Source organism: Microbacterium sp. KUDC0406, assembly GCF_021582875.1.
In the GTDB taxonomy this organism is placed as follows: Bacteria; Actinomycetota; Actinomycetes; order Actinomycetales; family Microbacteriaceae; genus Microbacterium.
Map to the genome: position 1 here is coordinate 2,216,124 of NZ_CP091138.1, position 54,906 is coordinate 2,271,029.

A 54,906-nucleotide genomic window follows, 5' to 3' on the forward strand; every position below is an offset into this window, starting at 1 on the left:
GATCTCATCGTCGCTGTGCACGTCAGTAATCTACTGTCCATGTCACGCGCCCTCGTCACCGGTATGTCCGGCACGGGCAAGTCGACCCTGCTCGCCGAGTCGGCGCGACACGCGAACAACCCGTATGGCCACTCGGCCGAGGACCGGGAAGAGATCCGGCGGAACACGCGTGATGTGGAGCCGCTGCTGCCGCCGCGGCGCGACGATCGAGCTGGATGCCCGTCGGACGATCCCCGATCTCGCCGACGAGGTGGAACGGCTGTCGTGAGATGCGTCAGCCGTGGTCGGCGCCGACCAGGCGGGCGAAGGCGCTGAGCCGGGCGACCCCCTCGGGGGTCCACGGCAGGTCGTCGAGCAGGGCCGGCGAGTGCACCAGATAGGCGACGCTCTTCGCGCGGGAGATGGCGACGTTCAGCCGGTTCTGCAGCAGCAGGAACTCCGGCCCGCGCGGGGCATCCCTGCCGCTCGAGGCGGCGAGGGAAGTGATCGAGACGACGGCTTCCTTGCCCTGGAAGTTGTCCACCGTTCCCACGGCCACCTGGCCGAACCCGGCCGCCACCAGTGACTCGTGGATGAGCTGCTTCTGCGCGTTGTACGGCGCGACGACGATGACGTCCTCCTGCTCGAGGGGCCGCGGCGCGGCATCCGTCATGCCGTCGGTGTAGGCGCGGCCGAGCAGATCGCGCACGATGCGCACGACCTCGTCGGCCTCTTCCGGCGATTGGGTGGCGTTGCCGCGGTGCCGCACCGGCATGACGTGCAGGCCGGGCTCGACGCCGTCGACGAGGCGCCCATCGGCGCCCGGTGCCGAGGCCAGCTGCCCGGCGTAGGACAGCCGTGAGACCGGCGCGGCGACAGCCGGGTGCATCCGCCATGATGTCGCCAGGAAGTAACCGTGCGCCGGGTCGATGACCTGGTGGCCCGCCATCACCCAGCCCAGCGCCGAGGTGTCGACCGGCTCGGGGTGCGTGCCCTGACTGACCTGCGGCAGCTGCTGCGGGTCTCCGAGCAGCAACAGGCGCTGCGCGCCGGCAGCGACGGCGATCGTGGAGGCGAGCGAGAACTGGCCCGCCTCGTCGATGACGAGCAGATCGAGTCCGCCGCGGTCGACGCGGCGAGTGTTGGCGAAGTCCCAGGCGGTGCCGCCCACGACGAAACCCTCCGGGTGCTCGCCGATGAAGGCCGCCATGCCGTCCTTGGGGATGACGGTGAAGGACGGTTCGGACTCGTCGTCCTTCGGCTTCTTCGCCACCTGGGCCGACGGCACTCCATCGGCGACGATGCGCTCGAGCAGCGTCTCGACGATCGCATGCGACTGGGCGACGACGCCGACCTTGAAGCCGTGGTCGCACACCAGCCGGGCGATCACCTGCGACCCCGTGAAGGTCTTACCGGTTCCGGGCGGGCCCTGCACGGCGATGTAGCTGCGGTCGAGGTCGAGCACACCGCGCACGATCGCGTCGATCGTGCGATCGTCGGCGTCGCCGGTGACCGGCGGCAGCGGGGCGCCAGTGCGGGTGCGGGGCACGGTCCGGCGCAGGATGTCGGTCGCGGCGTCGCGCGGGAACGCCGGCGCGGTGCGGTGCACGGCGTCGGCCCACTCCTCGATCGCCTTCTGCTGGTTCCCGACGTTCGGGGGTGACGCCGGGGTCAGCGCGATCGGCAGTTCGGACCAGGTCTCGCCCTGCACCGAGCGCTCACGGATGACGTAGCCGTCGTCGAGGACCTCCACGATCTCGACCTCGTGCGGCACCTGGATCACCCGTGAAGGAGCTTCGAGGGAGAACGGTGCTGGCATCGGGTACAGCGCGAACGGCCGACCGCCGATGCCGAGCGTGCTCCCCGGAGCGACCTCGCCACGCAGTTCGACGAGCCGGGTCAGGGCACGATTTCGCGGGCCCTCGCCGACCGCCCAGTCCTCTCGATGAGAGCTGCGTGCGGCGTCGACGCGCAGCACGTCCCGCGTGCTCTCCCACATCGACACCGGCTCGCGCAGCCGCTGGAAATGCGCCTGCCAGAAGCTCTTCGTCTCTCGCGGATGGTAGTCGATGGCCGCAGCAGCGACCCGGTAGACCTCCGCGTCGCTCTCGTCCGCGGCATCCGCCGCGTCGGCCATCAGCGCGACGGACAACGGCGAAGGCTCGTACGCGCGGGTCTCGGACTCGTCGGGCGGCGCAGGCAACACGCCCTCCTGCTTCGCGAGCCCGATCAGCCAGTCGCGCAGGCGCCGGGTCGAGACGCAGTCGTAGCGGTTGTAGTCGGCCAGATCGTCGAGGATGCCGCGGGCCTCGGCATCCTGCCCGGCGGCGAGCAGCTCACGAGCCTGCACGTACTTGACGATCGAGTCGTCGCCCTTCTGCACGTCGCTGGTGCGCACCTCGTCGCCCATGTAGAGCGGCTCGAGCTTCTTGATCGAGTACGACCGCGACCCGATGCGCACCGACCGCAGCACCAGCGGATAGAGATCGACGAAGACGCCCTCGCGCAGCAGTCTGTCGACGTCGGTCTCGCCGACGCCGTACCGGGCCGCCATCGCGGAGAGGTGCGAGGTCTCGTACGGCGCGTAGTGGTAGATGTGCATGTCGGGATGCGTCTGCCGCCGCAGCCTCACGAACTCGAGGAAGTCCAGCAGCGCCTGCCTCTCATCGGCGAAGGTGTGCGCCCACAGCGCGGAGTACTGCTCGGCGTTGTCGATCCAGCCGAACAGGTAGTCGATGCCCCACTCGGGCTTCTCGCCTTCGTCACCGACCGGTTCGGTGTACAGCGGATCGCCCTCGAAGTCGAAGAAGATGTCGCCCCGGCTGGGCCTGGGCATCAGGCCGATCGCGGTCGAGGAGACGAGTTCGAACGGCGGCGGCACGGTGGGATCGTCGACGACACCGAGCTGCAGACGCGCCTGTGCGCGGAGCGCCTGGAACGTGTCCATGTTCATGCCGTCAGGGGCCTCCGCCGCCACGGCGAGGTCGTCGATCGTGAGGATCCCGGCGGCGCGCAGCCGCTGGCGCTGCACCGGGCGCATCCGCGCGACCATCAGCAGATCGCGATGTGCGAGCACCTGCTCCTCGCACGTGGCGCAGCGCCCGCACGCGGTGATCTGCAGGTCGCCGCGGTCGTCGCCCCAGGCGAGGGGTGCCCCGCTGACGCCGTCCTCGATGCGCCGGTCGGCGATGAGCGCGCGCAGCCGCGCGCGTCGCACGTGGAACAGCGGCAGCAGGTCGTCGACGAGGTGGATGCTGGTGGATCCGTCGCCCAGGAGGAGGTCGACCTCGTCGGCGCGCGGGATGCCGAGGCGGTCGAGCTGGTCGACATATGCCGCAAGCTGCATGAGCGCCGTGACCCGGGCGGTGCGGGCGAGCTTGGTGTCCTGCACCCGCCAGCGCCCGTCCGCATCACGCAGCAGGAAGTCGGCGAAGCCGACGAACTCGGAGGTCGCGAACGCCGCCTGGAACACGACGGATGCACCGGAGCGCAGCGCCTGCTCGGTGTCGGCGACGACCGCACCGAGCGCCTCGGCGTCGGTGGAGGACACCTTGGGCAGCTCGACGACTCCCGGGCCGCCGTCCACCGAGGTGCCGAGGTCGTCGATGTACCGGTCGAGCGTGCGACGCTCATGCACGTCTCCGAGCTGCGCGGCACGGGCGAGCGTGGCATCTTCGGGCTCTTCGACGGCGGGGACCCTGCCGAGCTTGGCGTCGAGGGCGCGCGCCCAGGCGAACTCGCACTCGGCGGCCGCTTTCAGGTCACTCGCGCTCCAGACGACCCTCGTCGCGACGTCCTGCTCCGACCTGATGACCCGCACGGATGCCCCTTCCCATTGCCTGCTCCGAGGCTATCGGCAGGGTCGGACATCGCCGCCGTCGGCGGGGAGGGTCAGCGCCACCACTCGTCGTCGGGGGTCACCGGCAGGTGGCGCTTGTGCTGGGTGGACAGGTACTTGCCCTCGATGCGGCTCGCCACGTCGTCCGAGACCGGACGCTGCTCGAGGTAGTCGTCGATCTGCTCGTAGGTCAGACCGAGCTCGTCCTCGTCGGCGCGGCCGGGCTGCCCATCGAGCAGGTCGGCCGTCGGCACCTTCAGATAGAGCCGCTCCGGAGCTCCCAGCTCACGCAGCACAGCACGACCCTGGCGCTTGGTCAGACCTGAGAGCGGCAGGATGTCGGCGGCGCCGTCGCCGAACTTCGTGTAGAAGCCGGTCACGGCCTCGGCGGCGTGGTCGGTGCCGATCACCAGCATCCGATCGTGGCCGGCGAGGGCGAACTGCGTGACCATGCGGACGCGGGCCTTGATGTTGCCGCGGTTGAAGTCGGTGATACTCGCGCCGAGCCCGTTCTCGATGTCCTTCTCGACGCCGTCGACGCCGTTCTCGATGTTCACCTCGACAGCGCGGTCTGCCGCGATGAACGCCAGCGCGGCCTCGGCGTCATCCGCGTCGTGCTGCACGCGGTACGGCAGCCGCACGGCGAGGAACGAGGCCTCGCCACCCTCCGCGCGCACCCGTTCGACGGCGAGCTGTGCGAGCCGGCCCGCCAGCGTCGAGTCCTGACCGCCCGAGATGCCGAGCACGAACCCCTTCGCCCCGGTCGCGGACAGGTAGTCGGCGAGGAAGCCGATCCTGGCGTCGATCTCAGCGCGCGGGTCGATCTCGGGCTTCACTCCGAGAGCCTCGGCGATCTGCTGCTGCATGGTCACGGGCGTCCTCCTCCGACGGGTGTACACCAGTCTGTACCTGAGAGGATGGTTGCGTGAAACTCCTCGTCGCCGCCCTCGCCTCCGAGCTGCAGGCCTTTCCCGCCGAACTCCCCGGTTTCGACCGCCTCGTCACCGGACCGGGCAAGCTGAAGGCGGCCTACGGCCTGACGCGTGCGCTCGACGCCACGGCGTACGACGAGATCCTCGTGGTGGGCACGGCCGGCGCCGTGGACGACGACCTCGACTCGGGCGTCTACGAGGTCAGCGCCGCGATCCAGCACGATGTGCAGGACCTGGACGGCGTGGTCGGGCAGCACGTCTCGCTGCCCTCGCACGTCGAGACCGGACGCGACGGACACACGATCGCGACCGGTGACATCTTCGTCGACGACGTCGACGCCGTCGCCCGCATCCGCTCGCTCGGGGGCGTGCTCGTCGACATGGAGACGTTCTCGTACATCTGGGTCGCGCAGCAGTTCGGTGTGCCGATCCGCGTGCTGCGAGCGGTCTCGGATCGGGCGCAGGATGGAGCGACGCAGCTCTGGGACGAGGTTGTCGCGGCCTGCAGCGCGCAGCTCTGGGAGCGTGTGAAGGACGAGTACGCGGTCTAGACCGGCGCGTCGTCGAGACCAGCGCTTCGCGCTGCAGTTCCTGACGCTCGCAGCGCTTCGCGCTGCAGTTCGTGTCTCGCGCGGCAGACATAAGCGCAGCGCGAACCCAAGAGTGCAGCACGAACCCGAAACGTGCAGCGTAGGCCGGACTGCACAGCGCAAGCAACGCCATTCAGCGTGTGAAGGACGAGTACGCGGTCTAGACCGGCGCGTCGATCACGCTCGGGCCGTCGGGCAGCGTGCGAACGGTGAGCTGACCGGGGATCTGCTCCTGCATCGCCTCGACGTGACTGATCACTCCGACCGTGCGGCCGCCCTGGCGCAGCTCGTCGAGCGTGCGCATCGCGACCTCGAGGGTGTCCGCGTCGAGCGATCCGAAGCCCTCGTCGATGAACAGCGTGTCGAGCCGGATGCCGCCGGCCCTGGCAGTGACGACCTCGGCGAGCCCGAGGGCCAGCGCGAGCGACGACAGGAACGTCTCGCCGCCGGACAGGGACCGCGCAGGCCTGGTCTGGCCTGTGAAGGCGTCGAAGACGACGATGCCCAGGCCGGATGCCGCGCCGCGGCCGGCGAGGGCGTCGGAGTGCCGCAGCTGGTACCGCCCGGCCGACATGTCGTGCAGGCGCAGATTGGCGGCAGCCACGATCTCTTCGAGCTCGGCGGCGAGCACGAAGGTCTCGAGACTCATCTTGCGCGTGTTCGCGCCGCGCCCGGCGAGGGCGTCTGCGAGGCCCCGCAGCACGTCGTACTCGGCCTGCTGCTCGGCGCCCGCCGCATGCTCCGATGCGACGGTGCGGGTCAGACCGGTCAGCTGAGTCAGAGTGCCACGCGTGCGGTTGGCGGCGTCGACCGCAGCCAGCCAGCCGTCGCGGGCGTCCGCGGCGGCCTGCTCGGCCGGGGTGAGGTCGACCGGATCCTCGGGCAGGGTGCGCAGTTCGAGGTCGAGCAGGGTCGCACGCTCTTTACCGAGGGCGACCGCATGCGCGGTGATCCTGTCATCGAGGGCAGCGAGCTCGGCGGGTGCGAGCAGGGCCGCCTCGGCGGCGGTCGCCTCGTCGAACGGCGAGTGCTGCAGGGCGGCCGTCCGGTCGGCCATGGCCTCGGATGCCGCGGTCGCGCGCACCTCGCGGTTCTCGATCGCGTCGGCGAGCGTCCCCGCGTCTGCGGCCTGCTCGGTCACCAGCGCGATACGAACGGCCACCGACGGATGCTCCGCCCTGGCCTCCGTGATGAGGGCCTCGGCCTGAGCCGCCGTCTGCTCGGCGAGGGCGAGCCGCTCGCGCGCACCGGAGAGCCGTTGCTCGGCTTCGGCGCGGCGCTGCTCGTTCTGATCGCGGCGGGTCGTGGTGACCTGCAGTTCGGTGTCGAGCAGCACCACCTGTTCGGCGGCCTCGCGCGCGGCGGTGAGCTCGATCGTCGCGCTCTCGAGTTCGGCCGCGGCCTGCTCGGGTGTGCGGCCGTCGGCGCGCTCGCGCAGGGCGGCGAGAGCGACTCGCAAGGTCGATTCGTGCTCGGAAGCCGCACGCTCGGCAACGGCAGCGGCGTCGCGCGCGGTCTCGGCCGCGGCGATGTCGTCGGCCGACACCGGGTCGGCGTGCTCGGCAGGCTGCGGATGCTCGGTGGATCCGCACACCGCACAGGGCTTGCCGGGGATGAGCGCGGTGGCCAGTTCGCCGGCGAACCCGTCGAGCCGCCGTCGGCGCAGGGAGGCGAGGGCACTCTGTGCGGCGGCGTGCGCCGTGCTCGCCTCGACCACCGTGCGTTCTGCGTCGGCCTGCGCAGCGGACTGCTGCTCGGCGTCGACGGCCGCGACACGACGACGCTCGGCAGCATCTCTCATGCGGGTGAGGTCGTCCACGCGGTCGGCGTGCCGGCGGGTCGCGTCACGGCGTTCCGTGAGCTCGACGAGCCGAGCGGGAAGCTCCTCCCGTTCGCGCTCGACGGCGTCGAGGGCGTCTGCGGCATCGGCGACGGCCTGACGAGCGGATGCCACGGTCGCGGTGCGTTCCGTGGTCTGCTGCTCGAGTCCGGCAGCGCGCTGCCACGCGCCGATCTCGCGGGTGCGGGCGGAGGCCCAGGTGCGGAGCACGGCGGACTCGTTCCCGGTCGTTGAGCGAAGGCGCTCCCGCGCCGCAGACGAGACGTCGAGACGTTCATCGGAGTCCGTGGAGCGTTTCGTCTCGCTGCGCTCGCTCAACGACCCCGAGACGTCAGAGCGAATCCGCTCGCTCAACGACCCCGAGACGTCAGAGCGAATCCGCTCGCTCAACGACCCCGAGACGTCAGAGCGAATCCGCTCGCTCAACGACCCGGAGACGTCGATGCCGTGCGCGTCCCAGATCGCGCGGGCCTCGACCTCGGATTCTGCGGCCGTCTCGAGAGCCCTCTCGGCGCGCGTCGCGGCCTGGATCACGCTGCGCAGCGCCTCCGCAGCTCGTGCCCGATCGCGTCGTTCCTTCGCCTCGGCGATCTCCTCGGCCTGCCTCTCCAGGGCGTCGAGCGCGGAGCGTGCCCGGTCGCGCTCGCTCTGCGCCTGGCGCAGCTCCTTGAGGTCGGCAAGGCCGGCATCCGCGGTGGCGAGCCGCTTCTCGGCGTCGTCGCGCTCGGCATCCAGCCGCTCTGCGCGGTATTCACCGCGCGCGACCGCTCGGCGCAGCGCCTCGATCCGATCCCCGGCGTCCGCCCCGCGGTGAGCCCCGCTTCGTCGCCGCCCAGCTCGGCCTCCGCGACGAGGGCCTCGGCCTGCTCCAGCCGCGCCTCGACTGTCGCCTGCCGGGCGCCGAGCGCCTGCTCCGCAGCTCGACGTCGCTCGTCGAACCTCGCCTGATAGTCCTCGAACCGCTCCGTGCCGAACAGCCGGCGCAGCAGCTTCTGCCGGTCGCGGCTGTCGGAGAGCAGGAAGTCGGCGAACCGGTTCTGCGCGAGCAGGATCACCTGCAGGAACTGCTCCTGGGTCAGCTGCAGGATGTCGGCGAGCTCGTTCGCGACATCGACCGCGCGTGCCGCGCGGCCCACCCAACCGGCATCCGTCCGCTCCTCGAGCGAGACCGCGGCTGCCTGCTTGGTCAGCCCGCCGCCGCGCTTCGCCGGACGCAGGTACTCGGGCGAACGGGTGACCCGGAACCGCCCGGCGACCGTGCTGAACTCGACGACGACCTCCGTGGGCTCATCGGGCTCGCTGTGGTCACTGCGCAGGCGCTTCTCGCCGCCGTCGTAGCGCGGAACGCCGCCGTAGAGTCCGAAGCACACGGCGTCGAGGATCGACGACTTGCCCGCCCCGGTGCGCCCGCCGATGAGGAAGATGCCGTCGTCAGCGAACGCGTCGAAGTCGACGACCTGTCGTGCCCGGAAGGGGCCGAACCCCTCGACCTCCAGTCGATGCAGTCTCACACCAGCGCCTCGGCGCGCACCCGGTCGTCGAGCACCTCGCGGATCAGCTCGGCCTCGCGGTCCGTTGCCCCGGCCCCCGCACGGACGTGCTCGAGGAAGGCCTCGATGCGCTCGGTGTCGGTCACTGCGCCGTGCAGGCGCTGTGCGTACGACCTCTCTTCGACGGCGTCGGCACCGGCCGGCGCGTGCTGCACCAGAGCGCAGAACGGGAACCGCTCCCGCAGCCGCCGCATCGGCTCGTGCTGCGGCACGGGGTCGGTGTAGACCGCGCAGACCCAGTCGTCGGCATGAGCGGCGATTTTCTCGTCCGTGAGGATCTCGGCGAGCGGGCCGGTCAGGGTGACCAGCCGGCGCGGCACCGGCAGCGCCAGCCACTCGGCGGAGGCCAGCCCCTCGGCATCCAGCTCGACCAGCCAGGAGCCGCGCTCCTTGTGCTGCTCGCCGAAGCTGTAGTGCAGCGGAGCACCCGAGTACCGCACCCGATCGCTGAGCCGCTGACGCCCGTGGATGTGCCCGAGCGCAACGTAGTCGGGGCCGTCGAACACGGCCAGCGGCACCACGTCGAGTCCGCCCTGGCGAACCTCGCGCTCGAGGCCCGTGGTCGCGTCGACCCCGGCGGCGAAGCAGTGCGCGATCGCGACCGAACGGCCGGGGTTCTGCGCGATTCCCTCGCGCACGAGGTCCATCGCGTGCGCCATGGTCTGCGCCTGGTTCTTCAGCGACGCTTCCGGCCAGTGCTGCCGCACGATCGCCGGCTCGAGGTAGGGCACGCCGAAGAACCGCACGTGCCCGTGCTCGTCGTCGACCGTCACCGGCGAGGCGATCGCCGTGGGGTCGGTCAGCACGTGGATGCCCTCGCGCAGCAGGCGGGAGTGGAACCCGAGCCGCGCGGCGGAGTCGTGGTTGCCGCTCGTGACGATGACCGTCGCCCCGGTCTCGTGCAGGGCGACCAGCGCGTCATCGAGCAGCGTGTAGGCCGAGGCGGCGGGCGTCGCGGAGTCGAAGACATCACCCGCGACGATCACGACGTCGACGTCATTTTCGCGCACCTGCGCCACCAGCGCCTCGAGCACGGCTCCGAGCGCATCGAGCGTGGCGTGCCCGTGGAAGGTGCGCCCGATGTGCCAGTCGGAGGTGTGCAGGATTCGCATACTTCCAAGGTACGGACGGCCTCCGACATCGCCCTCGAGGCGTGCCGAACACAGGAGCGGAAGGTCCCCTGACCCACCCTCATCGCGACGACCGGCACGGGGTGATGCGACATGCGCTGTGCGCTGTCACCGGTGCGTTGTGCGGGGCTGCATCGTGCAATCGATGGGCTGCCCTCCGCCCGGAGTCGACCGACTTGCCCCGCCGGTCAAGGGGGTGTGCCCGCTTCGTCGTGACTACCGACTTCCGCTCTACTCGTCCAGTTCGTTCCCCCAGTTCGCCTGCTGGATGCTGCTGTCGAGCTCGCGCAGCTCTCTCGCGACGGCATCCGCTCTGGTGTGCAGCTCGCCGACCGGCAGCGCCGGGAGTTGACGCAGCTCCGAGCGCATCTGACGCAGGTATGCATGATCCGAGCCGGAGGCCGCCGCTGCGGCATCCGACAGCAGCGAGTGCCGCAGCCGGAGCACGTCGCGGGTGGCGAGCGCGTCGGTCATCGTGCCCTCGCCGACGGCGACGCGACCGTTTGTCGCGTTGATCCGGCGGATCAGGTCGCGCAGCTGATCGAGCGCGGCATCCGCCTCGACGAGCAGTGCGGACGCATCCTCGGCAGGCTCCTCGCCCTCCTGATAGCGGGCGCTGTCCGCGATCCTCTTGCGAAGCTGCTCGATGCGTCGCTGCAGATCGGAGCGGACGGACAATGCCTCAGCGAGTCTCATCCCGCCATGCTCACACAGCCCGGCACGCGGATGCCAGAGCCAGTCGGGAATCCCCGCAGTCAGCGCCGGCGCAGCAGACCCTGCTTCTCAGGATGCGCGTCGAACCAGTCGGCGACGTACCAGCACACCGGATCGATCGTGCGGTCGCCGCGGGACTCGATGTCGGCGACGGCGCCCTCGGTCACCACGGCCGCGTAGCCGCGGCCGCGGAACGTCGGGATCGTGAACGCCCTGGTCAGCGCGACGGTGCGACCGTCGTCGCGGTAGTCCAGCACGCTCACGAGGGTGCCGTCGTGCATCAACGTGTAGCGCGAGGCATCCTTCTCGTCCGCCAGCCGGAAGCCCTGGGTGTGCGCGTCGATCTTCACCACTCCACGCTACGTCCGAAATCGGAGGCCGAGGCCGGACCTCCCGGGCAGCTGAAGGCGTTTCGTCTCGCTCCGCTCGCTCGACGACCGGTGGAGGGAAGGCGTTTCGTCTCGCTCCGCTCGCTCAACGACCGGTGGAGGGCAGGCGTTTCGTCTCGCTCCGCTCGCTCAACGACCGGTCCCCGGCAGGGCCACCAGGTGCCCGTCGCCGACGTCTTGCAGCGCCGGCCGCGGAGCATCCTGTTCGTCCCACTCCCTGCTCACCCGGCGGCCGCGGCGCCGGCCGCGCTGGCGCGGATCGGCGATCGGCACGGCCGCGAGCAGCTCCCGCGTGTACGGATGCTGCGGCGAGCCGAAGATCTGGTCGCGGGTGCCCTGCTCGACGATCCGCCCGCGGTACATGATCGCCACGCTCGTGCACATGTGCTCGACCACGCTGAGGTCGTGCGAGATGAACAGGAAAGAGGTGCGCTGCCGGTCGCGCAGATCGGTCAGCAGGTTCACGATCTGTCCCTGCACCGAGACATCGAGCGCCGAGACGGGCTCGTCGGCGACGACGAACTCGGGCCGCAGCGCCATCGCCCGCGCGATCACGATGCGCTGCCGCTGCCCGCCGGAGAACTCGTGCGGGTAGCGGTCGAGGGCGTCCGCCTCCATGCCGCACTGCGCGAGCACCTCGACGACGCGGTCGCGCTCATCGTGCTTGCCGGCCAGGCCGTGCGCACGCATCGGCTCGCCGATCGCCGCGGCGATCGAAAGGCGCGGATTCAGCGCGCTGAACGGATCCTGGAAGACGTACTGCATCTTCGGGCGCAGCCGGCGCAGGTCCTTCCTGCCCAGCTCGAGGATCTCCTCGCCACGGAACCGCACCGACCCCGAGGTGGGCTCGTGCATCCGCAGCAGCGCCTGCCCGAAGGTGGTCTTGCCGCTGCCGGACTCCCCCACCAGGCCGAACATCTCGCCCTCCCGGATGCGCAGCGTGACCCCGTCGACCGCCTTCACGGTGCGCTTCTGCCCGCCGCGGTCGTCACCGCGCGAGCGCCGAGCGGAACGAGACGAAGTGACGAAGTGCTTGACGATGTCGGTCGCCTCGACCAGAGGCTCGGTGGTGGTGCTCATGCCGTCACCCCGGCGGCGGCCAGGCGCCGCACCTCGTCGGAGATCACCGGCAGCCGGTCCAGGCGCTGCCCCGGCAGGGGGCGCGCCTTCAGCAGCGCGTCGGTGTACGGATGTCGGGGGCTCTCGAAGAGCCCGAACACGTCGCCGCGCTCGACGATGTGCCCGCCGTACATGACCAGCACCGTGTCGGCGACCTCGGCGACCACGCCCAGGTCGTGCGTGATGAACAGCATCGCCATCCCGGTCTCGTCGCGCAGATCGAGCAGCAGATCGAGGATCTGCGCCTGAATCGTGACGTCGAGGGCCGTGGTCGGCTCGTCGGCGATGAGCAGCCGCGGCCGGCAGCACAGCGCGACGGCGATCATCGCGCGCTGCAGCATCCCGCCCGACATCTCGTGCGGGTAGGACCGCATGATCCGCTCCGGATTCGGCAGGCCGACGCGGCTCAGCCAGTCCACGGACTGGTCGTGCGCGTCGCCGACGCTCACGCTCTCGTGCGCCCTGATCGTCTCGATCAGCTGCTTGCCGATCGTGAAGACGGGGTTGAGGGAGCGCATCGGCTCCTGGAAGATCATGCCGACCTCGCCGCCACGCAGCTTCTGCAGGGCGGTGCCCTTCATCTTCCGCACGTCGTCGCCGTCGAACAGCACCCGGCCGGAGAAGATCTCACCAGGCTCGTCGACGAGGTTCAGCAGCGAGAGTGCTGTGATGCTCTTGCCCGATCCCGATTCGCCGACGATGCTGACGACCTCGCCGGCGTGCACCTCGAAGCCCACGCCGTCGACCACGGTGCGGGGGCCGTTCTCGGTGGGGAACCGCACCGAGAGATCCTCCACCTGTACGAGCAGGTCCGCCATGGCGCTCACTTCCTCATCCTGGGGTCGAAGACATCGCGCATCCGGTCGCCGAACACGTTGATCGCGGCGATCGTGATCAGCAGAGCGACACCCGGCGGCACCCACAGCCACCAGTGCTGCTGGAAGTCGATGAGGTTGTTGGCCGAGCTGATCATATTGCCCCAGGATGCGTTCGGCGGCTGCACGCCGAGGCCGAGGAAGCTGAGCGCCGATTCGCTGAGGATGCCGGATGCCGTGCTCAGCGTGGCCACCACGATCAGCAGCGGCATGACGTTCGGCAGCAGGTGCCGGAACTGACGGGATGCCGCGCTCAGCCCGAGCACCTCGGCGGCGCGCATGTACGGCGCCTCGCGCAGCGACAGCACCTGCCCTCGGATGAGGCGGGCCAGCGACGGCCAGCCGATCAGGCTGAGCAGGAGCATCACGATGTAGATCCGCTGCGAGGGGTCGACCTTCAGCTCGGACAGCACCGCGGCCATCACGATCAGCAGCGGGAGCCCCGGGATCGACATCAGCAGATCCGCGGCGCGCATGATGATCGTGTCGGCCAGGCCGCCGTAGTACCCGGCGATGATGCCGAGCACAGCGCCGATCAGCAGCGACAGCAGCATCGAGGCGATGCCGATGGTCAGCGAGATCCGGCCCGCGAGCATGAGCCGGGTCAGCACGTCGCGACCGTAGCCGTCCGTGCCCAGCCAGTGGTCCATCGTCGGCTCATGGTCCTGGATGCGCAGGTTGATCTCGTCGCCGGTGTATCCGGTCAGCAGGGGCCCCGCGAAGCTGAACAGCAGCATGAACACCAGCAGCGCGAGGCTGATGCTCGCCGCGGGCATCCGCAGCAGCCGGGCGAAGGAGTCGCCCCACAGCGAGCGGCGTCTGCCGGACCGGCGCCGCCGCCGCGCCGGCTGCTCGGGGGCCGGGCCCAGGTCCGGATCGGTGATCTGGGTGACGATGAGCTCTCCGCCGCCGCTCATGATGCGCTCCTCGCGTCGACGAGCCGCACCCTGGGGTCGGCGACCGCGTACAGGATGTCGGCGAGGAAGCTGCCCAGCACGGTGAGGAAGGCGAGCAGCATGGTGATGGTCATCAGCACGGCGTAGTCGCGGGTCGCCACGGAGTCCAGCTGCAGACGCCCGACTCCCGGCCAGTTGAAGATCGACTCCGTGATGATCGCGCCGGCGAACAGGCCGGGCAGCTCGAAGGCGAGCAGCGTGATCGCCGGCAGCAGCGCGTTGCGCAGGCCGTGCGAGAACACCACCGAGCGCTCCTTGAGCCCCTTGGCGCGAGCGGTGCGGATGAAGTCGGCGCGCAGCACCTCGAGCATCCCGGTGCGGAAGTAGCGTGTGAGCGATCCGGCGCCCAGGAAGGTGAGGATCGCCACGGGCAGGATCATGTGCCGCATGACCTCGAACACGCGGGCCATGCCGGTGGAGGTGCTGCCGGTGTCCAGCATCCCGCCGGTGGGAAGCCAGTGCAGGTCGACGGCGAAGATCTTGATCAGCAGCAGGCCGATGAAGAACGACGGGATCGAGAGCGACGCGAAAAGGCCGATCGTGACGAGCTTGTCGAACCAGGAGTACTGCTTGACCGCTGCGAGCACGCCGGCGACGACCGCGATGATCCAGGTGAGGACGAAGGCCGCGAACGCGACGATGAACGAGTTCCACATCAGCGGCGCGATCACCTCGGCGACCGGCTGCTTGTGCTCCAGCGAGTAGCCGAAGTCGCCGTGCAGCATGTTGCCGAGCCAGATGAAGTACTGCACGATCACCGGCTTGTCGAGTCCGGCGAGCGCGCGCAGCTCGGCCTTGCGCTCGGGCGTGAGCGTGCGGTTCGAGCTGTAGTAGTCGCCCGGCATGAGCGAGAACAGGAAGAAGACGAGGACGGAGACGCCGAGCAGCAGCGCTGCCATCAGGGCGAGTCTCTTGAGGATGTATCGGGTCATTGCACGCAGCTGTCGGGGAGGTGGACGCACCGGAATGCCTCCGGGCGGGGGTCCACGCCCCGCCCGGAGGCATCCTGCAGGCTAGCCCGCGATCTTCAGCTGCGCGAGCGCGAGCGCGGCGTCGTCGTTGCCGGTGGTGTACTTCTCGCCACCGTCGATCCGGGCGTTCCACGCCGAGATCGACTTGCGGTAGTCGATCAGGATGATCGGCGGATCCTGGCTGAGCTTCTGGTACAGCTCGGTGTAGATCTTCTGCCGCTCGCCCTGGTCGAACGTGGACGTGCCCTGCTTGATGAGCTTGGTGACCTCGGGGTTCGAGTACCCGGTCACGTTGATGTCCGGGTCGTCGGTGCCGAACTCGCTGACGGCGTCGTTGGGGTCGGACAGCCCGTTGGTGCGGAACCCGGCCAGGTCGTAGTCGCCGTTGTACAGACGGTCGAACGCGGTGTTCGAGTCCAGCACCTCGGGCACGAAGTCGATGCCGAGATCGGTGTACGTGCTCTCCGCGATCGGGATGATCGGGTCGTCGTCCTTGGTGGTGATGTACGAGATCTTCAGCTTGGCGCCGTCCTTCTCGCGGACGCCGTCGGAGCCCTTCTTCCAGCCGGCCTCGTCGAGCAGCTTGCCGGCCTTCTTCGGGTCGTAGTCGTACTTCCTCACGCCCTCGTCCGTGTAGGACCACTGCGTGGGCGCGGCGAACACGTCGGCGACCTGTCCGAGACCCTTGTACTTGGCATCGACGATCTGCTGGCGGTCCAGGCCGTAGTACAGGGCCTGGCGCACCTCGGTGTCGGCGAGCGCCGGCTTCTTGTTGTTCACCCAGATCGCACCGATGTCGGGTACGACGCGGGCGCGGATGCTGGCGAAGCCGAGACCCTGCAGCTCCTTGAGCACGGCCGGGTCGCTGCCGAAGCCGCCCTGGTCGATGTCGCCGTTCTCGAAGTTCTGCAGTGCGGAGTCGCTCGAGACGACCTTGAAGATCAGGCGCGGGATCGACGGCTCGCCCGAGTAGTAGTTCGGGTTGGCGGTGTAGCGGATCTCCTGTCCCTCGACGTACTCGTCGAGGGCGTAGGGACCGGCGCCGAGCGGCTTGCCGTAGAGGGCCTTCAGATAGTCGAGCTTGCCCTTGGCGTAGCCCTTGCCGTAGTAGGCCTTCGAGATCACCTGGCCGCCGAGCGTGCGGAGCGCGAGCGGGTTCTTCTTCTCGGTGGTGATGGTGATGGTCTGAGGGTCGGTGACCTCGATGCCGGAGAGCGAGGTCGCGGAGCCGTTCTTGTACTCGTCGGTGCCCTTGATCACGATGTCGCTGAAGTCGACACCGCCGGCGTACTGCGGGTCGTTCAGCAGCGTCAGGGTGAAGGCCACGTCCTCGGCCGTGACCGGCGAGCCGTCACTGAACTTCGCGCCGTCGCGCACGTGGAACGTGTACGTCAGGCCGTCGTCGGCGACCTCCCACTTGTCGGCGAGGTCGGCGACGGGCTCGCCGGAGTCGTCGGTGACGACGAGCGAGGCGAAGATCGGCTGCACGGCGTTGCCGTCCCAGCCGTTGTCGTAGAACCCGGGCAGGAAGACGCCGCCGGGCTTGCTGATGGTGCTGACGAAGACGTCGGTGCGGGCGTTCGCGGCAGCCGGGCTCTTACTGGGATCCGTGGCCTTGTAGAACTCGTCCTTCATGGAGCTGAGGTCGTTCTTCTCGGCGTCGGGGCCGGGGTCGGCGGTGGCCGCGCACCCGCCGAGGGCGAGGACTCCCGCCAGTACTGCCGCGGTGGCGGCGATCGATCTCTTCGTCTTTCTCATGAGCGGTTCCTCTTCAGCATCTTCGTGGGAGCGTGCTCAGCGAGAGTAGACCCGGGTCGATGCACATGAGGACCGGGATGACGGGGTGTTACGAATTCGGGATACCAAGTCGGGGGCGATCTCGAGTTTCACGGGCGACGAGCCCGGATGTCACGTTTTGACATGACGGGTCACGATCGGACATAATCCCCCCATGACCACCAACGCAAGCCCTTCGTCCGCCCAGGAGGCGAACAGGACTGCCGGGATGATGATGCCCGGTCGCGTTGGCATGTGTTGCCGAATGTGTTGCTAAGGCGCAACCACCCCTTTTCGCTCACCTCTTCCGCCATCTGCGGAGCGTGAGCCCGGGCACCCACCCGTGTGCCTGTCCTTCCGGCTCCGCCCGGTCTTTCTGCAACGCATCAGAGCCATCGGCTCGCATCCCCTCTGAGGATCCATCATCATGTCGAACACCGCCCTTCTCGAGCGTCCCGTCACCGCCCCCGTCCGCGTCGTGTCCCCCTCGGATGCCGCCGCCGACCTGCCCTCCGTGCGATCACCGCGCGGCTTCGCGCTGTACGTCGGCCTCGACGAGATCAAGGCCGCCGAAGCCGGCGTGAGCCTTCCTGTTCTCGTCGACGCTCTTCGCCGCACGCTCGCCGAGCTCGCCCCCGGCGCCGAGACCCACGCCACCGTCGCCCTCGCCCCGCACGGTTCCGGCGGACGCGACCTCGACGTCGTCCGTCTCGCCCTGCAGGAGCCCGGCGCCATCGCCCGTTCCAAGGCCGCCGTGGAGGAGGACAAGGACGAGGAGCTCGGCGTCGTCGTCGACATCTCGCGCAAGCGGGTGCTCATCGACGGCGAGTCCGCCGCCTTCACCTACAAGGAGTTCGAACTCCTGCAGTACCTGGTGCTGCGCGAGGGCCGCACCATCGAGCGCTCCGAGCTGGTCTCGGCGCTGTGGCAGGCCAGCGACGAGGAAGCCGCCCCCGGCGAGCGCACGATCGACGTGCACGTGCGCCGGCTGCGCGCCAAGCTCGGCCGCTACGAGGACATCGTGCGCACGGTGCGCGGGGTGGGCTACCGGTTCGACCGGCACGCCGACGTCGTGATCCGCTACGGCCACGGCACCCCCTCGCCCGACCGCTTCTGAGGTTCCGCTCGCGGCTCGGTCGACCCGCGCTGCAGTTCTCTGCGCCCCCGCTCGCGCTGCAGTTTCCCGCTCACGCGGCGCAGATGTGCGCAGCGCGAGCAGAAGAGTGCCGCGCGAAGCGGCCGGATGCCGGGCGCCGGATGCCCGGCCCCGCGACTGTCAGCTGCCGCACGTAGAGTGAGCGCATGACCCTGACTGCGGATGCCGGCGCTGCGCGCACGACGGCACCGCGGGAGGCCACGTACTCGCCGGGGCATCCGCTCGACCTGATGCGCACGCTCGGCGTGCTGCGCCGCGGCGCGGGCGATCCGACGATCACCGTCGACGGTCACGTCGTCTGGATCGGGCTGCGGACGGATGCCGGGCTCGCGACGCTCGCGCTGCGCGCGGCGCACGGTGAGGTGCACGCGTCCGCGTGGGGACCGGGCGCCGCCGAGGCGCTCGATGCCGTGCCGCGGCTGTGCGGCGCAGACGACGATTCCTCCGGGTTCGACGCGTCACAGCATCCGCTCGTCGAAGCTGCGGCCCAGCGCCATCCCGGCATGCGGCTGACCCGCACCGACCGGGTGTTCGAAGCGCTCGCGGGCTCGATCATCGAGCAGAAGGTCACCGGCATGCAGGCGTTCGGCGCGTGGCGGCAGCTCGTCTCGCGCTTCGGCGAGCGCGCTCCCGGACCGACTCCGCGGGCGATGTTCGTCCCGCCGAGCGCGCAGGGCTGGCGGCGCATCCCGTCCTGGGCCTGGCAGCGGGCGGCCGTGCAGCCGCAGCAGTCCCGCGCGCTGGTCCGCGCCGCGCAGCGCGGTGACCGCATCGAGCAGGCCGTGCACCGGGCAGAAGACGGCGCCGCGCGCGAACGCGTGCTGACCAGCCTGCCCGGCGTCGGTCCGTGGACCTCTGCCGAGACCCGCCAGCGCGCGCTCGGCGACCCCGATGCCGTGAGCGTCGGCGACTATCACCTCGCCCATGAGATCGGGTTCGCGCTCACCGGCTCCCGCACCGACGACGACGGGATGCTCGAGCTGCTCTCGCCGTGGACGGGGCAGCGTCATCGGACCGTGCGGCTCATCCTCGCCAGCGGCGTGGCCGAGCCCCGCCGCGGTCCTCGGCTCGCGCCCGAGGACCACCGCCGGCGCTAGTCTGGCGATCATGGACAACAAGCGTCGCAATCGCTTCACCTGGCTGGGCGGCACCGTCGTGCTGCTCGCGCTCGGCGTGATCTTCGGTCTGATCCTGCAGAACGTCTGGCTCGGCATCGCGATCGCCGCCTTCGTGTCCGTGATCTGGCTGATCGCCGTCGAATCACGCCGCGGTGGCAACCAGGGCGTGAACGACGAGTCCACCGGCATCGAGGTCTGATCCACCCGTCGTTCGCGCCCAGGACAGGACGCACAAGGTAGGTAAGCCTTACCTCGGATATGCTGGCGAGATGACCATCCCGATCGTCAAATCACCTGGATTCCGGCTCGAACGCCACGGCCTCGACCTGCGATTCCGTTCCGTCACGCTGGTCGAACGGGAACGGATCGCCCCCGACTATGTTCGGGTGCGACTCGGCGGCAGCGATCTGGCGGGCTTCGACTCCCCCGGCTGCGACGACCACATGCGGCTGTTCTTCCCGACCGGCCCGGTGTCCTCCGTCGAGGAGCTGCGCGCGGCGCCGAGCCGGGAATACACGCCGCTGGCCTGGGGCGAGGACTGGCTCGAGGTCGAGTTCGCCGTGCACGGCGATGAAGGCGTGGCCGCGCCGTGGGCGGACAGTGCCCCGCTCGGCTCGATGATCGGCGTCGGCGGCCCGCGCGGCTCGCAGCTCATCGAGGGCACGCCGGATTCCTGGATGCTGGTCGGCGATGAGACGGCGATCCCCGCCGTCCGGCGGTTCGCCCGCGCGCTTCCCGCCGAAGCGCCGGGCCGCATCGTCATCGAGGTGAAGTCGGCGGCCGACGAAGTCTGGATCGACGCCCCCGTCGCCGTCGAGTGGCTGCACCGTGACGATGCTCCGGCCGCCTCGGCCCTCATCGCGTTCCTCGGCGGGCTGGGTGCTGCGGCTCGCCCGGGTGCCGACCCGTTCGTGTTCATCGCCGCCGAGCAGACCGTCGTCAAGCCGGGTCGCGCCCTGCTGGACCGCTGGGACATCCCCTCCGGGCAGGCGATCGTGAAGGGCTACTGGAAGCGCGGCGAGGCCGAGTACCACGCCCCGCACTGAACCGCCGGCGACAGGGTCTTGCGAATGTTCCGGCAGCGGCGAAGACTGATCGGCGCCGGGCATCCGGCGAACCACGTCGGAAGGCGAACCCATGGCCGTTCTCAATCCGTATCTCTCGTTCCGCGACAATGCCCGCGAAGCGATGACGTTCTACCAGTCGGTGCTCGGCGGCAAGCTCGACCTGGTCGAGTTCTCGTCGTTCCCGCAGATGCCGCAGGACCCGGGCGACGCGGACAAGATCATGCACTCCTGGCTCGCGACCGAGGACGGCATGGTGCTCGCCGGCTCCGACACTCCGAAGGGAATGGAGTACCAGGAGCCGCAGGGCATCTCCGTCTCGGTCAGCACGACCGACGACGATCGGGCACAGGCGATCTGGGACGGGCTCGCCGATGGAGGCGCCGTCGACATACCGTTCGACAGCGCGCCGTGGGGCGGCCGGTTCGGCATGGTCACCGACCGGTTCGGCATCTCCTGGATGCTCTCGGTCGACGCGGCGGAGTGATCAGACCGCGAACACGAGTTCGTCGAGGGAGCGGATGCCGGTGACATCGGGCATCCGCTCTCCTGTGCGCGCGAGGTGCACCGCGTGCAGCCCCGCGTCGAGCGCGCCGCGAACGTCGGCCTCGAGAGAGTCGCCGATCATGACGGCTTCGGAAGCGTCGACACCGATCCGCTCGAGGGCCCCGGAGTAAGCACGCGGGTCGGGCTTGCCTGCGTGCAGCTCGGAGGAGCACACGATCACGTCGAGGTGCGGCCGGAGACCGAAGCGGTCGATCTTCCCGTGCTGCTGGACGGCGTCGCCGTTGGTGAGCAGCGCCACGATCAGCCCCGCATCCTTCGCCCGGCGCAGTGCGGGCACGGCGTCGTCGAACCGCTGCAGTCCGGCCACATATCTGGTGCCGTACGTGGCGAAGATCTCGGACGCCTCCCCATCCGTCAGTTCCCTGCCGAGGAACTCGCGCACCCGCTCACGCCGCTGGTCCTCGAATCCGATCTCTCGACGCTGGTATCGCGCGTAGTGACGGTCGGCGATCTCTTCCCACCGTGCGACGACACCGCTGTCAACGATTCCGAGATCGGCGGCGAAACCTACCACGGCCGATTCCTGGGCCGTGAGGTGGTCGAGCAGGGTGCCGTCGAGGTCGAAGATCGCGGCGCGCAGCGTGAGGTGGGCGAGCATGCGTCCAGTCTGCCGTGCTCGACGATGTCGGCGGCGTCCGCAAGACTGTCGGCATGGCGACCTTCGATCATCTCGGCCTGTCCGTCGCGGACGTGCCGCAGGCATCCGACCAGCTCGATCCGGTTCTGAGCGCACTCGGCTACACGCGGGCCTACAACGCACCCGACCACGCCTACTGGCGGCAGACGGACGAGCCCGAGATCCTGCTGTACCCCGCCCGCGAAGAGGGGCAGCACGTGCACGGCCGCGTCGGCTGGCAGCACATGGCGTTCGAGGTCGGCTCCCGCGACGAGGTCGACCGGCTGCACTGGATCGCGATGGAGGCCGGATGGACGGCGGTGCGCGAGCCCAAGGAGTACCCTCGGTTCACCGAGCGGTACTACGCGTCGTTCGTCGAGGACGCCAACGGCATCCGCTTCGAGTTCATGCACAACCCGCCGCGCCAGGGCTGACGCGAGACGAGGCCTGCTTCGGGCAGACTGTCCGTCATGCCTGTTCTCGATCACCTCGGCGTGACCGTCGTCGACCTCCCCCGCGGCATCGCCCAGTTCGGCGCCGTGCTCACCGCTCTCGGCTTCGAGTACGAGGGGCAGATCAAGCAGTCCGCCGCCTGGTACAAGGATGACGAGACCGAGATCATCGTGTTCGGCCCTCGTGATGCCGACGACGCCGATCCCCACCTGCACGGGCGACCCGGCTGGCAGCATCTCGCCTTCGCCGTCGACTCGCGCGAGGAGGTCGAGCGGATGCATCGTGTCGCGGTCGACGCCGGCTGGAGCGTCGTGCGGGAGCCGAAGCTCTATCCCCGGTTCAACGACCGCTACTACGCGTCGTTCGTCGAGGACGACAGCGGCATCCGCATCGAGTTCATGCACAACCCGCCGCGGGAGTCCTGACTCCCGGGCGTCAGCTCAGGACAGGCTCGGATGCCTCGGTCACGGCGCGGTCGGTGAAGGCGTGCTTCGGCACGAAGCACAGGATCACGGCCGCGGCGAGCGCGGTGGCACCGCACACCACCCACACCGTCACGTAGCCGGCGAAGGATCCGGCGGTGCCCTCGACCGCGGCGCCTGAGACGCCGTGCAGCAGCGCGATGCCGAACACGCACGAGGCGATCGCACCGCCCACAGTCTTCACCGAGTTTGTCAGGCCGGTGGCGACGCCGGTCTGGGTCGCCGGGGCGGCGGATGCCGCCGCCGCGGGAAGCGCGGCGACGAGGGCGCCGGAGCCGAGACCCACCACGACCATGTTGGTCACGACCTGCACGTACGTGGCGTGCAGCGGCAGGAACAGCAGGAACCCGACGCCCACCAGCACCGAGGCGCCGATCAGGGTGACGCGCGGTGTGAGCCGGCGCGCGACGAGCGGGAACAGCAGCGCGCCGACGATCATCGCGATCAGGTAGACGCCGATCAGCAGCGAGGTCGCGAAGCCGGTCGTGCCCAGACCGTACCCGTACACCGTCGGATCGGTGCGGGCGAAGGTCGACAGCGGCGCCTGGGCGCCGAGTACGCTCACACCGAACAGCCCGGCGGTGAGGAACACCGGACCGAGCGCCGGAGAGCGGAACATCCGCACGTCGATGATCGGGTCGTCGTGCCGCAGCTCCCAGAGCACGAACGGCACCACAAGCACCAGGCCGAGCAGCACGACGGCCCACGACCATGGGTTCACCAGACCGCCGTCCAGGCGCAGCAGCCCGAGGCCGCCGGTGAACGCCACCAGCGCGAGCGAGATCAGCACCAGGCCGACCGTGTCGAAGATGCCGCCGGTCGGCTCGGGCGACTCCTTGACCCCGAACAGGATCACGAAGAAGCACAGCACCACCATCAGCGCCGGCACGAGCAGCACCACCATGAGAGGCAGCGCGTCGATGAGCGCGCCGCCGACCAGGGCGCCGATGATCGCCCCGGTCTCGAGCGCGGCGACGAGCAGTCCCGCAGCTCGCGCGGTGATCCCGGAACGGGCATCCATCCGCCGCGAGCGCGACCAGATCAGCGCGATCTCGAGCGGCAGCCACACCGTGTAGAACCCCATCAGCGCCCAGCCCGCGAGGAACACCACGAACGAGTCGGTGAACGGCAGTACCAGTGCGGCTGCCGCGGTGAGCGCGGTCGAGATCAGCAGCATCCGCTTGTGGCCGACCATGTCGCCGAGCTTCGCGAAGGCGGGGACGACGAGGGCCGACAGCATCAGCTGCGCGCCCTCCAGCCAGTTCACGTCGGCGTCGTGGATGCCCAGGTGCCGGGCGATGTCCGACAGCATCGGCGTGTAATAGCCCTGGATGACGCCGCTGGTGAACTCGACGAAAGCCAGGAAGCCGACCACGGTCGCAAGCGCGCCCAGGGTCTTCGTGCGCGTCATCGCGCCTCCTCGGGAAAAGAATGTGCGGGACGCTTCGACAGGCTCAGCGACCCAGAGGCCCTCGGGTAGGGCGCTCTACTGTAACCCCTCGATGAGCGCGCTGTGGAATCGCTCCCCCCGTTCGAGAGCGGCGATCTCGACGCTCTCGTCGACGCCGTGGATCGCCGCGCGCTGCGCGCTCGACATCTCCAGCGGCGCGAACCGGAACACCGAGGGCGAGAACCGGTGGAAGTGCCGCGAGTCGGTCGCCGCCATCATCACGTACGGGACGGCGGGGATGCCCGGATGCGACACCGCGAGCGCCCGCTCGAGCAGACCGAAAGCGGGGCTGTCGGTGCGCGATTCCGGTGAGGGCTCGCTCGCGTCGACGATGCGCACCGAGACCAGCTTGTCGGCGACGCGGCGGCGCACCCGCTCCGCCGCCTGCGCCGTCGTCTCGCCGAGGGCGATGCGCAGGTTGAGCGTCGCGGACGCCTGCGACGGGATGACGTTCGCGGCGGTGCCGCCGGACTGCATGGTCGCGGCGACCGTGGTGCGCACGAGGGCGGCGGGCTCGCCGCCGAGCGCCGCGAACACGCGAGCGGTGAGCCACGGGGCGGCGGCCAGGGCGCGAAGCAGGAGGCGTGCGGGGCCCTTCGCCCGGCCGGAGAGCTGATCGAGCATCCGGCTCACCGCCTTCGGCGTGCGCGCGCGGAACGTCGACGGGCCGAGCCGGTCGACCGCCCGCGCGACCCGGCGCACCGCCGTGACCGGGGGCGGCGTGGATGCATGGCCGCCGTCTCCGCGGGCGGACAGCTCGATCGTGGCGATGCCCTTCTCTCCACGCCGATCATCGCGGCGCTGCCGGGGACGAACGGCAACGGGGCGTCGACCACGGCGCCACCCTCGTCGACGACCAGCCACGGCACGATCCCGCGCTCGCGGAATGCGGCGGCGATGGCCTCGGCCGCGTGCCCGTAGGTCTCCTCGTTGCCACCGAACGAGAGGTACACGTCACGTGCAGGCGTGAAACCGGCGGCGAGCAGGTTCTCCACGGCCTCGATCACGACGATCAGCGGCCCCTTGTCGTCCAGGGCGCCCCTGCCGTAGACCGACCCGTCGGCGATGCGCCCGTCGAAGGGCGGATAGGTCCAGGGGTCGGTCTCGTCTACGGGCACGACGTCGTAGTGCGCCATGAGCACGAGCGGCCCGTCGGATGCCTCGGCGCGGCCCTTCCATCGGAACAGCAGCCCGAACTCCGTGTGCCGTTCGAGAGCCAGGTGCTCGTGGGTCAGCGGATACAGCTCGGCGAGCAGGGCGACGAACGCCTCGAAGGGCTCGGCGCCGCGGCGGTCGAGCTCGGCCGACACCGTCGGCAGCTGGATCATGCGGGAGAGGCGTTCGGCGATGCCGGGGCGGGGTGGGACTTCGGACATCTGGCCATCGTACGTCTGCGGTCTACCCCGCCGGTCGTTGAGCGAGCGAAGCGAGACGAAACGCTCTCAGGTCAGCCGGGGCGTTTCGTCTCGCTCCTTCGTCGCTCGCTCAACGACCGGAGCCGCTCACGCCAGGGTGAGGAAGAGCTTCTCCAACTCGGCGAGGTCCGGGGCATCCGCGTCGGCGCCGTCGGCCTCCGCCACGCATCTGCGCAGCGCGGTGCTGATCACCGCGAAGCCGGCGCGGTCGATCGCCTTGCCGACCGCGGCGAGCTGGATGACGACGTCGCGGCAGTCCGCGCCCGACTCCATGGCGTCGATGACACCGGTCAGCTGGCCGCGGGCGCGCTTGAGCCGGTTCATGGCCGCCTTCACGTCGTCATCGGTGGGATCCATCGCCGTCATGCGAACTCCTTCGTCGTCATCCGTACTCCGGCGCTCCAGGTGAGGTAGCCGCCGTCGAGGTTGCGCACCCGGCGACCGCGCTGCGCGAGCAGTCGCGCGGCAGTGTGACCGCGCTGGCCGACCTGGCAGTGCACGATCAGGTCGCCCTCGGGCAGATCCGCCGTGCGCAGGTCATCGACCGGAATGTGCACGCTGCCGGGGATCGATCCGGCGTCGTTCTCGGCGGCGGATCGCACGTCGATCAGGGTCGCGCCGGATGCCAGCGCCTCGTAGAGCTCGTGCCACTGGATCGACGGGGTCAACCCGGTGGCGTTGTTGTCGGCGATGTAGCCGAGCATGTTCACCGCGTCCTTCGCCGAGCCGTACTGCGGTGCGTAGGCGAGTTCGAGGCGGCTCAGCCGTGACGCGGTCAGTCCCGCCTGCATGGCGGTCGCGATCACGTCGATCCGGCGGTCGGCGCCGTGTCGGCCGATCACCTGCGCGCCGAGGATGAGGTCGGTGCACGGGTCCACCAGCAGCTTCATCGTCAGCCGCTCCGCACCCGGGTAGTACCCGGCGTGGTCGGTCGGGTGCGCGTGGATGACGCGGTGCGGGCGTCCCTCATCGATCAGGCGGCGCTCGCTCCAGCCCACCATCGCCACGGCGAGGTCGAAGACGCCGATGATCGCGACGCCGAGGGACGGCTCGCTCTCGTCCGGCATCCGGTCGAACAGCCCTTCTTCGGCCGCGATCACGTCGGCGGCGATGCGACCGTGCCGGTTCGCCAGACCGGCCATCGTGACCAGCGTGGGCTGGCCCGAGACGGCGTCGAGCTTCTCGGCGGCGTCGCCGACCGCGAGGATGCGGGGGTCTGCGGTGCGCTGGTGCCCGTCGACGGGTATGCCCCCGGTGACGCCCGGCTCGAGTCCGGCGGTGCGCAGCAGAGATGCTGCCGGGCGCACTCCGCGGGCGTCGATGACGATGTCGGCGGCGATCGTGCCGCCGTCGTCGAGGTGCACGCCATCGGCATCGATCGAGTTCACGGAGGTGCGGGTGCGCAGGTCGACGCCGTGCGCGCGCAGCTCGTCGACGACGAGGGCGGCCATCTCGGGGTCGAGTGGACTGAGCGGGTGCGGGCCGTGCTGCACGAGGGTGACGTCGAGTCCGCGACGCACCAGGTTGTCGACGGCCTCGAGACCGATGAATCCGCCGCCGGCGACCACGGCTGAACCGGATGCGCCGGCGGGCAGCGCGTCGAGCTCTGCGGTGATGCGGTCGACGTCGTCGATCGTGCGCAACGTGGCGACCGCGGGACCTCCGGCAGCATCGAACACGTCGACGGGCGCCGCGCCCGTGGCGAGGATCAGGTGGTCGTAGGGCTCGTCCGAGACCATGCCGGTTCGCACCTCCCGCACGGCGACGGTGCGGGCGTCCCGGTCGATCGAGACGACCTCGTGTCCTGTGCGCACGTCGAGGTCGAAGCGCGCGCGCAGCGATTCGGGCGTCTGCAGCAGCAGCGATCGCCTGTCGGCGATCACGCCGCCGACGTAGTACGGCAGCCCGCAGTTCGCGAAGCTGACGTGGTCGCCCTGCTCGATGACGACGATCTCGGCACTCTCGTCGAGTCGCCGCAGTCGCGTGGCCGCAGACATCCCGCCCGCGACGCCGCCCGCGATGATCACCCGCATGTCAGGCCCTTCCGAGCAGCTTGCCGAAGAATCCGGTCGGCGCCCGCTCATCGTCGTGCCCTGGGCACCACTGCGCCGCCGGCACCGTCTTCTTCACGCTGTCGACGTGCTGGCCGCAGCCTGCCCACGTCGTCTTCCCGCACGTCTTGCACGTCACCGCTCTGCACATACCCCGAGGGTATCAGGCATACCCCTGGGGGTATGCCTGGAGCCCGCCGGTTGTTGAGCGAGCGACGAAGGAGCGAGACGAAACGGTCTCAGACCGGCCGAGGCGTTTCGTCTCGCTTCGCTCGCTCACCGACCGGGGGCTCGCAGCGCGTTGGCCTCGATGAACGCGCGCAATGCCTGCTCGTCGTCGGGAAGCTCGGTGACGTGCTGCGGCGCCGCGAGCATCTCGCGCAGTTCGGGCGAGTAGTCCAGCTCGACGCCGATCGCCTCGGCGATCGTCTCGGCGAACTTCTGGGGCTTGGCGGTCTCGAGCACCAGCATCGGCACACCGTCCTCGACGTGCTCGCGAGCGATCCGAACACCGTCGGCGGTGTGCGGGTCGATGATCTCGCCGGTCGCCTCGTGCACCGCCTTGATGGTGGCGAGCCGGTCGGCGTGCGTCGAAGTGCCGCTCACGATGCCGAACTCGCTCTCGAAGCGCGGCTGCTCGGCCGACAGGTCGAAGAAGCCCTGGCGGTCGAGGTCCGCCCACAGCTCCTTCACGCGCGCGGCGTCGCGTCCGACGACGGCGTAGATGAACCGCTCCAGGTTCGACGCCTTCGAGATGTCCATCGACGGGCTCGACGTGGCGAGCGTGTCGGCGGCCGACCGCGGACGGTAGATCCCGGTGCGGAAGAACTCGTCGAGCACGTTGTTCTCGTTCGCGGCGAGCACCAGCCGGCGCACCGGCAGGCCCATCCGCTTCGCCCAGAAGCCCGAGAGGATGTTGCCGAAGTTGCCCGAGGGCACCGTGAACGAGACCTCGGTCGGGCCCATCGCGTCGGTGGCCCGCAGCCACGCCCAGAAGTAGTAGACGATCTGCGCGGTGATGCGCGCGAGGTTGATCGAGTTGACCGCGCCGAGGCTCAGGCTGCGCTTGAACGGCACGTCGCCGGCGAGCGCCTTCACCAGGTTCTGGCAGTCGTCGAACACGCCCTCGATGGCGATGTTGTGCACGTTCTCGTCGGCGAGCGAGTACATCTGCGCGCGCTGGAAGGCGCTCATCCGCCCCTGCGGCGAGAGCATGAACACCGCGACGCGCTCCTTGCCGCGCAGCGCGTGCTCGGCGGCCGATCCGGTGTCGCCCGAGGTCGCACCCACGACGTTCAGCACGCCGTCGTTGCGCTCCAGCACGTACTCCATGACCTGGCCGAGGAACTGCATCGCCATGTCCTTGAACGCCAGAGTCGGCCCCTCACTGAGGCCGACGAGCGTGAGGCCGCCGTCGATCGGGCGCAGTGGCACGATGTCCGCCGGGAAGCCGGCGTAGGCGTCGCGGTCATGCGCGCCAGGTCCTCGCGCGGGATGTCGGTGGCGAACAGCCCGAGCACCTCGGCCGCGAGCTCCGGGTAGGAAAGACGACGCCAGGATGCCAGGGTGCCGGCATCCACGTGCGGCAGTGCCTGCGGGACCGCGAGCCCGCCATCGGTGGCGAGACCCTCGAGCAGCGTCTCGGAGTACGGCAGCGGCTCCATGCCGCCGCGGGTGGAGATGAACTGCACGGGGACTCCTCGGGGTCGCGAACCCCTATTGTCTCAGGATCCCGGGCGCGCCGAGGCCGCGTGACACGACCACGACGCGCCCCGTGGCGCGAGACGGCTCGCCCGCGTGTCAACCCCGTGCCCTCGGCACGTCGTCCCGCCTATCGTGATGCGACGATGCACAGCAGCGAGCAGGCCGGCGGAGCCCGGGGACGGTGGTCGCGGATCGCGACCGGCATCGGGGGTGCCGTGCACCAGGCCGTGCGTCCCGCCCGCCTCCTGATCGCGGTGAAGACCGCGCTCGCGGTCGCGGCCGCCTGGCTCATCGCCCCGCTGATGCCCGGCATCACCGACGACTACCCGTACTACGCACCCCTCGGCGCGCTGATCAGCATGTACCCGACGCTGATGACCTCGCTGCGTTCGAGCCTGCAGACGCTTCTGGGCCTGGGCGTCGGCGTCGGCATCGCCGCACTCGTCGTCCTCACCGCCGGTCCCAGCGTGTGGACCCTCGCCGCCGCCACCGCGCTCGGCGTGCTCGTCTCCGGCACAGGATGGTTCGGCGCCGGCAAGGAGTACATCCCCGTGGCGGCGCTGTTCGTGCTCATCGTCGGCGGCGCCGACGCCGAGGACTATTCACTGGGGTACGTCCTGCAGACCGTGGTCGGCGTCGCCGTGGGACTGATCGTGAATGTGCTCATCCCTCCCGCGCCACTCGTCGCCGAGGCACGCGCGCGCATCGACGAGTTCTCGCGCACCCTCTCGTCGCACCTGCACGCGATCGGTGACGCGGTCGCCGTGTCCTGGCCGCCGGAGGACCGCACCTGGGTCCGTGACGCGACCGCGCTGGCGGCGACCGCACGCGCACTGCGGGAGGCACTGTCCGACGCCGATGAGAGCCGGCGGGGCAATCCGCGCGCCCGGGGGCATCACGCCGACACCCAGGGTGAGCACGACCGGCTGGAGACGCTGGACGATGTGGCGCATCAGATCCGGGACATCTCCGGATGCCTCGGCGACACGATCTGGTCCCGCCCCGGAGCCCTGCCCCTCGAGCCCGACCTCGTCTCGCCGCTGGCGAGTGCGTGTCACGCCGTGGCCGAGGTGCTGGTCGCCGACGACGATGAGAGCGACGAGCGCCGGGCGGACGCGCAGGCGCAGGTCGACCGTCTGCTCCGCGTCGTGCACGACAGCAGTCTCGGCACGCGCACCGTGACAGGACCGGGAGTGCTGACGGCCATGCACCTGAATCGGATCCTCATCCTGCTGTCTCCGGCGACGGCAGACGGCAGCGCTCAGTCCCGCACGTAGTGCAGGAGCAGTTCGTCGCCGGAGCGCAGCACGGAGGCCAGGCGCATGTCCGTCGGGACGGACGGAGATCCGGCCACGATGCGGCCGGAGGCGCCGCCCTCCAGGGTCGGTGCGAGCGTCAGGTGCAGCGCATCCACCGCACCTGCGGCGAGGAACGAGCCGAAGACGTGCGGGCCGCCTTCGCCGTGCACGCCTCGGAGCCCGCGGTCTGCGAGCTCGGCCCGCACCCGAAGCGGATCGACGTCGCCCGCTCCGCACACGATCACGTCGGCGACATCCGCAAACTCCCCGGCCCGCGCTTCCGCGACCGTGCACACGATCGGCCGCACCGGAGCCTCCGTGAAGATCGGCGACGCGGGATCGAGCCGCAGGCTGCGTGAGATCAGCACGAAGACCGGATGCGGCGGCATCCCGCGCTCCCGGCGCCATGCGACGGACGCGTCATCGAGGCGCATCGCACCGTATCCCTCGATGCGCGCGGTGCCCGCGCCGAGCAGGATCGCGTCGGCCGGACGGCGCAGCAGGCCGAACAGCCGGCGATCCGCGGCATCCCCGAGCGCGCCGGAGCGACCGTCGCGGGTGGCCGCGCCGTCGATCGAGGCGATGAAGTTCATCCGCAGCCAGTCGCGGCCCTCAGGCATCGCGGTCAGCGCGAGCAGCGCGTCGTCGTCGAGTCCGGATGCCGGGTTCGGCCAGAGCAGGTCCACGTCAGACATTGTGCGTCGGATGCGTGTTGTGCTCCAGCCGCACCGGCGGACGCCAGCCCAGGATCGCCTCGGTCATCCGCACCGCGTCGACGGTCTGCGCCACGTCATGCATCCGCACGATCCGTGCTCCGCCGAGGATGCAGGCGGTCATCGCCGCGAGCGATCCCGCCTGCCGCTCGCCCTGCGGCCGGTCGATCGACTCGCCGATGAAGTCCTTGTTCGACACGGCGACCAGCAGCGGCAGTCCGATGTCGGCGATCTCCGGCAGCCGACGGGTGATCTCGAGCGAGTGCAGCGTGTTCTTGTCGAGATCGTGGCCGGGGTCGATGATGATCCGCTCGGGAGGCACGCCGGCCGATGCCGCCCGCGCGATCCGCTCGAGCAGGAAGGCGCGCACCTCGGCCACCACATCGCCGAAGTGCGCGGCCGGCTTCTCGGCGCGCGGCGGCCCGACGCTGTGCGTGATCACGACGTGCGCATCGCTGCCGGCGACGACGCCGGCCATGCGCGGGTCGCCCAGTCCACTGGTGTCATTGATGACCGCGGCGCCCGCGTCGATCGCGGCTTCGGCGACGGTGGCGGAGTTCGTGTCGACGGAGATCACCACGCCGGCATCCGAGTCGGCGATCGCCCGGACGACCGGCACCACTCGGTCGATCTCCTCCCGCACCGAGACCGCGGGACCGCGTCCGAACGGCACGCCGCCGACATCGACCCAGTCCGCGCCCAGCCCGGCGGCGCGGAGTGCGCTCGCGACGGCGCGATCCAGAGCGAAGTTCGCCCCGCTGTCCGAGAACGAGTCGGGCGTGCGGTTCACGACCGCCATCACCGCGACCTGACGATCGAAGTCGAAGGTGCGCCCGCCGATGCGGCGGATCCCGGTCTGAACCGCCGCCGTCATCGCGCCGTCCCCACGCTGTCGCGCACCGCGTCCGAGGCGTCCCAGTCGTTCGCCTGCATGGCGGCGACCACCGTTCCGTCCGAGACCCAGTACGCCCGGAACGCTCCACCGTTCGCGGCATCCGTGTCGCCGTCGACCTCGACGCGGTCGTAGCCCTCGGGACCGACGCTGCCGAAGTACTCCATGCCGAGGTCGTACTGGTCGGTGAAGAAGTACGGCAGGTGCGTGTACTGCTCGCCAGCGCCGAGCAGGTTGTGCGCGGCGACCTTGCCCTGCTCGATCGCGGTGTCCCAGTGCTCGACGCGGATGCGTCGACCCAGCACCGGATGATCGTGGTTCGCGACGTCGCCGATCGCGTAGATGTCCGGATCCGAGGTGCGCAACGTCGCGTCGACGAGGATGCCGTTGTCGGTGGCGAGCCCCGCGGCCTCAGCCAGCTCGGTGTCGGGCGCGGCACCGACCCCCACGACGAGCACGTCCGCGGCGGACATCTCGTCCTCCGTGACGGAGGTGCTCAGCCGCAGATCGACGCCGTGCGCCCGGTGCAGGTCGGCGAACACCGTCGCGACCTCGGGCCCCAGCACCCGCACCAGCGGCAGGTCCGCGACCTCGTACACGGTGACATCGGCACCGGCGATCCGTGCAGCGGCGGCGACCTCGAGTCCGATCCAGCCGGCGCCGACGATCACGACCTTCGCACTCGGGACCAGGCGCTCCTTCAGCCCGGCGCTGTCCTCCATGGTGCGCAGGTACACCGGCGAGGCGACGCGATCGGCGACGTCGAAGCGCCGCGGCTGCGCACCGGTGGCGATGAGCAGCCTGTCGTAGTGCACGACCTCGTCGCCCGCCGTGACCGTGTGCGCGACAGGGTCGATCGCGGTCACGCGGGTGCCGGTGCGCAGCTGCACGTCGTGCTCGCCGTACCAGGCCTCGTCGTGCACGAGTGCGGCGTCGACGCCCTTCTTGCCCAGCAGCACGTCCTTCGACAGCGGCGGGCGCTCGTAGGGCGGATGCTTCTCCGCAGCGAACACCACGAGCTCACCGTCGTACCCCTTCTCGCGCAGCTCCGTGACGGCGGTGCCGGCGGCGAGCCCGCCGCCGATGATCACGATGGTCATGAGATTCCCTTCTTCAGATCCGGATGCGGGTGGATGCGTCAGCGGCCGGTGACGAGGGAGAGGAACTCCGCGCGGGAGCTCGCATCGTCGCGCAGCACGCCGCGCAGCGCGGAGGTCGTGGTCACAGCGGACCCGGCGCGCGCCCCGCGCAGGCTCATGCAGCTGTGCGCCGCCTCGATCACCACTCCGACGCCGCGCGGCTGCAGGTGCAGCGCGAGCGCATCGGCGACCTGCACGGTCAGCCGCTCCTGGATCTGCGGACGTCGGGAGAAGTGGTCGACCATCCGCGGGATCTTCGACAGCCCGACCACGCGATCAGCCGGCAGGTACGCGACATGGGCGACGCCACTGAACGGCAGCAGATGATGCTCGCAGACCGACTGCAACGGAATGTCGCGCACGAGCACCATCTCGTCGTAACCGTCGGTGTTCGCGAAGGTGGTGAAGTCGAACGGCTGCGGACTGAGCAGCTCGGCGTAGGCGGCGGCGAAGCGTGACGGTGTCCGCGCCAGGTCCGGGGCATCAGGGTCGTCCGGCTCGATGCCGAGCGCCCGCAGCAGCGCGTGCGCCGCGGCCTCGGCCGCGTCCAGATCGATCGCGCGCGGGACGGCGCGGATCCGCACGCGGTCTTCGGCCGGAACGGCCTCGCCCTCTTCGGTGTACGCCAGCGACAACGTCATGACCGTCCTCCTCGGCTCTCATTCCATTGAAGACCCGCGACCTCTCTAAAGTCAATGGTTCTGTTTTTTAGAGTCGTCTCCATCTTTCGATCGAGCTCGGTCTCCATCGGAAGCGCGATCCGCCCGCGACCGCGCTCGGGTGGGCTGGACTGGTGACGAGATTCCTCCGTTCCCTTCCCCACGTCCTCACCTCGCGCCGCGGCGCGTGGATCTCCCTCCTCACCGGAGTGCTGGTGCTGGTCGCCCTGATGGGCGCGTTCGGCCGCGTGTCGCTGGACGCCCGCAGCGGCATCGCGCCGCCGGACTCCGAATCAGCTCAGGTGAGCACGCTCGAGCAGCGCTTCCCGGATGCCGAAGAGCAGGCTCTCCTGGTGATCGCGAGCCGCGACGACGGCGGCGATCTGACCGCGGCCGACCTGCAGGCGCTCACCGCTCTCGCCGATCCGATCTCGACGCAGACCGGGGACGAGGTGCGCGGTCCGATCCCCAGCGACGACGGCGCGGCGGCCGCACTGCAGGCGACGGTGTCGGCCGGCGACGACGACGCGGCCGAGACGGCCACCCACGACCTGCGCGACGTCGTCGCGGAGCATCCGATCGACGGAGTGTCCATGCAGGTGACCGGAGGTCCGGCCTTCGGCGCGGATGTTGCCGCCGCGTTCGACGGCGCCGACTTCACCCTGCTGCTCGTGACCATCCTCATCGTGGCGCTGCTGCTGATCATCACGTACCGATCACCGGTGCTGTGGCTGGTGCCGCTCGCCGTCGTCGCCTTCGCCGATCAACTGGCGAGCAAGGTCACGGCGGCGATCGGCAACGCCCTGGAGCTGCAGTTCGACACCGGCATCGTCAGCGTGCTGGTGTTCGGAGCCGGCACCAACTACGCCCTGCTGCTCGTCTCGCGCTACCGCGAGGAGCTGCGGCGCGTCGACGACCACCGTGCCGCTCTGGCGACCGCCTACCGGGCGACGGCACCGGCCATCCTCGCGTCGAACGCGACCGTCGTCCTCTCGCTGCTCACGCTCGTGCTCGCAGTGATCCCCGGCACCCGCGGACTCGGGGTCGCCTCGGCCGTCGGGCTGCTGATCGCCCTGGCCGCGGTGCTGCTCGTGCTGCCGCCGGCTCTGGCGGTGTGCGGCCGGAAGCTGTTCTGGCCGTTCGTGCCTCGACCGGCAGAGGCGATCGGGCGCGACGGGGTGCCGCGACAGGATCGCGTCGCCCGCGAGGGACGCGCCTGGCGCGCCGTCGCCCGCAACGTCGTGCGGCGGCCCTGGCTGCCGCTGATCGGCGGGACCGCACTGCTCGCGGTGATGGCCAGCGGGCTCCTGGGAACCTCGGTCGGACTCAGCCAGGTGGAGAAGTTCCGCGTGCCGTCCGAGTCAGCGGCGGGCCTCCAGGTGCTCGGCGAGCACTTCCCGCCCGGGCTCGCGCAGCCGATGATCGTGGTCGCCGACAGCGCAGCATCCGACGACGTGAGCGCAGCGATCGAGGACGTGGACGGCGTCGTGCGCGTCGCCCCTGCCGGTGAGAGCACGGACGGCGACCTCGTGAAGCTCGTCGTCACCGGCGACGCCGCACCCGGCACCGCGCAGAGCAGAGCGCTGATCGAGGACGTCCGCGCCGCCGCGCACGGCGTACCCGGCGCCGACGCCCTCGTCGGCGGGCAGGGTGCGGCGGAGCTGGATGCGCGCGCGGGCAACCTGCGCGACTTCCTGGTGATCGCCCCGCTCGTGCTGCTGGTGGCCCTGGTCGTGCTCGTGCTGCTGCTGCGGGCGCTCGTCGCGCCGATCGTGCTGCTGGTGGTGAACGCGTTCACAGCCGTCGCGGCGATCGGCGCCGGCGCCTGGCTGAGCAGGGTGCTGTTCGACTGGGACGCCCTCGACCTGCAGGTGCCGCTGCTCGCGTTCCTGTTCCTGGTCGCGCTCGGCGTGGACTACACGATCTTCCTCGTGCATCGTGCGCGTTCCGAGGCCCGCCGGGTGGGTACCCGCGAAGGCATGGTGAACGCGCTGGCCTCGACAGGCGGGGTGATCACCAGCGCCGGCGTCGTGCTCGCCGGGGTGTTCGCCGCACTGGGGATGCTCCCCCTGGTCACGCTGGGCCAGATCGGCCTGATCGTGGGGATCGGCGTGCTCGTGGACACCCTGGTGGTGCGCACGCTCGTGGTCCCCGCGCTGTTCTCGGTCCTCGAGGACCGGATGTGGTGGCCGGGGCGGGCGCCCCGACCGCAGTCCGCTCCCCTCGCCTCGGAAGAGGACGCCAACACGGACGCACCGGTGCCGGTCGTCTGACCGCAGTCGGGCGCCCCGGCCCGTGGCCCTGTCGTCAGGGCTGCGGACCGGCGTGGCACCACGACGCGTCGAATCCCGACAGTGTGGCCAGCTCCTCGCCTGTCCGCAGGTCGAGAAGGTTCGTGTGCACCTTCTTCGGCAGCGGCATGAGCAGCTCGTCGTAGGGGTTGTCCGTGAGATCGGGGGTCACCGTGACCGCCGCGTACTGGCCGCTCGGCGAGGCGCACACCTGCAGGATGGCGTCGTCTCCGTCCACCTGGAAGATCTTCTCGGCGGCGCCGTCCGGAGTCACCGTGATCACCGACTGCCCGGTGGGCATGCCGGTCTCGTCGCGCTGGACGACGTGCTGCAGCGCGCCGCCGGGGTAGGGCACGACGGCGGTGGGCGGACCGTAGTCGGGCTTCGTCACCGGCATCGGCTGCTCCGAGCCGTCGGTGAGGTTGAGCTCGACGATCTCGCTCGTCGGCCGCTCGACGACGGCGGTGAACGTGCCGCGCGCGACGCCGAGGATCTGCGCGGCGGTACCCATCGGCTTGACGCCCGCGTCGCCGGCCGGATCCTCCACGGCGAGTGCCCCGTCGAAGTCGATGAACAGCAGCGACGAGGTGTCGGGCACGAACTGCCAGTCCGCGATGCTGACGTCCTTGCCGGCGACCTGCACGATCCGCGGACCGCTCGTTCCGCTCAGTGACTGCGTGACCAGCACGCTCTCCCGCCCCGAGGTCTCGCTGAGGTCGGCGTCGGAGTAGCTGTAGCCCACGAGATCGCCGCGATCGGAGACCTGCAGGGTCGAGACGTAGCCGTCCCCGGGGAGCTTCAGCTCGCGCTGGCCGGATCCGTCCCTGTTCATGACGACCAGTCTCGATCCGCCCTTCTCCTCGACGGCGACCACGAGCCGCGACGACGTCGCACGGAAGTCGACGATGCGCGGTGCGCGGAACACCGCGACGCCCTTCTCACCGGTGAGGTCGGTGCGGAAGATCTTGTCGTCGCCGTCGCTGCGCTGCAGCAGGAAGATATGGGCCGCGGGCGTGGTGAACGCGGTCTCGAGGTCGGACGACGGCCCGCCGCCCGTGCCCTCGGCGTCGCGGACCCGCACCGTGTACTCCGTGGCATCGTCGAGGGGCACCGTGAAGCGGATGCCGATGCTGCGACCGGCCGCGTCGATGGTGAACGGCACGGCGGGATCGACCGTCACCTGCGACTCGTCGATCTCGGCGAGCGGCTCGTTCGCGGTGAGGATCACCCGGCTGCCGGAGGTCTCGGTCGCCTGCTGAGGGTCGGCCTGCACCGCCACGACCCGCGGTCCGTGCAGCAGGCTCACCGCCGAGAGGATGCCGCCGACCACGAGCAGGACGCCGACCACCGCGGCGAGCACGGTCCCGAAGCGCCGGGAGCGCGTCGCCGCTTTGCGCTTCCCGCGGCCCTGTGCGCTTCGCGCGGACGCATCCGCCGCCCTCGTCCGCGCGAAGCGCACATCCCGCGCGAGGATTCGGGGTGGACAGCGCGAGATCGGGGACGGATGCCGGGGACGCGCCGCGCACGGCGTCGGCACGCGCCGGCCTGTTCTCGGCACGCGCCGACGCTGCGGGCGTCACCGCCTCGCTCGGCCCAGCGGCGTCCCGCGCCGCCTCGTCTTCGGCACGCGCCGGCACCACCGCCGCCGTGCGCTTCCCGCGGACCTGTGCGCTTCGCGCGGACGCATCCGCCGCCCTCGTCCGCGCGAAGCGCACATCCCCGCGCGGGGGTTCGGGGTCGGATGCCGGGGACGCGCCGCGCACGGCGTCGGGACGCGCCGGCCTGTTCTCGGCACGCGTCCGCGCTGCGGGCGTCACCGCCTCGCTCGATTCGGCGGCGTCCCGTGCAGCGGCCTCCCGCGCAGCGGCCTCGCGGGCGGCGCGGAGCTGCGCGCGGGTCAGCGGCTGGTCGCCCGACCCGGGTCCGTCAGTACTCATACGGATCCTTCGGTTCCTTGATCCGCTTGACGTCGGTCGGCTCGATGCGCAGCGCGCCGTCGGCGTCGGCCTTCACCGTGCCGGTGACCTCGATCCAGTCCCCCGTCTCATACGAGCCCGCGGCTTCGTCGACGGGCACGGATGCCGGGCGCGCGTCAATGACGCAGTGCGTGATCACCATGCGGGTGAGGCCCAGGGAGCCCTTCTCGCCGGCCGAAGGCGTCACGAATCCGGTCAGCGTGACCGTCGCACCGTCGTAGTCCTCCGGTCGGGTGGCGTTCGCGAACGCATTCGCCCAGTCGCCGACGCCGAACGTGGTGGTGTCCGCGACGCCGAGGTCCACATCGTCTGCGCCGGCGAACAGCACGGTGCTCTCACCCGCGCGCTGCATCGCGATCTCGGCCGACAGCGACGCCGGCGGCAGGACCAGCGCCGCCAGCACGACGGCGGATGCCAGGATGCCGGCGGTCCAGGCACCCACGCGCGACAGTGTGCGGCGGCCGGCCGATCCGGCATCCGCGTGATCGTGACCATGGTCGTGACCGTGGTCGCTCTCGGCGCCAAGCGGCAGCACGCACGTCCACACCGCGCCGATCAGCATGAGGACCGCCGCCGCGGACGCGAACCACACCGTGTCCGGGCTGATGTACAGGGTCAGCCGCCCGCTGACGGCGAGCCCGAGCGTGACCACGGCGATGGCGGCGGCCAGGCCGACGCCCAGCCAGCGCGCGGCCAGGGCGCGGCGCCGTTCGGGCAGGTGCGCATCAGGCAGGTGCGGTTCAGACAAAGACGTTCACCGCCATCCCGATCGCGAAGGCTGACAGCAGCACCACGGCCACGATGACGCCGAGCACCCGCCAGCGGAACGTCGTGCGCAGCAGCGCGAGCATCTTCACGTCGACCAGCGGTCCGACCAGCAGGAACGCGACGAGCGCGCCCGGCGAGAACGTCGAGGCGAAGGACAGCGCGAAGAACGCGTCGACGTTCGAGCAGATCGCGACCGTCATCGCGAGCGCCATCATCGCCACGATCGACAGTGCCGGGTTGGAGCCGACGGCGATGAGCACCTCACGCGGGATGAGCACCTGCACCGCGCCGGCGATCGCCGAGCCGATGACGAGCGCCGGCATGACCGCGCGCAGCTCGACGACGAACTGCGCGAGGCTGCGGCGCACCGGGCTGCCCGGCTCGTGGTCGATGAGTTCGCAGGTCGCGATGAACCTGTCGGTCAGCAGGCCGTCCTGGTCGGGGTGCAGGCTGTAGATCCAGCCGATGAGGTTGGCGATGAGGAAGCCGCCGACCAGGCGTGCGACGAGGATCCCGGCATCCCAGCCGAACGCCGCGTGCGTGGTGAGGATGACGATCGGGTTCACGATCGGCGCCGCGATCAGGAAGGTCAGCGCCTCGGCCGGCGCCAGGCCGCGCATCATCAGGCCGCGCGCGAACGGCACGTTGCCGCATTCGCACACCGGAACCACCATGCCCAGCAGCGACAGCACGCCACGGCGGGCCCAGGGGTTGCGTGGCAGCCAGCGCTGCACGGCGTCGGACGGCAGCCACACCTGCACGACGATCGACAGCACGACGCCGACGAAGACCCACGGCAGCGCCTCGATCAGCACGCTGAGGGTGAGCGTCAGGCCGTCCTGCATGCGCGTGGGCAGGGCGTCGGCGAACAGCGCCGGCGCGAAGCGGTCGATGAGCAGCAGGGTGACGAGCATGCCGGCGCCGACGGCGATGCCGATCCAGGGCGCGCGGCGCCGGGTGTCGTGCTTGTGCGCGAGGGCGACACTTCCGGGCATGAGAATCATTCTCCCGGGCGCGAACCCTGGAAACCCTGAATCCTCTGTCACACTCGCCCACCGGCATCCGACACCCTCAGTGAGCGCCGCATCGAGCGGCCTCGGAGGGAACGACGATGACCAGGATCGACATGTCCAAGACCAACCGGCTCGGCTACGCGGCCGTGCTCGGCATGGAGGCGTACGCGCGCAAGGCCGTCGAGCCGCGCCTGTACGAGCTGATCAAGCTGCGCGCCTCACTGCTGAACGGATGCGGGTACTGCGTCGACATGCACGCGACCGACGGCGCGAAGCGCGGCATCCCGCAGCGCACGCTGCACGCGGTCGGCGCCTGGCAGCACGCCCGCGGGTTCTTCTCGGAGGCCGAGCTCGCAGCGTTGGCACTGACCGATGCGATCACGAAGCTGGGTCCCGACACCGTCACCGACGAGATCTGGGATGCCGCGGCCGCGCACTTCGACGAGGACGAGCTGGGCGGACTCGTCATGGCCATCAGCACGATCAACGTCTGGAACCGCATCGCGATCGCGACCGAGATGGCCCCGCCGATCGACGACAAGCACCCGATCGCCTGAAGGCGCCTATACGTTGGGGGTCATGACACTCGCCGCCACTCCCGCGACCCGCGCCTGGGAGGCGGAGCGGGGACGGCTGATCGGCATCGCCTACCGGATGCTGGGCGATTTCGGCCATGCCGAGGACGTCGTCTCCGAGGTCGCGATCGAGGCGCTGAACGCGGAGCGCGCCGGAGACGACCGGGTGCGCTCCTGGCCCGCCTGGCTGACCACGGTGTGCGTGCGTCGCACGATCGACCGGGTGCGCTCGCTGGCCGCGGCACGCGAGGAGTACACCGGGCACTGGCTGCCCGAACCCGTCGCGACCTCGCGGCTGCCGGAGGACGCCGTGGCCGACCGCGAGCTGCTCTCGATCGCGCTGCTGCACCTGGCCGAGCAGCTGCCACCGGACGCCCGGGCCGCAGTCGTGCTGCACCGCGCCTTCGGGATGACGGCCGTCGAGATCGGCGAGATCCTGGAACGGTCACCGGCCGCGGTGCGGCAGCTGACCTCCCGTGCCGAGCGCCGGCTGCAGATCTCGGACGATGCGGCGGGCGCCCCGCCCGCGGATCCCGTCGCGCTCGCGTCACTGATGACGGCCATCGAAGGCGGCGACATCGACGCCGTGCTCGACCTGCTCGCGGACGACGCCATCCTGTGGAGCGATGGCGGCGGGCGCGTGCGCGCCGCGCTCAACCCGATCTTCGGCGGTGAGAAGGTGCGCCGTTTCTTCATCGGCGTCCTCGAGAAGGCGACCGCAGACCCGTCGCAGCCGCTCGGTGCGGTGCTGCTCGACGTCAACGGCGAACCGGCGATCGCGCTCACCCACTCCGGTCGCACCGACGTGCTGATGCTGGAGTTCGACGCCGACGGCCGGATCCGGCGGCATCCGTCAGGTCTGCAATCCTGACAAGCTGCACTTCGTGCTCTGACGGCCACCCCGCGCGTAGCGCCGGAGGCCTGTCACATTCCGGTGCTCCGGCACGACATCCTGGTGAGGCACGGAGAAGGCCGAGATGAGGAGGTGCGCGATGCGGATCGCGATCGCAGGAGGCACGGGAACGGTCGGACGCCACATCGTGGCGGCAGCGCGGGAACGGGGACACGAGGCGGTCGTGCTTGCTCGGTCGACCGGTGCCGACGTGATCACGGGCGCCGGAGTGGACGATGCCCTCGCCGGAGCGGATGCCGTCATCGACGCGAGCAATGCCACCACGCTCTCCGCCACGAAGGCCAGGGCGTTCTTCGAGACTGCGACCCGCACCCTGCTGGCGGCGGAGCGGCGCACCGGGGTCGGCCATCATGTGGCGCTGTCGATCGTCGGTATCGACGCCATCGACGCGGCGTACTACGCCGGCAAGCTCGCCCAGGAGCGTGCCGTCGCCGCCGGGCCCGTGCCGTACACGATCGCCCGCGCCGCACAGTTCCACGAGTTCGCCGGACAGCTCCTCTCCGCGATGGGAGGACCTTTCGCTCTGATGCCGAAGACGCTGATGCGCCCGGTCGCCGCTCGCGAGGTGGGCGAGCATCTGGTCGCGGTCGCCGAGGCTCAGCCCGCCGGCCGGGCGACCGACCTCGTCGGGCCCCACGACGAGGTGCTCGCCGACCTCGCCCGTCGGCAACTCGCTCACGACGGAGTTCGCCGCCGAGTCCTCGAGGTGCGCCTGCCCGGACGATACGGTGCCGGACTGGCATCGGGGTCGCTTCGCGGCACGGGAACGCGGCTCGAGGGGCGCATCACGTTCGACGAGTGGCTGGAGAGCGAAGACCACCCGCATTGATCAGGATCGGAGAAGCGGATGTCGCGACGTTCCCGTAGCGTGCTTCTCAGTTGATCGGAGGATGCCATGACCGGGAAGACGACGAACGACGGGCTGTCCGCGCAGGAGCGCGCGGCGGTCAAGCAGCGCGCGCAGGAGCTGAAGCTCCAGGCCAAGCGCGAGAAGGAGGCCGACAAGGCCGCCGCCGACAAGGCCGACCTGCTCGCGAAGATCGCGGAGATGCCGGACGCGACCGGCAGGCAGCACAGCGCCTGCACGAGATCGTCACCACGACGGCTCCGAGCCTCGCACCGCGGCTGTACTACGGTCAGCCGGGCTGGGCGAAGAATGGCAAGGTCGTGGTGTTCTTCCGCAGCGGGCAGATGGACAAGGACCGCTACTCCACGCTGGGGTTCAGCTCGCAGGCCGAGCTCGACGACGAGACCGGGCTCTGGCCGACGGCGTTCGCCCTGCAGGATCCGACCGAGCGGGCCTGGCAGCAGGTGACCGACCTGGTGCGGAGGGCGGCCGGCCTCTGACCGGTTCGGGTTCAGCGCAGCAGCATCCGCCGCCAGGCATCCGCGAGGTGCGCCCGGAACCGATCCGGCGCCCAGCCGCGCTCCTCGACCAGCAGGATCCAGTACTCCGGCGAGTTCATGCTCCAGATGACGTCGGCGATCGCCTCGTCATCGAGGTCGTCGCGCAGTTCGCCTGTGGCACGCAGGTCGGCGGCGAAGTCGCGCATGTTCCGGGCGCGCCGTTCGGAGATCCCCTGCCACAGCTCCCGGCTGGGGACATCGACACGGGAGGCGTCGCGCAAGGCGGCGAAGACCGGCGCGAGTCTGCTCAGGATGCGGGTGATCGCGGCCGCGTAGATGTCGATCTTCTCGCCGGCGGTGCCTGCCGCGACGATCCTCTGCACGTAGTCGCGCTGTGGTGCCGGGATCGCCTGCGGGGTCCCGGAGATGGCGGACTCGACGACGGCGCGCACGACATCGCCCTTGCGGCCGATGGACCGGTAGATCGTGTCGACGTTGACCCCGGCCTGCGCGGCGATGCGCTGCACGGTGGCCCCGGGGAACCCCTCCGCGATCAGCAGTTCGCGGGCCGCCTCGACGATCGCGGCCCTGGTGCGCTCGGCCTGCTCGGCACGCACCGGGGAGTGATAGGCGCGGGTCTGGGACATCCCGATCAGTCTGCCTGACGCCGGCGGTTCATGCGGCGAGGAGCCGGGAGGAGGTCTGGATCACCGCGGCGAGGTGCTCGGCATCTCGCCCGGATCCGCCGATCAGCGTGGAGGTGAGGCCGAACTGGAACGGCAGGCCCATGAAGGCGAGGCCGGCGATGTCGGTGGAGACGCCGCGGTCATGCGCCGGCATTCCGTGCTCGTCCAGCGGCAGACCGTCGATCCAGTCCAGGTCGGGACGGTACCCCGTCGCCCACAGCACGGCGTCCGTTTCGACGACGGTGCCGTCCGCAAGCCTCGGCAGTCCGTCGACGACATCGACGAATCGGGGCGCGAGGCGCGCGCCGGCGCGCGCGAGGTCGCGCGGGCTGATGCCCACCAGAGGCGCCCCCGCGGTCACCGCGCGCACCGCCGCCCTCCTGCCGATCGGCGTGGCATGCGTGAGCACACGGTGCATGAAGGTGAACCAGGCCGGGCCCGCGACGGCCAGCAGCGGCGCGGGGATTCGCGCAGTCGGCCTCCCCGCGACGACGACTCGCCTTCCGGCACGCGCGAGCTCGATGCCGAGCTGCACGCCCGAGGTCCCGCAGCCGACGACCAGCACCCGTTCACCGGGCAGGTCCTCGGGACGGCGGTACTCGGAGGTGTGCCGCTGCACGATCCGCGCATCGAGCGCGGCGGCGCGGGCCGGCACACGCGGCCGGGTCTGTCCGCCGGTGGCCACGACCACGCGGCGTGCGCGCCAGCCCTGCGCGTCGTCGCGGCTGGTGACGACGAAGCCGTGATCGTCCGCGACGATCCTGGTCGCGCGCTGCCGTGGATGCACGGGGGCACTGATCCACTCGGCGTAGTCGTCCAGGTAGTCGCCGAACGCGCGCCCCGTCGGGCGGTGCCGTGCCGAGGCCGGGAACGGCCTCCCGGGCAGGCCGTCGAAGCGGGCCGGCGTGAAGAGCCGCAGCGAGTCCCAGCGCTCTCGCCAGACGTCGCCCGGGGCCGCTCTCTCACTCAGCACCTCGTGCGAGACACCGCGCCGGGTGAGCTCACGGCTGAGCGCGAGCCCGCATTGCCCGGCACCGATCAGCAGCACATCCGTCTCTGACATGGCGTCCTCCGATACCACAATTGGCTCGAAGCTCTTTCGGGTCAATCTTGACGATACCCCGATCCTGCCGCGTGTCAAGGAGATGAGGACGATTCAGAACAGCGAGCGCGGCAGCACGCCCTCGTGCTCGAGCAGCCAGCGCTTGGTGACCAGCCCCTCGCCCGGCGCGCCGCCGGAGTAGCCGCCCAGCCCGTCGCCCGCGACCACACGGTGGCACGGAACGATCAGCGGGATCGGGTTCGCGCCCATCATCGAACCGATGGCGCGGGCGGGCACCTCGGTTCCGCTGCGCGCGGCGAGCTCGCCGTAGGTGACGGACTCGCCATGCCCGACCGTCTCGAAGGGGTCTCGAGCACCGCACGCGTGACCGGCGTCTGCCTGCCGAGGTCGAAGGGAATGTCGAAGGCCGTCCGCTCACCCGCGAAGTAGGCGGCGAGCTGCTCGAGCGCGGCGCTCAGCACCGGATCGCCGCCGACGGCGGAGATCTCGGTGGTCCAGGTGACGCGCGTGATCGCCGTGCCGTCGCTCTCGACGCCGATCACGCCGACCGGGCTCTCGAGCAGGCCGAACGATGTCATGGGTCCTCCCCGATCATGCTCCCGCAGTCCGCGCCGGCAGGTCCATCGTCGCCAGGCGCACCGGGTCGATGATCGAGACGATGTCGACGAACCGGCCGTCGGCCACCGTACAGAGCATCAGCGATACCGGCCTGCCACTCGGGCCCCAGACCAGGATGCCCGGTTCGCCGTTCACGCTCACGCGGCGCGCCTCGAGGCGATCCGGGTCGCCTCGGCGCACGGCAGCGAGCACCTCGTTGGCTCCGATCCGCACGGTATGCCCTCTCGGCGTGTGCCGATGCCAGGTGACATCCGGATCGAGCAGCGCCAGCAGCGCGTCGAAGTCACCGCCGCGGGCAGCGGCCAGGAAGGCATCCACGACCGCACGACGCTGGCGCAGCTCGCCGTTGGGACGAGGCGTTCCCTGCACCTTGCGGCGGGCGCGACTGGCGAGCATCTTCGACGCATCCGTCGTCGTCCCCACGATCGTCGCCACCTCGGCGAACGGCACCGCGAACATGTCGTGCAGCACGAACGCGAGGCGCTCCTCCGGGCGCAGCGATTCGAGCACCACGAGCAGCGCCAGGCCGAGCGAGTCGGCCAGTTCGGCAGCGTCCTCCGGCCCTTCGACGTCCTCGGTCACGACCGGCTCGGCGAGCGACCAGTCATCGAGCGTCGTCTCGCCGCGCGAGGTGCGCCGGCGCAGCATGTCGATGCAGATCCTGCCGACGACCCGGGTCAGCCAGCCGCCGAGGTTCTCGATCTCGTCCCGGTCGTGACCGGCCAGGCGCAGCCAGGTCTCCTGCACCGCATCCTCGGCGTCGGCCCTCGAGCCGAGTACTCTCGCCGCCACCGCGAGCAGCCTCGAGCGATGCTCCTCGAAGTCCGCGGCGAGCTCGTCCTCATCCATCTCGGTTACCTCCTGTCGGTCTCATCCGTCATCACTGTGACGAGCCCCGCGGGGCCGACGCAACGAGAAAGGCATGCACATGAACATCGCACTGTGGATCATCACCGGAGCGCTGGCCGTCTCCTACGGCGCCGGCGGAGCCAGTCAGATCCTGCTCACCAAGGAACGCTACCGCGCCCTCGCGCCCAGCCAGCACTGGGTCGACGACTTCAGCGCCGGCAAGATCAAGGCCATCGGCACGATCAAGCTGGTCGCGGTCGCGGGGCTCATTCTGCCTCCGCTGGTCGGCATCCTGCCGGTGCTCTCCCCGATCGCCGCCTGCGGTCTCGCGCTGCTGATGTCGGGAGCGGCCACCACCCGGTTCCGCCGCAGCGAGTGGGCCTACATGGCGGGAGACGCCGGCTTCATGCTGGCCTTCATCTTCGTGGCCTGGGGCCGGTTCATCCTCGCGCCCTACGGCAGCTGATCGGGGCTGCGCCGTGCGCGTGAAATGCCCCCGGCATGCCGGCGGTTGCAGAATGGGACTGCTCAGAGGAGGACAGCGACATGGACTACGGCCACGAGCTCCGGTTCGGCACCTTCATCACCCCGGTGAACAGCGATCCGCAGCAGCCCGTGCGGCTGGCGCAGGCCAGCGAGGAGCTGGGCTACGACGTGGTGACCTTCCAGGACCACCCGTACCAGCCGGCGTTCCTCGACACGTGGACGCTGATGTCGTTCGTCGCCGCTGCGACGTCACGCATCCACATCGCTCCCAACGTGCTGAACCTGCCGCTGCGGCCTGCGCCGGTGACGGCGCGTGCCGCCGCATCCCTCGATCTGCTCTCGGGCGGCCGTTTCGACCTGGGGCTCGGAGCCGGCGGCTTCTGGGATGCGATCGAGGCGATGGGCGGGCGCCGGCTCACGCCGGGCCAGGCCGTCGAGCAGCTCGACGAGGCCATCGACGTGATCCGCGGGATCTGGGACGCCGGCAGTCGCGAGCATTTCCGCGGCGGTGAGCACTACCCGGTGGACGGCGCCAAGCGCGGGCCGGCGCCGGCGCACGACATCCCGATCTGGCTGGGCGCCCTGAAACCGCGGATGCTGCGCCTGCTGGGCCGCAAGGCCGACGGCTGGCTGCCCTCGCTCGGCTATCTGAAGCCCGGTGACCTGCAGGCCGGCAACGCCCGCATCGACGACGCGGCAGCCGACGCCGGCCGCGACCCGGGTGAGATCCGCCGGATGCTGAACGTCGGCGGGGACCTGCCGACCGAGAAGCTGATCGAGCTCGCGCTCGAGGACGGCGTGAGCACGTTCATCCTGGTCGGCGACGACGTCACGGTCATGCAGCGCAATGCCGAGGAGGTCATCCCCGTGGTGCGCGAGGCGGTCGCCGCCGAGCGAACCCGACGCGGCACGGCCCCGGCATCCGGGCGCAGCACGGCGGCGCTCGCCCTGCGCAGTCCGCGCATCAGCTATGACGACATCCCCGCGTCGCTGCGCGACCACGCGGTCGAGCCGGGCGATTTCGAGTACCGCACCGTGAAGTCGACGTATCTGCGGGCCGGGACGCCGGGCGTCGTGCTGCGCCCCCGCGACGCGGATGAGGTCGCCGACGCGATCGGCTTCGCGCGCGACCACCGCGACGTGCCCCTGGGCATTCGCAGCGGTGGTCACGGAATCAGCGGCCGCAGCACCAACGACGGCGGCATCGTGATCGACCTCAAGGCGCTGAACGACATCGAGGTCTTCGATGAGGATGCCCGTCGCGTGCGCGTCGGCGCCGGTGCGCGCTGGACGGATGTCGCGCAGGTGCTCGCACCGCACGGCTGGGCGCTGTCCAGCGGCGACTACGGCGGGGTCGGCGTGGGCGGGCTGGCCACCGCCGGCGGCATCGGCTTCCTCTCCCGTGAGTACGGTCTGACCATCGATCATCTCCTCGCGGCGGACGTCGTGCTCGCCGACGGGTCCATCGTGCGGGCGTCCGCCGACGAGCATCCGGATCTGTTCTGGGCATTACGCGGCGCCGGCGCGAACATGGGCGTCGCAACCTCGTTCGAGTTCGAGGCCGACGCGGTCGGCGAGGTGGGCTGGGCGCAGCTCGCCTTCGACGCATCCGACATCGCCGGGTTCCTGACCGGCTTCGGCCGGGCGCAGGAGAACGCCCCGCGCGACACCACGCTCTTCCTGATCCTGCACAGCCAGGGCGCGCAGGTGATCGGCCGGATGTACGGGGTCGTCGACTCCGATGTGCCCGAGACGATCGTCGAACGCCTGCAGCCGTTCGCCGACGTCGCTCCGCTGGTGGGACAGCAGGTGCAGATCGCGCCGTACGCGTACATCATGGCGAACGCGTCGGATGCCGCGCACGACGGTCAGGGCGAACCGCTGTTCCGCTCGGGCTCGTCGCGCACCTCGACGATGCCGTGGCCGAGGCGGCGGCCGCACTGGTGCGGGCGCCGGGCACGCACTGGTTCCAGATCCGGTCGGTGGGCGGCGCGGTGGCGGACGTCCCCGCCGAAGCAACGGCCTACGCGCACCGCTCCGCGAACTTCGCGATCACGGCATCCGGTGCGGGCGCCGGATTCGACGCGGCCTGGAACGACCTCGCTGCGCACTTCGACGGGCTGTACATCAGCTTCGAGTCGCGCACGGATGCCGCACTGCTGGAGCAGGCGTACCCTCCGGTGACGCTCGAGCGGCTGCGCGAGGTCAAGCGTCGCTACGACCCGGAAGGCCTGCTGCGCGACAACTTCAGCGTGCGGGGCTGACTTCAGCGCTGCGCTCGGCACCGGCTTCCGCGCGAGATCCGGATGCCTGCACGAGACTCCCGTTGTGCGCATGGGGCTCGTGCAGAACTCGGTGGTTCACCGGGATCTCACGGTCCGCGGCCTCGAGCACGTCGCCTCAGCGCCGGGCGAGAAGCGGATGCGGCACGGCTCGGTAGGCGACGATCGACATCAGAGCGAGCCACGCCCACCCCGTCAGCACGGCGACCCAGAGCAGACCGACACCGAACGGCGAGCGCGCCAGCGCACCGCCCGCCACGAATGCGACCACGATCACCGCGCCGGCGATGCGCGACCACAGCGCCCGCACCGCGGATGTCCTCCTCGACAGCCAGGGAGCGGCCAGGAACGCCGCGCTCGCGAGGGCGAGGAACCCGATCCCGCCGAAGACCAGATGCAGCATCCCCGACACCGTGAAAGAGCCGCCGCCTCCGGCATCCGGCGGGAAGTCCGCCGTCGCATCCGGCGGGAATGCGGCGCTCAGCAGCAGGCAGGCGCCGTAGACCCCGACGAGCACGGCTGCCGTACGCGGCCAGCCGGGCGTCCGCAGCATGCCGATCGCCGCCACGATCGTCATCACGCCGGAGAGCACCAGGTTGAGGGCCTGCAGCCAACCGAGATCGCCGAGCAGCAGCATGCTGAGCGCGTCGCGGTTCAGTGCGAAGCCGGGACGGGTGAGCGCCAGGATCAGCCCGAAGATCAGGTAGAACGGGCCGGCGACCACGCCCCATCCGAGCATCGAGCGGGTGACGGCGGCAGCACTGTCGAATCCGCCCGGCCGCTGTTCATCGGTCATGAGGTTCTCCTCTCGTGGTTCTGTCGGCCTCCTGCGGCCGCGTAGGCCGCAAGGAAGGTCGACGCGGCGGCCGAGGCGATCTTCTTCCGCTCCGGCGCCGACGGCGTCCAGCCGGGATGGAACATCGCTCGGTCCTGGGCCGGCCCCAGCGCGAGATAGGCGAGCTGCGTCGCGGCGACGGATGCGTCGTCGACCGAGATCAGCCCCGAATCGTGCCATGCCTGCACGGCCGCTGCGAGCAGTCCGAGCCCGCGTTTCGGCCCCCATGCGTAGTACTCGTGCGCGAGGTCGGTGAACCGATCGGCCTCGGCCACGAGAAGGCGCCGCAGCGCGAGCACGTGCGGCCGCATGACGGCGTCCAGATACCGACGGGCGAGGATCTCCACCATGTCGCGCAGCTGCGCGATCGTCTCGGGCGCGGGCGCGAGCACAGCGGACAGGTCGTCGATGATGTCGTTCGAGTTCCCCGTCACCCCACGGGCGAGGGCGCGGAACAGCGTCTCCTTGTCGGAGAACTGCTTGTACACGGTCTGCTTCGACACCTGTGCGCCGGCCGCGATCTGGTCCATGCTCGTCTTCGCGTATCCCTGCTTCAGGAACAGCGCGAGCGCGGCGTCGGTGATCTGTCCGCGCTTGGTCGCCGTGCGTCCGCTGTCCGCGTTCTCCGTCTTCACCATCTCGCCTCCTGACGAACAGAGTACTGGACGGTCCAGTACCGGGCAACGGCATGTCTCATGCGCGGCCGTGCAGAGCTACGCTTCTGGGCAGGCCCTCTATGCCCAGGAGGACGCCCGGGCGCTCCGCCCCGATCTCCCGACCGTGAACGAGGACACCCATCGCATGACCACGGATGCCACTCCCTCCCGCAAGCAGGACGCCGCGCGCCGCGCGAGCCGAGCGCGCGTGGTCACGCTCGCCCGCATCCTGCTGCCGACCTGGGACGGATCGCTCGCTGAACTCACCACCGAGCTGCGCACCGAGGCGGGACTCTCGGACGGCGCCTTCCGCACGCTCTTCCCCACCGACAGCGCCCTGCTGCACGCCGTCGACCTCGAGCTGATCGAGGAGTGCGCACAGCGCGTGCGGTCGGCCGCCGAGTCCTTCGATGCCCGTGAGCACGACGGTGAGGACCTCGTGCTCGCCCTGTCGATCGCCCTCGCCGAGGCGCGCCCGCTGGACTGGAGCTCCCTCACCATCCGCCTGCGCGAACGCCAGCTCGCCGCCTCCACCGGGGCGCGCAGTGAAGACGTCATCGAGTCGGAGCGCGCGTTCCTGCCCGCCCTGCTGGACGCCTTCGAGCTGCTCTTCTCGCAGATCGGCCGGGAGTTCGAATGGCAGCCCGCGCTCGGCGTGCGCGTGGTCATCCTGACCTATGAGCGCTCCTTCGAGTCGTGGATCATGTCGGGCGGCGACGAGAAGTCGTTCGCCGGTTCGCCGTTCGTGCGACAGACCCTGCCGGCACTGCTGCTCGGAGTGAGCAGGCCGGCCGGACGCTGACCGACGACGAACGCACGCCGCACTTCGGACGCACGACAAGGGCCCACCGCACGACGATCAGCGCGGTCCGCCCGGATGGGCCAGGTCGTAGGCGCGGGACAGCTTCTGCGGAACGACCATGCGCCAGGCGTCCACGACGAACTCCCTGGCCTCGGCGGGCTCCAGCGCCGCGAGCTCGGAGCGCACCCAGTGGAAGCGCATGTCCGACGGCGACGGCATCGAGAACTTGTCCGGCTGACCACCGACGAGCCCGTCCCGCATCTCCTTCGGGAAACCGAACTCCATGATGCGCTCATCCGGCGAGAACGCGACGTACACCAGCTGCCCGACCCGGAACTTCACCCGACCGCGGACGATCACCTCGTACGAGCGCTCCAGCGTCGAGCCCAGAGCACGCACATCCGCGATCGTCGCCATGGTCGACCTCCTCGCATCAGGATAGGACCATGCAGTTCACTGAGAACTGGAACATCGCCGCGCCGGCAAGGTCGGCTGACAGGATGGTCGGATGACCGATCTGCGCGAAGTGGCCCCCGGAGTGCTCATCGCGACCAGCCGCAAGATGTCGACGAACTCGACCCTGCTGGTCGGCGGATCCGATGTGCTGCTCGTCGATCCCGCGTGGATGCCGGACGAGCTCGATGCCCTCGCGTCTGAGATCCGGCGACGCGGGCTGCGTGTGATCGGCGGCTTCGCCACCCACGCGCATCAGGACCACCTGCTGTGGCATCCCGACTTCGGCGCGGCTCCGCGCTGGGCCTCCGCCCGGACCGCCGCTCTCGCGGCATCCGAACGGGAGGCGCTCGTGAGCTTCCTCGGCGCGGACTTTCCCGCCCACCTCGTGGAGCTCATGGGACGGGTGCGGGCCGCGGAGGCGATCCCGGCCGTGTCTGTGCCTGCGGGATTCGAGGTCGAGCTGATCGTGCACGACGGGCACGCCCCGGGCACACCGCCCTCTGGCTGCCGACGCAGCGCGTGCTGATCGCCGGCGACATGCTCAGCGACGTCGAGCTGCCCCTCCCCTTCTACCCGGACGATCTGCCGTCCTATGCGGCGGCGCTCGACCTTCTCGAGCCGTATGCCCGGGAGGCCGCGGTCGTGGTGCCCGGGCACGGACATGCGGGCACCGATGCCCTCGCCCGGCTGGACGCCGACCGCCGCTACCTCGACGACATGGCGTCTGGCGGGGCATCCGATGATCCGCGCGTGAACGATCCGGAGATGGCCGAGGCGCACGCGCACATGAGGCAACTCGTCCAGTCACACGGGGCGTGACCGCCTCACCGCTCGGCGTCGAGCGCGCTGCGCACCTCGCGTTCCTCGTCGTCGGTGAGCCCCGCCTGCCTCGCCACATCCCGAGTGCGCTCGTAGTCGAGGGTGTCGGCGAGGGTGTCGGCGAGCGGGCGCGTCACGAGTCCGGCGGCGCGAGCGCGGCCGGTGTCCATCGTCCCGAACCAGCGCCATTCCGGATCCGCGATCCACAGCGGCATCGACTTCGGGCCCATCCACTGCCCGATGCCGAGCTGCGCAATCCGATCCAGCGGCACAAGACGCAGCGCCGCAGTGCTGTGCGCGACCTGCTTCGACGTCTCGAGCACCTCTCCGAGCGTGGTCGCCGGACCCGTGGCGTTGAACACCCCGTCGATCCGCTGCTCGGCGGCCGTGACCAGCCATTTCGCCAGATCGCGGACGTCGATCAGCGCGACGGGGAAGTCGAGGTCGTCCGGCGCGATGACGTCATCGCCGGTCGGCGCCGCGAACCGCCACGGCCAGTAGCCGGTGCGGCCCGAGGCGTCGCCCGGCCCGCCGATGAGACCGGGGCGGACGATGGTCGCCGACGACGGCGCCTCCGAGACCAGCTGTTCGCAGGTGACCTTCGCGGGTCCGTAGGCCTCCATCGATTCCATCACGTCGCCGTCGAGAGGGTCCAGGAGCGCGGCGTCCTCGGACTGCTCCGGCCGGTCGAACGCGGCGTACACGTTCCCGGTGGACACGAAGACCCAGTGCCGGGTGTCGAGGTCGCGAACGGCACGGCGGACCTGTCCGGGCTGACGCGACACATCGATGACGGCAACCCATTCGCGGCCGCTCACGGCGGCGAGGCCGTCCTCCTCATCGCGGTCGGCGGCGACGAAGGCGGCGCGCTCGGGCGCGGGAGCGGTGCCGCGCGCGAGGCAGGTGACGTCATGTCCGCGGGCGACCGCCTCGTTCGCGATCGCACGTCCGAGGAAGGCGGTGCCGCCGAGGATCAGAATCTCCATGGCACGATGCGACCACGATCGACCGCGCGCTGTCCAGCGATTCCGCCGTGAGCGGTGCCGCGGATCAGCCCCGTTCCCACGGGAGCTTGACCAGCGGCAGGATGTAGATGCGGCCGAGGATGGCGACCGGATGCTTTGCCATGAACTCTGCGGCCTCGTCGATCGAGTCGGCGGTGATGAGGTCGTAACCCGCGAACCACTCCTTGAACTCCGGGAACGGGCCGTCGACGATGAGCGTCCGGCCGTCGCGCACGGCGACGGACTTCGCCTGTTCTGCGCCCGCGACAGGTGCACCCATTTCGAGGCGGCCGGCGGTGTTCCCCTCGGCGGCCCAGCGCTCGAGGATGGCCTGATCCTCGTCCTGCGGCAGTTCAGTGCCGGTCGGGTCGGACATGTGGATGACGAGGTACCTGCTGCTCATGAGCGTTCTCCATTCGGTGTTGCGAGTTGACTGCGTCGACGGATGAGGTGGGTCTCGGCGGGCGCGCGTTGCGCCCTTTCATGTGCAATACGCCGTTCTGCTCTGCGCTCGGCGATCACCCGGCGTCGTTCGGCTCGGGTCGCGGCACGCTCCGTCTCGAGGCGGTGGATGAGGATCGCTCCCATCGGATCCATGTGCATGCGACATGTCCTTCCCGATCTCTGTCCGGACGCGTTTCACCCGGTCACCAAGACCACGAATCACCTGGGTCGTTTCGACACCGAGGAGCCGACTCGGTGTCCCTTCTCACGGAACTCGGCGGGAGTCAGAGACGTCTCCGGCGTGATTCCGTCGGATCCCATGCCCGACGTCTGCAGCACTTGTCTCATGAAACCTGTCAGTAACGGCATGACGCGGTGCGGTCAGGCCCGCGCGAAGCTACGTCCTACGCTCGGCTGAGGAAAAATGCCGCCGAATTGCTGGCGACCAGTGGGCTCGGTATCGCAGTCGGAGTTCCGCCCGCTCCCAGTCTCGACCTGTGACAGTCTCGCGACAGACAGAACTCTGGCAGGTGCACTCCATCGCATATTCGGGATCGTCCGTGAACGTCGCATAGTCGACGGTGACCTCCTCGTCGCGCATGATCCGCCGCCGAGCGATCAGCAAAGCAGGATCCTCCCACCACAGATTCGGGTCGCAGCTGTGATTCCCGTACCCGTTCGGGGAGCGCCCAGGCATCACAAGATTCAGATCCTTGTCCAATGACAGCGAGTCCACGTACTCCGAACTCTCGAACAGGGCAAGGAGTTGATCGTCGCTGACCAGCCGACCACCGAAGGATGCCACCGTCACCCCCGGCTCGATAGGCGCCAGAGCAAACAATCCTTGACCTGCGATCGCCGAAGACCGGACCTCGATATCAGGGTGAAGCCACGGAGCGGAACGAATACCGTGCACTGGGCCATGATAGGCCGGGGCTCCTGGGCCGTCCGGCCGTGTCGCCACCACAACGCCCCTTGACATCACAGTCCGTGCCGACGCCCACCGCGACGCATGAATGCGCAGTCCGCGGTCACGCAGCGCGCTGCTGAGTGGTTGCCGCCCAGGCCGCCAGCCCGAAATACGCCAGCGCCGGCGCTCTCCTGAGCACACGTCGCTGCGACAGCCGAGAGCCGGCGAGGCGGCTGACGCCGCCGGCTGCAAGACAGTAGAACAGGTCGCAGAGCAGACCGATGACCGTGAAGACGACCCCGAGAGCGAGCAGCTGGATCCACACGGGGTGATCAGGGTCGACGAACTGCGGGAGGAACGCCAGGAAGAACAGGATCACCTTCGGATTCGCGGCGCCGAGAAGGAAGCCCCGCGCATAGGCCCTGCCCCAGGACTCCCGCCCCGTGCCGACACCGGCCTCGAGACTCGGGCGATGGCGAAGACTCTGGATCCCCAGCCAGATCAAGTATCCGACGCCGAGCCATTTCAGCAGCTGGAACAGGACGGCGCTCGTCGTGATGACCACACCGAGACCCGCGGCGGTCGCAATGGCGAACAGGAGCGTCGCCGTCTCCACCCCGAGCGCGGAGCGCCACGCTCTCCGCGGGCCCCGGGTGAGAGCTGTCGTGACGAGGAAC

At 70.2% G+C, this 54,906-nt stretch carries 56 protein-coding genes and 2 pseudogenes (1 of these 58 cut by a window edge); 19 read left to right on the plus strand and 39 right to left on the minus strand.

Translation table 11 applies throughout. The annotated features are described in order from the left end of the window. Positions 1 to 274: 274 nt before the first annotated feature. Both L2X99_RS11090 and nadE read right to left on the minus strand, forming a co-directional pair. Positions 275 to 3,799, minus strand: coding sequence for a TM0106 family RecB-like putative nuclease (locus tag L2X99_RS11090; RefSeq protein WP_236135116.1), 3,525 nt, complete (start codon positions 3,797 to 3,799; stop codon positions 275 to 277). A gap of 71 nt (positions 3,800 to 3,870) precedes the next feature. Continuing rightward, positions 3,871 to 4,683: an ammonia-dependent NAD(+) synthetase gene (gene nadE, locus L2X99_RS11095; RefSeq protein ID WP_329608180.1), complete on the minus strand. Its 813-nt coding sequence runs from the start codon at positions 4,681 to 4,683 to the stop codon at positions 3,871 to 3,873. A gap of 59 nt (positions 4,684 to 4,742) precedes the next feature. On the opposite strand from nadE, the gene L2X99_RS11100 reads away from it, so the two are divergent. Continuing rightward, the gene (locus L2X99_RS11100; protein WP_236126683.1) at positions 4,743 to 5,300 is read left to right on the plus strand and encodes a phosphorylase family protein; all 558 of its coding nucleotides are present in this window, start codon (positions 4,743 to 4,745) and stop codon (positions 5,298 to 5,300) included. Between the two features lie 199 nt (positions 5,301 to 5,499). On the opposite strand, the gene L2X99_RS11105 is transcribed toward L2X99_RS11100, so the two are convergent. From L2X99_RS11105 to L2X99_RS11150, 10 genes are all read right to left on the minus strand, one after another. Further along, positions 5,500 to 7,713: an SbcC/MukB-like Walker B domain-containing protein gene (locus L2X99_RS11105; protein ID WP_236135117.1), complete on the minus strand. Its 2,214-nt coding sequence runs from the start codon at positions 7,711 to 7,713 to the stop codon at positions 5,500 to 5,502. Continuing rightward, positions 7,710 to 8,690, minus strand: coding sequence for an AAA family ATPase (locus L2X99_RS11110; protein WP_236126681.1), 981 nt, complete (start codon positions 8,688 to 8,690; stop codon positions 7,710 to 7,712). Before L2X99_RS11110 ends, L2X99_RS11105 begins: the two co-directional genes overlap by 4 nt. Then, complete coding sequence (locus L2X99_RS11115) at positions 8,687 to 9,841, minus strand: exonuclease SbcCD subunit D (RefSeq protein ID WP_236126680.1); 1,155 nt, start codon at positions 9,839 to 9,841, stop codon at positions 8,687 to 8,689. The genes L2X99_RS11110 and L2X99_RS11115 overlap by 4 nt, the downstream gene beginning before the upstream one ends. A 249-nt stretch (positions 9,842 to 10,090) precedes the next feature. Beyond that, the gene (locus L2X99_RS11120) at positions 10,091 to 10,555 is read right to left on the minus strand and encodes a DIP1984 family protein (RefSeq protein ID WP_236126679.1); all 465 of its coding nucleotides are present in this window, start codon (positions 10,553 to 10,555) and stop codon (positions 10,091 to 10,093) included. Positions 10,556 to 10,614: 59 nt separating this feature from the next. Continuing rightward, a complete protein-coding gene (locus L2X99_RS11125) occupies positions 10,615 to 10,854 on the minus strand; it encodes a GNAT family N-acetyltransferase (protein WP_236126848.1) in 240 nt (79 codons plus the stop codon). 237 nt (positions 10,855 to 11,091) lie between these two features. Continuing rightward, complete coding sequence (locus L2X99_RS11130; protein ID WP_236126678.1) at positions 11,092 to 12,042, minus strand: ATP-binding cassette domain-containing protein; 951 nt, start codon at positions 12,040 to 12,042, stop codon at positions 11,092 to 11,094. Next, positions 12,039 to 12,899, minus strand: a complete 861-nt coding sequence (locus L2X99_RS11135; RefSeq protein WP_236135930.1) for an ABC transporter ATP-binding protein — start codon at positions 12,897 to 12,899, stop codon at positions 12,039 to 12,041. Before L2X99_RS11135 ends, L2X99_RS11130 begins: the two co-directional genes overlap by 4 nt. Positions 12,900 to 12,904: 5 nt before the next feature. Beyond that, positions 12,905 to 13,873 (minus strand): ABC transporter permease, encoded by a 969-nt coding sequence (locus L2X99_RS11140; RefSeq protein WP_236126677.1) that lies wholly within the window; start codon positions 13,871 to 13,873, stop codon positions 12,905 to 12,907. Beyond that, a complete protein-coding gene (locus L2X99_RS11145; protein WP_236126676.1) occupies positions 13,870 to 14,844 on the minus strand; it encodes an ABC transporter permease in 975 nt (324 codons plus the stop codon). The genes L2X99_RS11140 and L2X99_RS11145 overlap by 4 nt, the downstream gene beginning before the upstream one ends. An 81-nt stretch (positions 14,845 to 14,925) precedes the next feature. Beyond that, positions 14,926 to 16,641, minus strand: coding sequence for an ABC transporter substrate-binding protein (locus L2X99_RS11150; RefSeq protein ID WP_236126675.1), 1,716 nt, complete (start codon positions 16,639 to 16,641; stop codon positions 14,926 to 14,928). A 445-nt stretch (positions 16,642 to 17,086) separates the two neighbouring features. Here L2X99_RS11150 and L2X99_RS11155 point away from each other — a divergent pair, with 445 nt between their 5' ends. The 5 genes from L2X99_RS11155 to L2X99_RS11175 all read left to right on the plus strand — a co-directional run bounded on the left by L2X99_RS11155 (position 17,087) and on the right by L2X99_RS11175 (position 20,484). Continuing rightward, a complete protein-coding gene (locus L2X99_RS11155) occupies positions 17,087 to 17,776 on the plus strand; it encodes a winged helix-turn-helix domain-containing protein (RefSeq protein WP_236126674.1) in 690 nt (229 codons plus the stop codon). A 185-nt stretch (positions 17,777 to 17,961) separates the two neighbouring features. Further along, a complete protein-coding gene (locus L2X99_RS11160; protein ID WP_236135119.1) occupies positions 17,962 to 18,912 on the plus strand; it encodes a DNA-3-methyladenine glycosylase family protein in 951 nt (316 codons plus the stop codon). 10 nt (positions 18,913 to 18,922) lie between these two features. Next, the gene (locus tag L2X99_RS11165) at positions 18,923 to 19,132 is read left to right on the plus strand and encodes a hypothetical protein (RefSeq protein WP_236126672.1); all 210 of its coding nucleotides are present in this window, start codon (positions 18,923 to 18,925) and stop codon (positions 19,130 to 19,132) included. Between the two features lie 70 nt (positions 19,133 to 19,202). After that, on the plus strand, positions 19,203 to 19,979 hold the full coding sequence (locus L2X99_RS11170; RefSeq protein ID WP_236126671.1) for a siderophore-interacting protein: 777 nt from the start codon (positions 19,203 to 19,205) through the stop codon (positions 19,977 to 19,979). Positions 19,980 to 20,070: 91 nt separating this feature from the next. Then, positions 20,071 to 20,484, plus strand: coding sequence for a VOC family protein (locus L2X99_RS11175; RefSeq protein ID WP_236126670.1), 414 nt, complete (start codon positions 20,071 to 20,073; stop codon positions 20,482 to 20,484). On the opposite strand, the gene L2X99_RS11180 is transcribed toward L2X99_RS11175, so the two are convergent. Then, positions 20,485 to 21,162: an HAD family hydrolase gene (locus L2X99_RS11180; protein WP_236126669.1), complete on the minus strand. Its 678-nt coding sequence runs from the start codon at positions 21,160 to 21,162 to the stop codon at positions 20,485 to 20,487. It abuts the gene before it with no gap. A gap of 14 nt (positions 21,163 to 21,176) precedes the next feature. Here L2X99_RS11180 and L2X99_RS11185 point away from each other — a divergent pair, with 14 nt between their 5' ends. Both L2X99_RS11185 and L2X99_RS11190 read left to right on the plus strand, forming a co-directional pair. Beyond that, entirely contained in the window at positions 21,177 to 21,614 is a 438-nt protein-coding gene (locus L2X99_RS11185; RefSeq protein ID WP_236135120.1) for a VOC family protein, read from the plus strand. A gap of 36 nt (positions 21,615 to 21,650) precedes the next feature. After that, positions 21,651 to 22,058: a VOC family protein gene (locus L2X99_RS11190; protein WP_236135121.1), complete on the plus strand. Its 408-nt coding sequence runs from the start codon at positions 21,651 to 21,653 to the stop codon at positions 22,056 to 22,058. A 10-nt stretch (positions 22,059 to 22,068) separates the two neighbouring features. Here the strand turns inward: L2X99_RS11190 and L2X99_RS11195 are convergent, their stop codons facing one another. The 7 genes and pseudogenes from L2X99_RS11195 to L2X99_RS18355 all read right to left on the minus strand — a co-directional run bounded on the left by L2X99_RS11195 (position 22,069) and on the right by L2X99_RS18355 (position 28,722). Beyond that, positions 22,069 to 23,526, minus strand: coding sequence for an MFS transporter (locus L2X99_RS11195; protein WP_236126666.1), 1,458 nt, complete (start codon positions 23,524 to 23,526; stop codon positions 22,069 to 22,071). Positions 23,527 to 23,601: 75 nt separating this feature from the next. Continuing rightward, on the minus strand, positions 23,602 to 24,429 hold the full coding sequence (locus tag L2X99_RS11200; RefSeq protein ID WP_236135122.1) for a M20/M25/M40 family metallo-hydrolase: 828 nt from the start codon (positions 24,427 to 24,429) through the stop codon (positions 23,602 to 23,604). 71 nt (positions 24,430 to 24,500) lie between these two features. After that, positions 24,501 to 24,941, minus strand: a pseudogene (locus L2X99_RS18350) (M20/M25/M40 family metallo-hydrolase); the annotation flags it as partial. A gap of 126 nt (positions 24,942 to 25,067) precedes the next feature. Further along, entirely contained in the window at positions 25,068 to 25,346 is a 279-nt protein-coding gene (locus L2X99_RS11210) for a metal-sensitive transcriptional regulator (protein WP_268928501.1), read from the minus strand. Continuing rightward, a complete protein-coding gene (locus L2X99_RS11215; RefSeq protein ID WP_236126664.1) occupies positions 25,343 to 27,013 on the minus strand; it encodes an FAD-dependent oxidoreductase in 1,671 nt (556 codons plus the stop codon). Before L2X99_RS11215 ends, L2X99_RS11210 begins: the two co-directional genes overlap by 4 nt. 294 nt (positions 27,014 to 27,307) lie before the next feature. After that, on the minus strand, positions 27,308 to 28,384 hold the full coding sequence (thrC, locus tag L2X99_RS11220) for a threonine synthase (protein ID WP_329607993.1): 1,077 nt from the start codon (positions 28,382 to 28,384) through the stop codon (positions 27,308 to 27,310). Continuing rightward, positions 28,327 to 28,722 (minus strand): hypothetical protein, encoded by a 396-nt coding sequence (locus tag L2X99_RS18355; RefSeq protein ID WP_329607995.1) that lies wholly within the window; start codon positions 28,720 to 28,722, stop codon positions 28,327 to 28,329. Before L2X99_RS18355 ends, thrC begins: the two co-directional genes overlap by 58 nt. A gap of 156 nt (positions 28,723 to 28,878) precedes the next feature. Between L2X99_RS18355 and L2X99_RS11225 the strand changes: the two genes are divergently transcribed. After that, a complete protein-coding gene (locus L2X99_RS11225; RefSeq protein ID WP_236135123.1) occupies positions 28,879 to 30,012 on the plus strand; it encodes an FUSC family protein in 1,134 nt (377 codons plus the stop codon). On the opposite strand, the gene L2X99_RS11230 is transcribed toward L2X99_RS11225, so the two are convergent. From L2X99_RS11230 to folE, 4 genes are read right to left on the minus strand one after another with little or no spacing between them, the layout of a single operon-like run. Then, positions 29,997 to 30,719, minus strand: coding sequence for a pyrimidine reductase family protein (locus L2X99_RS11230; RefSeq protein ID WP_442923436.1), 723 nt, complete (start codon positions 30,717 to 30,719; stop codon positions 29,997 to 29,999). The genes L2X99_RS11225 and L2X99_RS11230 overlap by 16 nt on opposite strands. A 1-nt stretch (position 30,720) precedes the next feature. Beyond that, positions 30,721 to 31,620: a dihydropteroate synthase gene (gene folP / locus L2X99_RS11235; protein ID WP_236135124.1), complete on the minus strand. Its 900-nt coding sequence runs from the start codon at positions 31,618 to 31,620 to the stop codon at positions 30,721 to 30,723. Next, positions 31,617 to 32,738, minus strand: coding sequence for an NAD(P)/FAD-dependent oxidoreductase (locus tag L2X99_RS11240; protein WP_236126660.1), 1,122 nt, complete (start codon positions 32,736 to 32,738; stop codon positions 31,617 to 31,619). The genes folP and L2X99_RS11240 overlap by 4 nt, the downstream gene beginning before the upstream one ends. Positions 32,739 to 32,776: 38 nt before the next feature. Next, positions 32,777 to 33,418: a GTP cyclohydrolase I FolE gene (gene folE, locus L2X99_RS11245; protein ID WP_236126659.1), complete on the minus strand. Its 642-nt coding sequence runs from the start codon at positions 33,416 to 33,418 to the stop codon at positions 32,777 to 32,779. A 152-nt stretch (positions 33,419 to 33,570) separates the two neighbouring features. On the opposite strand from folE, the gene L2X99_RS11250 reads away from it, so the two are divergent. Beyond that, a complete protein-coding gene (locus L2X99_RS11250; protein WP_236126658.1) occupies positions 33,571 to 35,709 on the plus strand; it encodes an MMPL family transporter in 2,139 nt (712 codons plus the stop codon). 34 nt (positions 35,710 to 35,743) lie between these two features. Here L2X99_RS11250 and L2X99_RS11255 read toward each other — a convergent pair whose 3' ends face one another. From L2X99_RS11255 to L2X99_RS11265, 3 genes are all read right to left on the minus strand, one after another. Further along, entirely contained in the window at positions 35,744 to 37,087 is a 1,344-nt protein-coding gene (locus tag L2X99_RS11255; protein WP_236135125.1) for a hypothetical protein, read from the minus strand. Positions 37,088 to 37,653: 566 nt separating this feature from the next. Next, the gene (locus L2X99_RS11260) at positions 37,654 to 38,451 is read right to left on the minus strand and encodes a TIGR03943 family putative permease subunit (protein WP_236126655.1); all 798 of its coding nucleotides are present in this window, start codon (positions 38,449 to 38,451) and stop codon (positions 37,654 to 37,656) included. Further along, on the minus strand, positions 38,444 to 39,466 hold the full coding sequence (locus L2X99_RS11265) for a permease (protein WP_442923437.1): 1,023 nt from the start codon (positions 39,464 to 39,466) through the stop codon (positions 38,444 to 38,446). Before L2X99_RS11265 ends, L2X99_RS11260 begins: the two co-directional genes overlap by 8 nt. Positions 39,467 to 39,582: 116 nt before the next feature. On the opposite strand from L2X99_RS11265, the gene L2X99_RS11270 reads away from it, so the two are divergent. The 4 genes from L2X99_RS11270 to L2X99_RS11285 all read left to right on the plus strand — a co-directional run bounded on the left by L2X99_RS11270 (position 39,583) and on the right by L2X99_RS11285 (position 42,319). Continuing rightward, complete coding sequence (locus L2X99_RS11270; RefSeq protein ID WP_236126654.1) at positions 39,583 to 40,041, plus strand: carboxymuconolactone decarboxylase family protein; 459 nt, start codon at positions 39,583 to 39,585, stop codon at positions 40,039 to 40,041. Between the two features lie 22 nt (positions 40,042 to 40,063). Beyond that, positions 40,064 to 40,930: a sigma-70 family RNA polymerase sigma factor gene (locus L2X99_RS11275; protein WP_236135126.1), complete on the plus strand. Its 867-nt coding sequence runs from the start codon at positions 40,064 to 40,066 to the stop codon at positions 40,928 to 40,930. 121 nt (positions 40,931 to 41,051) lie between these two features. Further along, a complete protein-coding gene (locus tag L2X99_RS11280; RefSeq protein WP_236126652.1) occupies positions 41,052 to 41,801 on the plus strand; it encodes an SDR family oxidoreductase in 750 nt (249 codons plus the stop codon). Between the two features lie 338 nt (positions 41,802 to 42,139). After that, entirely contained in the window at positions 42,140 to 42,319 is a 180-nt protein-coding gene (locus tag L2X99_RS11285) for a hypothetical protein (RefSeq protein WP_236126651.1), read from the plus strand. Between the two features lie 11 nt (positions 42,320 to 42,330). Here L2X99_RS11285 and L2X99_RS11290 read toward each other — a convergent pair whose 3' ends face one another. The 5 genes and pseudogenes from L2X99_RS11290 to L2X99_RS11310 form a co-directional block, all read right to left on the minus strand. Then, a complete protein-coding gene (locus L2X99_RS11290) occupies positions 42,331 to 42,966 on the minus strand; it encodes a TetR/AcrR family transcriptional regulator (protein WP_236126650.1) in 636 nt (211 codons plus the stop codon). Between the two features lie 28 nt (positions 42,967 to 42,994). Continuing rightward, the gene (locus L2X99_RS11295) at positions 42,995 to 44,068 is read right to left on the minus strand and encodes a flavin-containing monooxygenase (RefSeq protein WP_236126649.1); all 1,074 of its coding nucleotides are present in this window, start codon (positions 44,066 to 44,068) and stop codon (positions 42,995 to 42,997) included. Between the two features lie 93 nt (positions 44,069 to 44,161). Beyond that, positions 44,162 to 44,347, minus strand: a pseudogene (locus tag L2X99_RS11300) (methylated-DNA--[protein]-cysteine S-methyltransferase); the annotation flags it as partial. Next, entirely contained in the window at positions 44,317 to 44,646 is a 330-nt protein-coding gene (locus tag L2X99_RS11305) for a hypothetical protein (RefSeq protein WP_236126648.1), read from the minus strand. The gene L2X99_RS11305 and the pseudogene L2X99_RS11300, both read right to left, overlap by 31 nt. A 13-nt stretch (positions 44,647 to 44,659) precedes the next feature. Next, the gene (locus L2X99_RS11310; protein WP_236126647.1) at positions 44,660 to 45,535 is read right to left on the minus strand and encodes a sigma-70 family RNA polymerase sigma factor; all 876 of its coding nucleotides are present in this window, start codon (positions 45,533 to 45,535) and stop codon (positions 44,660 to 44,662) included. A gap of 73 nt (positions 45,536 to 45,608) precedes the next feature. Here L2X99_RS11310 and L2X99_RS11315 point away from each other — a divergent pair, with 73 nt between their 5' ends. Both L2X99_RS11315 and L2X99_RS11320 read left to right on the plus strand, forming a co-directional pair. Beyond that, positions 45,609 to 46,001, plus strand: coding sequence for a DoxX family protein (locus L2X99_RS11315; RefSeq protein WP_236135127.1), 393 nt, complete (start codon positions 45,609 to 45,611; stop codon positions 45,999 to 46,001). A gap of 35 nt (positions 46,002 to 46,036) precedes the next feature. Beyond that, the gene (locus L2X99_RS11320; protein WP_329607997.1) at positions 46,037 to 48,205 is read left to right on the plus strand and encodes an LLM class flavin-dependent oxidoreductase; all 2,169 of its coding nucleotides are present in this window, start codon (positions 46,037 to 46,039) and stop codon (positions 48,203 to 48,205) included. Positions 48,206 to 48,421: 216 nt separating this feature from the next. Here the strand turns inward: L2X99_RS11320 and L2X99_RS11325 are convergent, their stop codons facing one another. After that, positions 48,422 to 49,099 (minus strand): DUF998 domain-containing protein, encoded by a 678-nt coding sequence (locus L2X99_RS11325; RefSeq protein ID WP_236126644.1) that lies wholly within the window; start codon positions 49,097 to 49,099, stop codon positions 48,422 to 48,424. Next, entirely contained in the window at positions 49,096 to 49,776 is a 681-nt protein-coding gene (locus L2X99_RS11330) for a TetR/AcrR family transcriptional regulator (RefSeq protein ID WP_236126643.1), read from the minus strand. Before L2X99_RS11330 ends, L2X99_RS11325 begins: the two co-directional genes overlap by 4 nt. A gap of 163 nt (positions 49,777 to 49,939) precedes the next feature. Between L2X99_RS11330 and L2X99_RS11335 the strand changes: the two genes are divergently transcribed. Continuing rightward, positions 49,940 to 50,596: a hypothetical protein gene (locus L2X99_RS11335; protein ID WP_236126642.1), complete on the plus strand. Its 657-nt coding sequence runs from the start codon at positions 49,940 to 49,942 to the stop codon at positions 50,594 to 50,596. 57 nt (positions 50,597 to 50,653) lie between these two features. Here the strand turns inward: L2X99_RS11335 and L2X99_RS11340 are convergent, their stop codons facing one another. Further along, entirely contained in the window at positions 50,654 to 51,013 is a 360-nt protein-coding gene (locus L2X99_RS11340; protein WP_236126641.1) for an MmcQ/YjbR family DNA-binding protein, read from the minus strand. A gap of 91 nt (positions 51,014 to 51,104) precedes the next feature. On the opposite strand from L2X99_RS11340, the gene L2X99_RS11345 reads away from it, so the two are divergent. Both L2X99_RS11345 and L2X99_RS11350 read left to right on the plus strand, forming a co-directional pair. Beyond that, positions 51,105 to 51,578: an MBL fold metallo-hydrolase gene (locus L2X99_RS11345; RefSeq protein WP_236126640.1), complete on the plus strand. Its 474-nt coding sequence runs from the start codon at positions 51,105 to 51,107 to the stop codon at positions 51,576 to 51,578. Further along, the gene (locus tag L2X99_RS11350; RefSeq protein WP_236126639.1) at positions 51,572 to 51,871 is read left to right on the plus strand and encodes a hypothetical protein; all 300 of its coding nucleotides are present in this window, start codon (positions 51,572 to 51,574) and stop codon (positions 51,869 to 51,871) included. Before L2X99_RS11345 ends, L2X99_RS11350 begins: the two co-directional genes overlap by 7 nt. Before the next feature lie 5 nt (positions 51,872 to 51,876). Here L2X99_RS11350 and L2X99_RS11355 read toward each other — a convergent pair whose 3' ends face one another. The 4 genes from L2X99_RS11355 to L2X99_RS11365 all read right to left on the minus strand — a co-directional run. After that, positions 51,877 to 52,857: an NAD-dependent epimerase/dehydratase family protein gene (locus L2X99_RS11355; RefSeq protein ID WP_236126638.1), complete on the minus strand. Its 981-nt coding sequence runs from the start codon at positions 52,855 to 52,857 to the stop codon at positions 51,877 to 51,879. A 64-nt stretch (positions 52,858 to 52,921) separates the two neighbouring features. Next, a complete protein-coding gene (locus tag L2X99_RS11360) occupies positions 52,922 to 53,278 on the minus strand; it encodes a YciI family protein (protein WP_236126637.1) in 357 nt (118 codons plus the stop codon). A gap of 438 nt (positions 53,279 to 53,716) precedes the next feature. Beyond that, entirely contained in the window at positions 53,717 to 54,301 is a 585-nt protein-coding gene (locus tag L2X99_RS18605; RefSeq protein ID WP_442923438.1) for an SET domain-containing protein, read from the minus strand. Between the two features lie 49 nt (positions 54,302 to 54,350). After that, positions 54,351 to 54,906: the 3' portion of a LysE family translocator gene (locus L2X99_RS11365; RefSeq protein WP_236126636.1), read on the minus strand. 74 nt of this gene lie beyond the right edge of the window; only the last 556 of its 630 coding nucleotides appear in the window; its start codon lies beyond the right edge, outside the window; it ends in the stop codon at positions 54,351 to 54,353.

Coding starts and splice junctions, on each gene's coding strand:
- L2X99_RS11295 (WP_236126649.1), bottom strand. CDS start 44,068: ATGTCAGAGACGGATGTGCTGCTGATCGGTGCCGGGCAATGCGGGCTC.
- L2X99_RS11160 (WP_236135119.1), top strand. CDS start 17,962: ATGACCCTGACTGCGGATGCCGGCGCTGCGCGCACGACGGCACCGCGG.
- nadE (WP_329608180.1), bottom strand. CDS start 4,683: ATGCAGCAGCAGATCGCCGAGGCTCTCGGAGTGAAGCCCGAGATCGAC.
- thrC (WP_329607993.1), bottom strand. CDS start 28,384: ATGCAGTTCCTCGGCCAGGTCATGGAGTACGTGCTGGAGCGCAACGAC.
- folE (WP_236126659.1), bottom strand. CDS start 33,418: ATGACGTTGTCGCTGGCGTACACCGAAGAGGGCGAGGCCGTTCCGGCC.
- L2X99_RS11140 (WP_236126677.1), bottom strand. CDS start 13,873: ATGAGCGGCGGCGGAGAGCTCATCGTCACCCAGATCACCGATCCGGAC.
- L2X99_RS11115 (WP_236126680.1), bottom strand. CDS start 9,841: ATGCGAATCCTGCACACCTCCGACTGGCACATCGGGCGCACCTTCCAC.
- L2X99_RS11215 (WP_236126664.1), bottom strand. CDS start 27,013: ATGCGGGTGATCATCGCGGGCGGCGTCGCGGGCGGGATGTCTGCGGCC.
- L2X99_RS11330 (WP_236126643.1), bottom strand. CDS start 49,776: ATGGTGAAGACGGAGAACGCGGACAGCGGACGCACGGCGACCAAGCGC.
- L2X99_RS11180 (WP_236126669.1), bottom strand. CDS start 21,162: ATGCTCGCCCACCTCACGCTGCGCGCCGCGATCTTCGACCTCGACGGC.
- L2X99_RS18605 (WP_442923438.1), bottom strand. CDS start 54,301: ATGTCAAGGGGCGTTGTGGTGGCGACACGGCCGGACGGCCCAGGAGCC.
- L2X99_RS11175 (WP_236126670.1), top strand. CDS start 20,071: ATGGCCGTTCTCAATCCGTATCTCTCGTTCCGCGACAATGCCCGCGAA.
- L2X99_RS11145 (WP_236126676.1), bottom strand. CDS start 14,844: ATGACCCGATACATCCTCAAGAGACTCGCCCTGATGGCAGCGCTGCTG.
- L2X99_RS11265 (WP_442923437.1), bottom strand. CDS start 39,466: ATGCCCGGAAGTGTCGCCCTCGCGCACAAGCACGACACCCGGCGCCGC.
- L2X99_RS11150 (WP_236126675.1), bottom strand. CDS start 16,641: ATGAGAAAGACGAAGAGATCGATCGCCGCCACCGCGGCAGTACTGGCG.
- L2X99_RS11155 (WP_236126674.1), top strand. CDS start 17,087: ATGTCGAACACCGCCCTTCTCGAGCGTCCCGTCACCGCCCCCGTCCGC.
- L2X99_RS11315 (WP_236135127.1), top strand. CDS start 45,609: ATGCACATGAACATCGCACTGTGGATCATCACCGGAGCGCTGGCCGTC.
- L2X99_RS11135 (WP_236135930.1), bottom strand. CDS start 12,899: ATGGCGGACCTGCTCGTACAGGTGGAGGATCTCTCGGTGCGGTTCCCC.
- L2X99_RS11290 (WP_236126650.1), bottom strand. CDS start 42,966: ATGTCCCAGACCCGCGCCTATCACTCCCCGGTGCGTGCCGAGCAGGCC.
- L2X99_RS11345 (WP_236126640.1), top strand. CDS start 51,105: ATGACCGATCTGCGCGAAGTGGCCCCCGGAGTGCTCATCGCGACCAGC.
- L2X99_RS11210 (WP_268928501.1), bottom strand. CDS start 25,346: ATGACGGCGATGGATCCCACCGATGACGACGTGAAGGCGGCCATGAAC.
- L2X99_RS11240 (WP_236126660.1), bottom strand. CDS start 32,738: ATGACCATCGTGATCATCGGCGGCGGGCTCGCCGCCGGCACCGCCGTC.
- L2X99_RS11165 (WP_236126672.1), top strand. CDS start 18,923: ATGGACAACAAGCGTCGCAATCGCTTCACCTGGCTGGGCGGCACCGTC.
- L2X99_RS11195 (WP_236126666.1), bottom strand. CDS start 23,526: ATGACGCGCACGAAGACCCTGGGCGCGCTTGCGACCGTGGTCGGCTTC.
- L2X99_RS11225 (WP_236135123.1), top strand. CDS start 28,879: ATGCACAGCAGCGAGCAGGCCGGCGGAGCCCGGGGACGGTGGTCGCGG.
- L2X99_RS11280 (WP_236126652.1), top strand. CDS start 41,052: ATGCGGATCGCGATCGCAGGAGGCACGGGAACGGTCGGACGCCACATC.
- L2X99_RS11325 (WP_236126644.1), bottom strand. CDS start 49,099: ATGACCGATGAACAGCGGCCGGGCGGATTCGACAGTGCTGCCGCCGTC.
- L2X99_RS11270 (WP_236126654.1), top strand. CDS start 39,583: ATGACCAGGATCGACATGTCCAAGACCAACCGGCTCGGCTACGCGGCC.
- L2X99_RS11170 (WP_236126671.1), top strand. CDS start 19,203: ATGACCATCCCGATCGTCAAATCACCTGGATTCCGGCTCGAACGCCAC.
- folP (WP_236135124.1), bottom strand. CDS start 31,620: ATGACGGCGGCGGTTCAGACCGGGATCCGCCGCATCGGCGGGCGCACC.
- L2X99_RS11305 (WP_236126648.1), bottom strand. CDS start 44,646: ATGACATCGTTCGGCCTGCTCGAGAGCCCGGTCGGCGTGATCGGCGTC.
- L2X99_RS11355 (WP_236126638.1), bottom strand. CDS start 52,857: ATGGAGATTCTGATCCTCGGCGGCACCGCCTTCCTCGGACGTGCGATC.
- L2X99_RS11360 (WP_236126637.1), bottom strand. CDS start 53,278: ATGAGCAGCAGGTACCTCGTCATCCACATGTCCGACCCGACCGGCACT.
- L2X99_RS11190 (WP_236135121.1), top strand. CDS start 21,651: ATGCCTGTTCTCGATCACCTCGGCGTGACCGTCGTCGACCTCCCCCGC.
- L2X99_RS11275 (WP_236135126.1), top strand. CDS start 40,064: ATGACACTCGCCGCCACTCCCGCGACCCGCGCCTGGGAGGCGGAGCGG.
- L2X99_RS11130 (WP_236126678.1), bottom strand. CDS start 12,042: ATGAGCACCACCACCGAGCCTCTGGTCGAGGCGACCGACATCGTCAAG.
- L2X99_RS11120 (WP_236126679.1), bottom strand. CDS start 10,555: ATGAGACTCGCTGAGGCATTGTCCGTCCGCTCCGATCTGCAGCGACGC.
- L2X99_RS11320 (WP_329607997.1), top strand. CDS start 46,037: ATGCCGGCGGTTGCAGAATGGGACTGCTCAGAGGAGGACAGCGACATG.
- L2X99_RS11340 (WP_236126641.1), bottom strand. CDS start 51,013: ATGGCGACGATCGCGGATGTGCGTGCTCTGGGCTCGACGCTGGAGCGC.
- L2X99_RS11335 (WP_236126642.1), top strand. CDS start 49,940: ATGACCACGGATGCCACTCCCTCCCGCAAGCAGGACGCCGCGCGCCGC.
- L2X99_RS11125 (WP_236126848.1), bottom strand. CDS start 10,854: ATGCACGACGGCACCCTCGTGAGCGTGCTGGACTACCGCGACGACGGT.
- L2X99_RS11310 (WP_236126647.1), bottom strand. CDS start 45,535: ATGGATGAGGACGAGCTCGCCGCGGACTTCGAGGAGCATCGCTCGAGG.